This window comes from Buttiauxella cochleicola, assembly GCF_021283185.1.
GTDB lineage: Bacteria > Pseudomonadota > Gammaproteobacteria > Enterobacterales > Enterobacteriaceae > Buttiauxella > Buttiauxella massiliensis.
The window spans coordinates 1-57,671 of the sequence record NZ_JAJSOS010000013.1 but is presented as its reverse complement, the minus strand read 5'-3'; the positions used below and the strand labels follow the sequence as shown (position 1 = coordinate 57,671).

The 57,671-nt window shown below is 53.0% G+C and carries 35 protein-coding genes (1 of these 35 running past the window's edge); 8 read left to right on the top strand and 27 right to left on the bottom strand.

The genetic code is table 11. The annotated features are described in order from the left end of the window. The 4 genes from LVQ76_RS18650 to LVQ76_RS18635 all read right to left on the bottom strand — a co-directional run. Nucleotides 1–422, bottom strand: partial view of a D-lyxose/D-mannose isomerase gene (locus tag LVQ76_RS18650; RefSeq protein ID WP_232922241.1) — the 5' portion only. Its footprint begins 262 nt before the window's first position; only the first 422 of its 684 coding nucleotides appear in the window; its start codon is at nucleotides 420–422; the stop codon falls past the left edge of the window. A gap of 188 nt (nucleotides 423–610) precedes the next feature. Beyond that, nucleotides 611–1,543, bottom strand: a complete 933-nt coding sequence (locus tag LVQ76_RS18645; protein WP_232922240.1) for an ABC transporter substrate-binding protein — start codon at nucleotides 1,541–1,543, stop codon at nucleotides 611–613. 33 nt (nucleotides 1,544–1,576) lie between these two features. After that, the gene (locus LVQ76_RS18640; RefSeq protein WP_370639850.1) at nucleotides 1,577–2,599 is read right to left on the bottom strand and encodes an ABC transporter permease subunit; all 1,023 of its coding nucleotides are present in this window, start codon (nucleotides 2,597–2,599) and stop codon (nucleotides 1,577–1,579) included. Next, a complete protein-coding gene (locus tag LVQ76_RS18635) occupies nucleotides 2,589–4,115 on the bottom strand; it encodes a sugar ABC transporter ATP-binding protein (RefSeq protein WP_232922239.1) in 1,527 nt (508 codons plus the stop codon). Before LVQ76_RS18635 ends, LVQ76_RS18640 begins: the two co-directional genes overlap by 11 nt. A gap of 151 nt (nucleotides 4,116–4,266) precedes the next feature. Between LVQ76_RS18635 and LVQ76_RS18630 the strand changes: the two genes are divergently transcribed. Beyond that, on the top strand, nucleotides 4,267–6,831 hold the full coding sequence (locus LVQ76_RS18630) for an ATP-binding protein (protein ID WP_232922238.1): 2,565 nt from the start codon (nucleotides 4,267–4,269) through the stop codon (nucleotides 6,829–6,831). A 227-nt stretch (nucleotides 6,832–7,058) separates the two neighbouring features. On the opposite strand, the gene LVQ76_RS18625 is transcribed toward LVQ76_RS18630, so the two are convergent. From LVQ76_RS18625 to LVQ76_RS18600, 6 genes are all read right to left on the bottom strand, one after another. After that, nucleotides 7,059–9,167 carry a site-2 protease family protein gene (locus tag LVQ76_RS18625; RefSeq protein ID WP_232922237.1) on the bottom strand — a complete coding sequence of 703 codons (2,109 nt, stop codon included), beginning with the start codon at nucleotides 9,165–9,167 and terminating at the stop codon, nucleotides 7,059–7,061. Beyond that, on the bottom strand, nucleotides 9,161–10,510 hold the full coding sequence (locus LVQ76_RS18620; RefSeq protein WP_232865460.1) for an efflux RND transporter periplasmic adaptor subunit: 1,350 nt from the start codon (nucleotides 10,508–10,510) through the stop codon (nucleotides 9,161–9,163). Before LVQ76_RS18620 ends, LVQ76_RS18625 begins: the two co-directional genes overlap by 7 nt. Further along, nucleotides 10,510–11,337: an efflux RND transporter periplasmic adaptor subunit gene (locus LVQ76_RS18615; protein ID WP_232865396.1), complete on the bottom strand. Its 828-nt coding sequence runs from the start codon at nucleotides 11,335–11,337 to the stop codon at nucleotides 10,510–10,512. Before LVQ76_RS18615 ends, LVQ76_RS18620 begins: the two co-directional genes overlap by 1 nt. A gap of 8 nt (nucleotides 11,338–11,345) precedes the next feature. After that, complete coding sequence (locus LVQ76_RS18610) at nucleotides 11,346–13,253, bottom strand: TolC family protein (RefSeq protein ID WP_232904726.1); 1,908 nt, start codon at nucleotides 13,251–13,253, stop codon at nucleotides 11,346–11,348. A gap of 25 nt (nucleotides 13,254–13,278) precedes the next feature. Continuing rightward, complete coding sequence (locus tag LVQ76_RS18605; RefSeq protein WP_232922236.1) at nucleotides 13,279–26,001, bottom strand: cadherin-like domain-containing protein; 12,723 nt, start codon at nucleotides 25,999–26,001, stop codon at nucleotides 13,279–13,281. A gap of 477 nt (nucleotides 26,002–26,478) precedes the next feature. Further along, nucleotides 26,479–28,257, bottom strand: coding sequence for a sodium:solute symporter family protein (locus tag LVQ76_RS18600; RefSeq protein ID WP_232922235.1), 1,779 nt, complete (start codon nucleotides 28,255–28,257; stop codon nucleotides 26,479–26,481). Between the two features lie 425 nt (nucleotides 28,258–28,682). On the opposite strand from LVQ76_RS18600, the gene yjdP reads away from it, so the two are divergent. Beyond that, on the top strand, nucleotides 28,683–29,024 hold the full coding sequence (yjdP, locus tag LVQ76_RS18595; RefSeq protein ID WP_232904723.1) for a DDRRRQL repeat protein YjdP: 342 nt from the start codon (nucleotides 28,683–28,685) through the stop codon (nucleotides 29,022–29,024). 236 nt (nucleotides 29,025–29,260) lie between these two features. Beyond that, complete coding sequence (locus LVQ76_RS18590) at nucleotides 29,261–29,872, top strand: hypothetical protein (protein ID WP_232865400.1); 612 nt, start codon at nucleotides 29,261–29,263, stop codon at nucleotides 29,870–29,872. Here LVQ76_RS18590 and phnP read toward each other — a convergent pair. The 14 genes from phnP to phnC are packed head-to-tail and all read right to left on the bottom strand — an operon-like array spanning nucleotide 29,856 to nucleotide 40,586. Further along, nucleotides 29,856–30,614, bottom strand: coding sequence for a phosphonate metabolism protein PhnP (gene phnP / locus LVQ76_RS18585; RefSeq protein WP_232922234.1), 759 nt, complete (start codon nucleotides 30,612–30,614; stop codon nucleotides 29,856–29,858). The genes LVQ76_RS18590 and phnP overlap by 17 nt on opposite strands. Beyond that, entirely contained in the window at nucleotides 30,592–31,050 is a 459-nt protein-coding gene (phnO, locus tag LVQ76_RS18580) for an aminoalkylphosphonate N-acetyltransferase (RefSeq protein WP_232922233.1), read from the bottom strand. Before phnO ends, phnP begins: the two co-directional genes overlap by 23 nt. Continuing rightward, nucleotides 31,043–31,630, bottom strand: a complete 588-nt coding sequence (gene phnN, locus LVQ76_RS18575; protein ID WP_370639851.1) for a ribose 1,5-bisphosphokinase — start codon at nucleotides 31,628–31,630, stop codon at nucleotides 31,043–31,045. The genes phnO and phnN overlap by 8 nt, the downstream gene beginning before the upstream one ends. Further along, on the bottom strand, nucleotides 31,630–32,766 hold the full coding sequence (gene phnM / locus LVQ76_RS18570) for an alpha-D-ribose 1-methylphosphonate 5-triphosphate diphosphatase (RefSeq protein ID WP_232922232.1): 1,137 nt from the start codon (nucleotides 32,764–32,766) through the stop codon (nucleotides 31,630–31,632). Before phnM ends, phnN begins: the two co-directional genes overlap by 1 nt. Beyond that, nucleotides 32,756–33,457 (bottom strand): phosphonate C-P lyase system protein PhnL, encoded by a 702-nt coding sequence (gene phnL, locus LVQ76_RS18565; RefSeq protein ID WP_232922231.1) that lies wholly within the window; start codon nucleotides 33,455–33,457, stop codon nucleotides 32,756–32,758. Before phnL ends, phnM begins: the two co-directional genes overlap by 11 nt. A 9-nt stretch (nucleotides 33,458–33,466) precedes the next feature. Further along, nucleotides 33,467–34,225 carry a phosphonate C-P lyase system protein PhnK gene (phnK, locus tag LVQ76_RS18560; RefSeq protein ID WP_120064682.1) on the bottom strand — a complete coding sequence of 253 codons (759 nt, stop codon included), beginning with the start codon at nucleotides 34,223–34,225 and terminating at the stop codon, nucleotides 33,467–33,469. Continuing rightward, nucleotides 34,222–35,070: an alpha-D-ribose 1-methylphosphonate 5-phosphate C-P-lyase PhnJ gene (locus tag LVQ76_RS18555; protein ID WP_232904721.1), complete on the bottom strand. Its 849-nt coding sequence runs from the start codon at nucleotides 35,068–35,070 to the stop codon at nucleotides 34,222–34,224. The genes phnK and LVQ76_RS18555 overlap by 4 nt, the downstream gene beginning before the upstream one ends. Then, the gene (locus LVQ76_RS18550) at nucleotides 35,063–36,127 is read right to left on the bottom strand and encodes a carbon-phosphorus lyase complex subunit (protein WP_232922230.1); all 1,065 of its coding nucleotides are present in this window, start codon (nucleotides 36,125–36,127) and stop codon (nucleotides 35,063–35,065) included. The genes LVQ76_RS18555 and LVQ76_RS18550 overlap by 8 nt, the downstream gene beginning before the upstream one ends. Then, nucleotides 36,127–36,711, bottom strand: coding sequence for a phosphonate C-P lyase system protein PhnH (gene phnH / locus LVQ76_RS18545; protein WP_232865407.1), 585 nt, complete (start codon nucleotides 36,709–36,711; stop codon nucleotides 36,127–36,129). The genes LVQ76_RS18550 and phnH overlap by 1 nt, the downstream gene beginning before the upstream one ends. Then, entirely contained in the window at nucleotides 36,708–37,169 is a 462-nt protein-coding gene (gene phnG, locus LVQ76_RS18540; RefSeq protein WP_151994176.1) for a phosphonate C-P lyase system protein PhnG, read from the bottom strand. The genes phnH and phnG overlap by 4 nt, the downstream gene beginning before the upstream one ends. Further along, the gene (gene phnF, locus LVQ76_RS18535; protein ID WP_232922229.1) at nucleotides 37,170–37,895 is read right to left on the bottom strand and encodes a phosphonate metabolism transcriptional regulator PhnF; all 726 of its coding nucleotides are present in this window, start codon (nucleotides 37,893–37,895) and stop codon (nucleotides 37,170–37,172) included. It lies immediately after the preceding gene. A 16-nt stretch (nucleotides 37,896–37,911) separates the two neighbouring features. Next, nucleotides 37,912–38,694, bottom strand: a complete 783-nt coding sequence (gene phnE, locus LVQ76_RS18530) for a phosphonate ABC transporter, permease protein PhnE (protein WP_232865410.1) — start codon at nucleotides 38,692–38,694, stop codon at nucleotides 37,912–37,914. Between the two features lie 58 nt (nucleotides 38,695–38,752). Continuing rightward, on the bottom strand, nucleotides 38,753–39,769 hold the full coding sequence (phnD, locus tag LVQ76_RS18525; RefSeq protein WP_151994173.1) for a phosphonate ABC transporter substrate-binding protein: 1,017 nt from the start codon (nucleotides 39,767–39,769) through the stop codon (nucleotides 38,753–38,755). A gap of 34 nt (nucleotides 39,770–39,803) precedes the next feature. Further along, entirely contained in the window at nucleotides 39,804–40,586 is a 783-nt protein-coding gene (gene phnC / locus LVQ76_RS18520; protein WP_232865462.1) for a phosphonate ABC transporter ATP-binding protein, read from the bottom strand. Between the two features lie 191 nt (nucleotides 40,587–40,777). On the opposite strand from phnC, the gene LVQ76_RS18515 reads away from it, so the two are divergent. Next, nucleotides 40,778–41,992 carry a phospholipase effector Tle1 domain-containing protein gene (locus tag LVQ76_RS18515; protein WP_232904717.1) on the top strand — a complete coding sequence of 405 codons (1,215 nt, stop codon included), beginning with the start codon at nucleotides 40,778–40,780 and terminating at the stop codon, nucleotides 41,990–41,992. Nucleotides 41,993–42,046: 54 nt separating this feature from the next. Here LVQ76_RS18515 and yjdN read toward each other — a convergent pair whose 3' ends face one another. The 3 genes from yjdN to LVQ76_RS18500 all read right to left on the bottom strand — a co-directional run bounded on the left by yjdN (nucleotide 42,047) and on the right by LVQ76_RS18500 (nucleotide 43,537). Continuing rightward, on the bottom strand, nucleotides 42,047–42,484 hold the full coding sequence (gene yjdN, locus LVQ76_RS18510) for a VOC family metalloprotein YjdN (protein WP_151994171.1): 438 nt from the start codon (nucleotides 42,482–42,484) through the stop codon (nucleotides 42,047–42,049). A 79-nt stretch (nucleotides 42,485–42,563) separates the two neighbouring features. Then, nucleotides 42,564–42,764 (bottom strand): hypothetical protein, encoded by a 201-nt coding sequence (locus tag LVQ76_RS18505; RefSeq protein ID WP_232922228.1) that lies wholly within the window; start codon nucleotides 42,762–42,764, stop codon nucleotides 42,564–42,566. Nucleotides 42,765–43,201: 437 nt separating this feature from the next. Further along, on the bottom strand, nucleotides 43,202–43,537 hold the full coding sequence (locus LVQ76_RS18500) for a zinc ribbon domain-containing protein YjdM (RefSeq protein ID WP_034457014.1): 336 nt from the start codon (nucleotides 43,535–43,537) through the stop codon (nucleotides 43,202–43,204). 383 nt (nucleotides 43,538–43,920) lie between these two features. Here LVQ76_RS18500 and LVQ76_RS18495 point away from each other — a divergent pair, with 383 nt between their 5' ends. The 4 genes from LVQ76_RS18495 to LVQ76_RS18480 form a co-directional block, all read left to right on the top strand. Continuing rightward, nucleotides 43,921–46,287 (top strand): dynamin family protein, encoded by a 2,367-nt coding sequence (locus tag LVQ76_RS18495; protein ID WP_232922227.1) that lies wholly within the window; start codon nucleotides 43,921–43,923, stop codon nucleotides 46,285–46,287. Next, nucleotides 46,284–47,165, top strand: a complete 882-nt coding sequence (locus LVQ76_RS18490; RefSeq protein ID WP_232922226.1) for a diguanylate cyclase regulator RdcB family protein — start codon at nucleotides 46,284–46,286, stop codon at nucleotides 47,163–47,165. The genes LVQ76_RS18495 and LVQ76_RS18490 overlap by 4 nt, the downstream gene beginning before the upstream one ends. Before the next feature lie 148 nt (nucleotides 47,166–47,313). Beyond that, nucleotides 47,314–48,990 (top strand): ShlB/FhaC/HecB family hemolysin secretion/activation protein, encoded by a 1,677-nt coding sequence (locus tag LVQ76_RS18485; RefSeq protein WP_370640082.1) that lies wholly within the window; start codon nucleotides 47,314–47,316, stop codon nucleotides 48,988–48,990. 11 nt (nucleotides 48,991–49,001) lie between these two features. Continuing rightward, the coding region (locus LVQ76_RS18480) for a two-partner secretion domain-containing protein (protein WP_232922225.1) at nucleotides 49,002–57,671 on the top strand (8,670 nt) is incomplete at its 3' end.

The window sequence follows — 57,671 nt, the reverse complement described above, 5'->3', positions numbered from 1 at the left end:
CTGACCGTGACATCACTCTCTTCGGTCTGTTCGAACTGGTCAGAATTCCACAACTCGACAATTAAATTACCGCCGCCGCGATTGATAATGTCTTCGCGTTTGCGCCAGTGAAAATGCATCGGCGTGAGCTGCCCTTCGCGGACATGCATGATTTTTTCGGCATAACATTTGGCGTACGGTGCGCCATCGGGCGAGCCGTTACGCAGCGTGAATAGCGTCAGCCCTTGAGCCAGAAAATCGTTGCCGCCGAATGCGGTCACATCCCAACCGAGTTTCAAATCAAATACTTCCTGCCAGATTTGTTTATCCACCTGCTGCCATTTCGCCAGCTCAAAAGAGGCGAAAGGGGGTAGATGAACGTCGTGCTGCATAAAGAAATGGCGTGTCTGGGAGAGGATTTGGTTTACTTCGGAGCGTTTCATTTTCCCTCCTTTTACCCGTCATACTTCAAGTTGCAGGGGTGTTGGCTACGCTCACTTACCCCAGTCACTTACTTATGTAAGCTCCTGGGGATAAGCTCGCTTGCCGCCTACCTGCAACTCGAATTATTTAGGGTAAATATGCATTCCATAACCCGAAGGATTATTCACCTACGAGTTTGGAAAATCGGTTATTTCACCGTCCAACCCTTATACGTACCGATATTGTTTTTATCGATCATAGTTACCGGGATCAGCACCGGCTCTTTAGGTGCAGGTTTGCCTTGCAGAATGTCGTAACCAATCTCCACCGCTTTTGCCGCCATCACCTGCGGGTCTTGGGCTGGCGTTGCCACAAACAGCGTATTCCCGCTGCGTTTCAGGGCTTCTTCGGCATCCGGGCTGCCATCCACGCCAACGATAAAGAACTCGTTACGCTGGGCTTGTTTTGCTGCCAGATCGGCACCGATCGCTGTCGGATCGTTTATCGCAAACACGCCGTCGATCTTCGGGTTTGCAGCAAGCAAAGACGTCATCACCTCAAGGCCACCTTCGCGGCTGCCTTTGGCATTCTGGTTAGAAGAAAGGACCTTGATATCCGGATGCTTTTTAAATTCGGTCTGGCAGCCTTCGACACGGTTCTGCACCGCAGAAACTGGAGGTCCGTTGATGATCACCACATTGCCTTTGTTTTTCAGGCGATCCGCAATGTACTTACAGGCCATTTCACCCGCCTGAGTGTTGTTCGAGGTGATCGTTGCATCTGCACCTTCCGCTGCCACGTCAACCGCAACTACCACGATCCCGGCATCTTTCGCACGTTTCACTGCCGGGCCGATCCCTTTAGAGTCCGCCGCGTTCAGAATGATCATGTCCACTTTGGCGGCAATAAAGTTATCGATTTGCGACACCTGCTGGCCGAGATCGTAACCGCTGGAAACCAGCGTCACTTTCACGTTATCACCGGCAAGTTTACGGGCTTCAAGTTCGGCACCTTTGGTAATCTGTACGAAGAACGGGTTGGCGAGGTCGCCCACCGTCACCCCGATGGATTTCAGCTCTTTTGCCTGAACGAAAGGCGCTGCGGCAAGCATGAGAACAGTGGCTATTAGCTTCAAACGCATGGTGTTTTCCTCACATAGGGTAGAGTTTTGTTGTTATGCACTTTGATGGTGACGGGTACGGTATTTGTCGATCAGCACCGCAATGATGATCACCGCACCCTTGATCACCAGTTGCCAGAAATACGAAACGCCCATCAGCGTCATGCCATTGTTGAGCGTGGCGATAATCAGCGCGCCGACCAGCGTGCCGGTAATCGTGCCGATACCGCCGACGAAACTGGTGCCGCCGAGAATCACCGCGGCGATGGCATCCAGCTCATAACCCATCCCAAGGTTGCCGTTGGCGCTGTAGAGTCGCGAAGCACTCATCACGCCACCAAGCCCGGAAAGCAGCCCGCTCATGCCATAGACGAACAGCAACACCAGCCACACTTTGATGCCCGTCAGGCGTGCGGCCTGCATATTGCCGCCGACCGCGTAGATATGAACACCGAGCGTGGTGCGTCGCAGAATGAACCAGCAGACAACAATCACCGCCAGCGCTATCACGACCAGCCACGGAATCGGGCCAAGATACGAATTGCCTATCCATTCAAAATTGATATTGGAGTTAATCACCGTGGTGCCATCGGCCAGCAAATAGGCCGCTCCACGCAGCGCGGTATAAGTGCCGAGCGTGACGATAAACGGCGGTAGCCCGGCCCAGGCGACAAGCATGCCGTTAAACAGCCCAAGCCCGGTACCCATCATCAGCGCAGCAGGGATCGACAGCGATTCCCAACCCGGCATTAGCGAAACCACCATTGCGGTCACCGCCGTGGTGCCCAGAATCGAGCCCACGGAAAGGTCGATCCCACCGGTCAAAATAATGAACGTCATCCCGGCGGCGAGCACGATGTTGATCGATGACTGGCGGGCGATATTCAGCAGGTTAGATTCAGTAAAAAAGTTAGGCGTGATAAACCCAAAAACGGCGACGATCAGGATCAAAATCGGCAAAATCCCGACGGTTTGCATCAAATCACCAAACAGCGCTTTTTTCAGCGAGGCAGATTTGGCGACTTGCCGGGGAGTTGTGTGCGCCAACGGCGTTTCTTTAGGTTGATTAGTTGCCATGTTGAACCACCTTTTTGTGGGCATCTTCAACGCCGGTTGCCAGCGTCATAATGTTCTCTTGCGTGATATCAGCGGCGTGCAACTCCCCGGCAATGCTGCCTTCGCGCATCACATACACCCGGTCGCTCATGCCGACCACTTCGGGCAATTCGCTGGAGATCATCAGGATCGCCACGCCCTGTTTTGCCATCTGGCTCATGATCCGGTAGATCTCACTTTTCGCGCCGACATCCACACCACGGGTTGGCTCATCGAGGATCAAAATGCGTGGCCCGATCGCCACCCAGCGTGAGATCAAAAGTTTTTGCTGGTTGCCGCCGGACAAGCCCCCTGCGCGCACTTGTGCATGCGGCACGCGGATATTGAGCAAGCTGATGGCGTCGTCAGAAATGGTCTGGGCTTTTTTGCGATCCAGCCAGCCGTAGTGCGCGTCGCGCTCAAGTGTTGCCATGGTGATGTTGTCTTGCGCTGCCAGTTCGAGGAACAAGCCTTGCTCTTTGCGGTTCTCGGTCAGGAAACCGATACCGTGGCTAATTGCTTCACGAGGGGAGTGAATCTTCACGGGCTTGCCGTCGATTTCGATCGTGCCGCCGGTGGATTTACGCACGCCAAAAATCAGCTGTGCGAGTTCAGAACGCCCGGCACCGACTAGCCCCGCAAGGCCGACTATCTCGCCGGATTTCACCTGCAGGCTGACTGGCTGCACTTTTGCGCCGTCCGTCAGGTGGTGAACGTTCAGGCGTACGGCACCCTGTGGAATGTCGCGCTCTTTATTGAATAGATCGCTTAGCGGGCGGCCAACCATCATGCGTACCAGCTCGTTGGCATTAAGATGTTCACGCGTCAGGCTGCCGACGTATTGCCCGTCGCGCAGCACGCTCACGCGGTCAGAAAGCTCATACACTTCCGCCATGCGGTGGCTGATATAGATAATCGCCATGCCCTCATCGCGTAGCCGCATAATCAGCTCGAACAGGCGGTGAGTTTCACGTGAAGAGAGCGCGGCAGTGGGTTCATCCATCACTAAAATGCGGCTGTTACGGTGCAGCGCACGAGCGATTTCTACCTGCTGCTGCTCGGCAATGGTCAGGCGCGCAACCAAATCGCTGGCCTTAAACTGTGCGCCGAGGCGGTCAATAACCGTCTGAGCCTGCATCACCATCTCTTTGCGTTTTACTAACCCACCGCGTGACAGCTCGCTGCCAAGGAAGATGTTTTCAGCGACGGTGAGATTCGGGGCCAGTTGCATCTCCTGGTAAATCAGCGTGATGCCCGCGTTGAGTGCGTCTTTTGGCCCCTTGATGCTGTACGGTTCACCGTTAATTAAAATCTCGCCGCTGGTGGCGATATAGGCACCAGCGAGGATTTTCATCAGCGTGCTTTTTCCCGCGCCGTTTTCCCCCATCAAGGCGTGTATTTCGCCAGGAAACACGGTTAAGTTGACACCTTTCAACGCATAAAACTTGCCGAATGACTTGGCAATATTGCGCATCTCCAGAATGGGAACGCTACTCATGGCGCGACTCCTGCGGGTAAGGTTTCGATTGCTGCCAGTTGAGCACGTCTATGTAAATGGAAGATTTCAATTTCCATTCATATTTGTCATGTTGGTGAAGAATTCATATGACTGCTTAACTCATTGAAACAAACCTGAATGGAGCCAAGCCATGCCTGCACCCCGCACGCCCTTTCTCACCAGCGCCCGTGGCCGCCTGCTCTCCTTTAACCTGCTGGTGGTGGCGGTGACGTTGATGGTGTGCGGCGTGGCAATTCTCGGCTTTAATCATGCCAGCCGTTTGCAGGAGCAGGTGCAGGGGCAAACGCTAAGTGATATGTCCGGCAGCATGGAACTGGCGCGAGATACCGCGAATGTGGCGACAGCAGCGGTGCGCCTCACGCAGGTGGTTGGCGCGCTGGAATACCAAAGCGAAGCGCAGCGTTTGCAGCAAACACAGCAGGCACTCCAGAACTCGCTTAACCACCTGGCGCATGCACCACTCGCCAGCCGGGAACCGGAATTGGTGAAGCGCATTACCGAGCGCAGCAATGAACTGGAAAGCAGCGTCACACGGATGTTGGAGTTGGGTCATCGCCGCCATCTGGAGCGCAACGCGCTGCTTAGTGCGCTCTATCAAAACCAAAGTTACTTGCATCATATTCAGGATATTAATGCTCGTGACGGGCGGGCGACTCCGGAAGCGCGGTTGTTAACCGAAATGGATCGCTTGATCCTTATTGCCATTCAAACGCCTTCCCCAAAAGCCACGGTTGTGCAGCTTACCGAAGTCATGGCGCAACTCCCGGTACATGATGACTCGCCCTTAGTCGATGGAATATTGCAGGAGTTCGCGACTCATTTGCAGCAATTGTTGCCACTTTCCCAGCAGCTTGAAAACAGCGATTTAGGGATTTCCTGGTACATGTACCACATTAAAGCGCTGGTGGCGTTTTTGAACCGGGACATTAACCAGTACGTGCAAAAAGTGGCGCAAGAGTCCGTTAGCCGCACCAATCAAAGCCATAAAGAGCTGCAATCGATGATTGCCTTTATCGGCCTGTTTGCCTTGCTGGCGATAGTGATTACCGGATTTGCGGGTTGGTATATTTACCGCAATCTTGGCTCGAATTTGACGGCAATTTCCCATGCGATGACGCGCCTGGCGCGGGGTGAGCGCGATGTTAGCGTGCCAGCCTTACAGCGGCGCGATGAGTTGGGCGAACTGGCGCGAGCGTTTAACGTTTTTGCGAGAAACACCGCATCGCTGGAACACACATCGAAATTACTGAAAGAAAAAAGTACTCAACTGGAAACCACCTTCCACGCGATGCGCGATGGTTTTGCATTGTTTGATAACGACGGAATTCTGGTGGTGTGGAACCCGCAATACCCTTTGTTGCTGGGGTTGGCACCGGAACGCCTGCAACGTGGGCAGCATTATATGAGTCTGCTCAAACAGGTCACACCGCTTCAGGAACATATCCTCGAAAACCTTTTACGCCCATTACCCAAACCGCAGGAACTCAGGCTGGCAGATAACCGCACCATTGAGCTGCGTTTTAGCCCGGTGCCGGGGCGCGGCATGGTGAATGTGGTGCTTGAGCGCAGTGAGCGTAAAGCGCTGGAAGAAGCGCTGGTTCACAGCCAAAAAATGAAAGCGGTGGGGCAGTTAACCGGCGGCCTCGCGCATGATTTCAATAACCTGCTGGCGGTGATTATTGGCAGTCTCGAGCTAACATCTTCCGATTCACCGGATGCCATACGTATTCAACGCGCCTTAAAAGCCGCCGAACGCGGGGCGCAACTGACTCAACGTTTACTGGCGTTTTCCCGCAAACAATCGCTGCACCCGCATGCGGTGTCGATGAAAAACCTGCTGGAAAACCTCGACCCGCTGATTCGCCATTCTTTGCCCGCGGTACTCACTCTTGAAATAGAAGCGCAGCACCCGGCGTGGCCGGCATGGATTGACGTTAACCAGCTGGAGAACGCGATTATTAACCTGGTGATGAATGCCCGCGATGCGATGGAAGGACAAAGCGGCACTATCAAAATCCGCACCTGGAATCAGCGCGTGGTGCGCTCGAGCGGGCGTAAGCAGGATATGGTAGCGCTGGAAGTTATCGACAGTGGTCATGGCATGTCGGCGGAAGTAAAAGCTCAAGTATTTGAACCGTTCTTCACCACCAAGCAGACGGGTAGCGGCAGTGGGTTGGGTTTATCAATGGTGTATGGTTTTGTGCGCCAGTCCGGCGGGCGAGTGCAAATTGAAAGTGCGCCGGGGCAGGGAACGTTGGTGCGTTTACAATTGCCGCGCGCACCAGCACAGGCGGTGAGTGAAACGTTACCCGAACCGCTGGCAGTGAACTCTGATGAAGACCAACTGGTTCTGGTGCTGGAAGATGAACACGATGTGCGCCAGACGTTGTGCGAGCAGTTGCATCAGCTGGGGTATTTGACGTTAGAAACCAGTGATAGCCAGCAGGCAATACAATTGCTGAAAGATGTGCCGGACATTCAGATTTTAATCAGTGATTTAATGCTGCCAGGGCCAATGAGTGGCGCTGATGTGGTACAGCATGCCCAGCAACATTATCCACACGTCACATGCCTATTAATCAGTGGACAGGATTTGCGCCGCAGCGGGCAGCAATTGCCGCAAGTCGAACTGTTGCGTAAACCGTTTAATCAGCAAAAACTGGCCCAGGCTTTACGGCGAGCACGGCATCAATAAAATTTTGTGTCAGGTTTGCAAATCAATGAAAAGGTCATCGTCAAACAATTGACTCCGGGTCCTGAAACAGACATTAATAGAAAGACCCCTTCCAGTATCCCAGGAGGAAGTGGGTGGGTTTAGGAATGCAACTTAGCCGCCTCATCAATTGATATGCACCTCATTGATCATCCTGTAGCAAGGACTTAGCCCCTCTGCAAAGAGGGGCTGACTTTGACCACCAGACTTTACCCATCTTTCCCCATGCCCGTCTGCTGAATCAGCATCAATGACACGCTATTAAACCAGCGATGCGCGAGACTCTGGCGTTTACTCTCAACAGAAATATCCGCGAGATTTTCCCGGTTAACCGCCGCCGCTTTCCCGTCACCTTCAATGGATACTCGATACCAAACGCCTTGTGGACGCAAATCTTTTGCCTGCGCGGTTGGGTTTAATTGCACCGGGCCGCCGTGATCTTTAGCCAGCAACAAAGATGGCAGGCGAGTGACGACATTGTGGTCGATAGAGACCACGCGCCCGATAAGCGGCTGCCACTCATCATTTTGATAAATTTTTGCCTGAGCCCCTACGCGTAAGCGCCCCAAATCTTCTTCACCTACCAGCGCTTTTACCCGCCAGCGATCGGCATTCACTAGCGTGGCAATGTGTGTGGTAGGGGAAACCCAGCTACCGGGTTGCAGCGAAATATCGCTATCTTCAATACGGCCACTGGAGGCTGCAACCAGTCTCAGACGCAGCAATTCATTATTGCCAGCACTTTGCTGGAGCGAGTACTGGCGCGCCATTTGCTCTGCCAGAACCTGTTTTGCCGGACCATCTTTATCAAGCCCTAACGCACCGCGCGCGCTGAACTCCCATGCACGGCGCATCTCCTCAGCTTTTCGCTGGGAGGTTTCTGGCAGTGGTGCAATTAGCTCGAACAGCGGCTGCCCGGCTTTCACTTCCTGCCCATCGGTGACAAGAATCTTCTCAAGGCGCGCACCGTACGGTGTATAAATCGGCTGTACAAAACCGGCTTCAATCACCCCAGGCAGATTCACTTTATTCGACCACGGCACAAAAATAACCAGCAACGCGGCGATAGCAATCAGCAGCAATCTTCGTCGCTGGAAAGGCTGGCTTTCAGCACGCCGCGCCCAACAGTGTTTGATTTCTCGGATCATCGGTTGCACCACAAAAGTCACAATCTCTATCAAAAACAGAATCACACCCAACGCCTTAAAAAAGGCGTGATAGATAACGACCGCAATACCGATAAACAGCAGCAGGCGATAAATCCAGGTGGCGAAGGCAAATACCGTCAGAAAGCGGGCAAAGGCCGGGGTGACGTTGTCGGGTTTTGGATCGTTGATACCAAATAGATGCCAGCGCATTGCACGCTTTGCCCAGTTTCCAGCACGTTCATGCAGCCCTGGAAAATCCAGCATGTCGCTCAGAATGTAATAACCGTCAAAACGCATAAACGGGCTGGCGTTAACCACGACAGTCATAATCCAGGCGGTGGTCGCGAGGAAAAATAACGCGTTTTTGACGCTGCCTTCAGGTGCAAATGACCACAGCAAAGTGGCCCATGCAGCCAGAATTAATTCTGAGGCAATTCCGGCGACGGCAATTTTTAAACGGTCGCGCGAACGGATGAGCTTCCAGCTTTCGCCAGTGTCGGTGTAGGCCATAGGTAACATCACCAGCAGCGCAACCCCCATGTGGCCAACCCGCACACCGTGCTTAGTGGCGGTGAGTGCGTGGCCCATTTCATGCCAGCATTTGGAAAACACCAGAGCGATAGCGAAGGCCACCGCGCCATGCCAGTTCACCGAGTTATGCAAGGTCGCAACCACGGTGTCCCACTGGCGAGCGGCGAGCACAATGCCGGTAATCGCGACAAACAGCGTTAACCACAGGAAGGTTTTGCTAAACAGCGGCTTTAACCACGGCAGCGCTTTACGCAGGGCTTTTTCCGGGTGAACCAGCGGAATGCGGATAAACAAATAGCTATGTAACAACCACTTCCAGGCAGAGGATGCCGGGCGATAGCGGGCGCTACGTAGCAACTGTTGTTGTTGTAAAAACAGCACAAAAGCTTTGATATCTTCTTCATCGACATTCAGCGTAGTTTGCTGATTAATCGCCTGCGCTATTTTCCCGGCATCCGCCAGTTGCCAGCGCTTGAGAATTTCGATTTCCAGCCAGCCAAGGCGAAAAAACAGATTACGCACGGGATCAGCCAGATGCCACGCCGGAGAACCGTCGCGGTTGGTACCAGCGCTGTTAAGTCGCAGTTCATCACGTAGCGCAGGCCAGGCTGGAGCCGTTGCAGCACCGGGTATCACCATCCGCTCCCGGCACGTAACGTGGCAATAGGGCGACGTAGTAACAAGTAACCGAGCATTGCCCAATCACCCGTTACGCGAGCCGTTCCCTGCAAGCCAATACGCGCAACAGCAGGTTTACCTTCCAGCGTGCCGCGCAGCATATAACTGGCAACACCGTTTGGTGCTTCCACCGTTTGATAACCCGCGTATCCCAGTTTTGCGTCCAGTGAATCAAGAGGGGCGACTTTCAAAAAGATTTTCATCGGTGCGCCATGCTTCAGGTTAGTGGACTCACTTACCGGGGCCCAGGCGCGAACGCCGAGATTATCTGGGTCTGCCAGCAAGCCAATTCGCTCACCGGTTTGCACCGGGCGACCAGCCCAGTCGTCCGGGTCAGAATAGACAAATACGCCGTTATCAGGAGCACGAATGGTCAGCTTTTCGAGGTCGCGGGTTATCGATTCAACTTCAACTTTTTTCTCGCGCCATTTGCCTTCGGCCATTGCCAGTTCTGACTTGGCCTGTTGGTCTTCAATCGCCTGTTGTGAAGCCTGATGCAGCGTGGTTTCAGTGGTTTCCAACTCCGCCTGTGCCACCGCCAGGCGGTTATGCAACGTGGTGTCATCGAGCGTTGCCAGCACCTGGCCTTTCACCACCTCGCTGTTTGGTAGCACGACCATGCGTTTAATCACACCGGAATCAGGGGCGGCAATTACTTCACTGTGTAGCGAGATAATTTCGGCAGGCACCAGTGTGTATTCACGCACCGGAATACATAGCACCAGTAACACCGCCAGCACGATATAACCGAGACGACGCCCGGTATTGCGCTGCCAGAATTGCCTGAAACGCGATGGTTGTGCCGTTAAAGCCCACCATGCATAACCGTACAACCCGCTGAGTTGCAGCAGGGTAAATTCCGGGGATGTTGGTGCGAGCGTTGTTGGCCACGGGTCGTCACGGCCCAAAAACCATAGCGCGTGAATCTCTCCGTCGGCACCGGTTAATGGCAGCACCCAGACATTTGCAGGCAACCATTCATCCCACTGCGGGGCGAGGGTTTCGCTGAGTTGCGCGGGTGAAAGTGCCAGCACGCGAGCTTCGGGCGGTAGTGCCCGGCAATGTGGCGCAATCTCTTTTGCTACGTCAGAAAGCCATAAGGCATACGGGGTATTATTGTCGGTATCACTAAGCCCTGAATGAGCGACCAGTTTTGCGCGGTTGGATGAGGTTAGAGACAACAGCGCCGCCTGGCGGTAATCCACCAGTTGGCGTGTTTCGTTACATATAGCGAAGCCTAACTCGGCGGAGTTGCTTATCGCTTCTACCCGGGCTGCTAGCTGGTAGAAGGCTGTACTGGACATCACGAATTTGCAGCTCCGCTTTTCAGGCAACGGTTTTCATCAGGTGGGCAGATAGCAACGGCTTGCCCGCTCATACCTGGCAACACGTCATCGGTTTTTTCCGGGAAGCGAGTTTCAATTTCGATAGTCTGGCTGACCGCATCGACTTTGCCGCTGATATTCGTCACGGTGAGCGGGTATTGCTTGCCGGTTTCACCCACGGAGGCATTAAGCTGCGAACCAATTTTCAACCATGCGACCCAGTTTGAAGGCACGTTTAAACGCGCGCGCAACGTGCCGCTGCCGACCAGGTCAATCACAGGCGCACCAGCACCAATTCCCTGGCCTTCTTTGACGTAGATTTTGGCTACACGACCATTGAACGGTGCCACAAAGCGACACTGCGCCAGTTGGGCGTCAAAAATGCCGACCTGACCTTTAGTGCGGTTGACTTCAGAGGCGGCCAGACCCACTTCAAGTGCAGCAGCTGATTGTAATCCCTGCAGTTTTGCTTTGGCTTCATAGCGCAGTTGAGCGGCGTGAAACTCCGCTTCGGCGGCGTTTTTACGCGCCACTAAATCGCTACAATCCATGCTCGCCAGCACTTTGCCTTGGGTAACGGGGTCGCCCAGTTGCACATTGATTTTCGCCATGCGCCCAGGCACCACGCTTGAAAGCGGGCTTTCGCGGTTGGCAAGTACCAGGAAGCGCACCGTGGTACTGCCTTGCGCGGCGGGTGTTTTTACCTCAGCAGGAGCCGCAAAAACAGGATTGGCGGCAAAGGCTGGCACAGAAAAACAGGCTAGCGAGAGTAGTAGAGCAGATGTGCTCTTTTTATTGTTATTCATACACAGCCTCATGGCGTCGCAGTCAGAACAGGGGTTGCCCCTGCAAGTCTTTGTAAATCAGTAGTAATAGATAATGTAGCTGCTTCGGCAAGCGCGCTGATGGAGCGTGTACTGGTTTCATTTGGCAGATAGCTTGTGTACTGGCGAGTCAGCACTTCAGCGCCGTCTGCATCTATCACCCGCATAGTCCACACACCTTTACGTGTGCCGTTGCTGGCACCAATGTTGAAGCCCATTTGTAGCGTGAGGCTTTTCGGTGACGGCTCAAGTGACAGGTGGTTGGCTTCAATCACCCGGCCAACGGATTGCGAAACGGTGGCACGTGAAACGCCAGATGGCAGGCGCGTGATCTGCACAGATATCGGGTGTTTTTCCACGACAATACCGGCAGTACGAGCAAATACGCTGCTCTCTTGTTGGCGCAAACTGGTGGCAATTTGTCGCGATAAGCTGGCAACATCGGTTTGATTAACCTGATCTGGTAGCAAATCGATACCCACAGAGTTCAGCACTCGCCCATAGGCGGCCTGCGCTTCGGCATACGATGAAGCTTCCTGGAAGCGTGAAACTATCGAGCGTGCCTGAGTACGCAATGTTTCCAGGTCACTGGTCAGTGAGTTATCAGAACCTGCGCGAGAAATACTCGCCAGACGCTGGTCGACTTGCGCCGATTGTTCGGCAATCTGGAAGTCATAAGAGGCGAGCTTGTAGCGTTCGGTAGCGACACGAACTTGCGTCAGAACCGCCATGCTCAGAGCCATACGGCGTGCATCATCGGTTTGTGCGCGAGCATCGTTGGCGGTACTGATTGCCGGGATACTCAGCAGCTTAAACAGATTCATCGAGACACCGACGCCGCCTTCAATCCAGTTGTTGTTGTAGAGATATTGGTTGGAGTCGTAATTCAACCCAGCGAACAGATTCAGGCTCGGGAATAACGAGGCGATTTGGCGCTTGGTTTCATAGCTGTCGATACGGGTTTTGTAATCTTCCTCACGCAGTTCCGGGCGACGCTCCAGTGCCATTTGCTCAAGCTTATCGATGTTGGTCGGAGGCGGTGCCAGCGGTGTTGGTGTGTCTTGCAACACTAGCGGTGTTCCCGGCGGCAGGTTGATAAGCGCGGTCAGCTCGCTTTTTGCCAATTCCATTTGCTGACGTTTTTGGTTCAGCAAGGTCATGGCATCGAGCAGGGCGCGTTGATATTCCAGCCCTTCAATTGGTGGCAAGATCCCTGCCTGTTCTGCTTCACGAGTTTTATCCAGCGCCTGGGCAATTTGCTCGGCCAACGGTTGGGTTTCGTCGAGCAAACGTTGTGCGCCTAATGCACGCCAGTAAGCATCACGCACTTCCTGGACAATGTTTTGCAGCACTTTACGGCGGCGTTCTTCCGCAATATTGACTTCATCGGCCTGTTGTTTGGCGCGGTAATAACTCATACCGAAATCGAGAAGATCCCAGGAGAATGTCGCGCTGGAAAGATAGTGTTCGCGCTCTTCTGATGTAGAAGGGCGCAAGCTGACGAGCCCGTCATCGATACCGATACTGGTGCCGCCCGAATCGTTATCACGCCAGCGATAGCCAGCATCTGCCATCAGCTTTGGCAGCATGTCTTGTTGCGAGACATCCAACAAACTGCGCGACAACGCGGTTTCCATCATTTTCAGACGGTAGTCGAGGTTATATTTCAACGCTCGCGCCATGGCATCGGACAACGTCATCGGGCCGCTTAGGGATTCTTGCCCACGGTACATTTCTGCCCGGTCACGATTCACTCGCGCGGTTATCTCATCCTGAGTTAACGGTTCCGGTTTAATGGTGCCACAGCCAGCCAAAATCAGTACCGCAATCAATCCAGCAACAGGTTTGATTAACGGCACGCCACGTTTTTTATATTGCGCCACAACATATGCGTTCATTATTTTTTCCATCTTAAACAGGCAGTTACCGGCGAGTGATTGTCGGGACTGTAATGTGCTTTCCAGACGCCAAAGTTTGTTTTTCCAGGGCAGCAAGCTGCATGGATAAAGGTTGTGCTCCCGATGCGATAACGGTCGGTTGTTCAACCTGCGTCGCTTCCTGCGTGACCGACGTTTGAGCAAATGAGCTACGCTCATCGGCTTGTCCAATACCAAACGGGCCAAATGAGTTCCCAAGCGAATTTTGCCCAAGGGCGTTATTTTCTAAGCCAGGTAAAGTGCGCTGCTCACGCGTGTCGCTGTACCAGCGGGAGAACAGAACTGCCTGCTGCATAACGGGCGCATTCGCATGCTCTATCCCATAACCATAGGCTGCAAACTGGCTGTTAAGCCGGGTTTGCAGACCAACTGCATCACTTTGTAAATCATAGACGAGCGGCAGAATAAACAAGCCCGGTTCGTAACTTTGGCTGTAGGCGGGCAGTGTTTCTTCTTCCTCACGGCCAAAAATCTGGTCGCCATTACGCTCGTCGACGTTTGGCATCGCCGTGACGCCGTGAATCAAAATGGTGAGACGTGCTTCGCTGACACCGCCATCGCTGTCGGTGATGGTGTAAACAAACACCTCAGTGAGTGTTGCGTTCGCTTCAAGTGCCGCCACACGAGGGTCGCTACTGTTCACTTCATAGCGCCAGTTGCCCTGGCTATCGAGGGTGAGCGTGCCGTACTGGCCGCCGCTCGAGCCGCCAATCGTGCCTGTATTACCTGTGTTTTCTGATACGACACCCGTGACAGGGCCATTGCTCGCCGCGCCATCTGCACCTATGCGGTCATCGTTAAACAGGTTACCGCTGGCCGAATTCTGGTTCTGGTCTTGTAAGATTTCCGCGCTGTCATCGGTGGCGCTCGGGTTGTCGTTGAAGACGGTAATGCGTAGTTGCCCGATGGTGGTGCCGTTCACCTGGACTGCGTAGTCGTTGTGTGTACTGACAAGCCCCGGTTGCGACACCGCTTCACGCAAGGTGAAGTTGTAATCGAGCCGCGCAACACCGTCTGCACTGCTGTAGTAAGCCAGTAGCTTGATGGTGCCCGTCACGGTTTCGATAGTAATTGGCGACAGAGGGTTCAGGCGCAAAAGCTGTTCTGCGGTGATGACGCGCCCCTGGAAGGTCAGCGTTTGCAGCTTGTCGAGCGACAGAATATCTAGCGTACCGTTAACCTCCTGAGCACCAGGATCAAGCGGCGTCAGGCCATCTTCATGCACCGAAATTTCCACCGACGGTGCAACCAGAATGCGCAACCTACCATTGGTTTCGCCGCCTTCGTTGCCATCGCTCACTGTGTAGGTCACCGGAGGCACGAAGCCGCGCCAGCTGGCAAGTGGAGTAAAGCGATAGCTACCATCTCGCAAAACCGTCAGGCTACCAACGCCCGCCAGCACGGCCGTTTCGCCCGCGCTGTAACTGTTGCCGCCCACCTGGAAACCAGAAAGATAAATTGGGTCGCCGTTCGGGTCGCGATCGTTGGTTAACACATTGCCAGAGACAGGCTCACCTTGTGGAGTGATAACCCCTTCCGGGTTAACCACTGGCGCGTCGTTGGTGACAAAAACAGTCACGGTTGAGGTTTCTGTGACTCCGCCGCTGGTCACGGTGTAGGTGTAGGTATCCGTGCCGACAAAACCGCTGCGTGGGGTGTAGATAATCTGGCCATTTTGCAACGTGGCAGTGCCATTTGTCCCGTTGGTGACCGCGGTGATAGTGGCATCCGGATTGCTGAAGCTATCGTTAGCCAGCACATCGGTCGTTACCGAATTACCCGCATGGGTGGTGGCGCTATCGGCGTTAATATCGACCACTGGCGAAACAATAATATTCAGCGTGCTGGTGGCGTTCCCGCCGATCAGCGCATCGTTAACCGCGTAGGTGATAGTCGGCACTCTGCCGTTCCAGTCTGCGACCGGGGTCAGCGTGTAGCTGCCATCGGCGCGCAACGTGAACTCACCCACGCCTGCGATAATCACCGGATACCCTGCCGGAGCGGTCTGCCCATCGACATTGAATTGCGTGATGGTCAGCGGATCACCGTCAGGATCGGAATCGTTCAGCAGTACATTACCGGTGACGACATTATCTTCCGGGGTGACATTAATATCTGGCCGTGTAATCGGCAGGGTGTTTTCCACGGTGACGCTGACCGTGGCGGTTTCCTGAATGCCACCGCTCAGCACCGTGTAGGTGTAGCTGTCTGTTCCGACATAACCCACGTTTGGCTTGTAGGTGATTTTGCCGTTTTCGATAGTCACCGTACCGTGGCTGCCTTGAGTCACGGTCTGGATAATTTTATCGCCGTTGGTGAAGGTGTCGTTGGCGAACACATCGGTAGTCACCGAGCTGTTGCCGTGGACGGAGACTTTATCGTTAAAGGCGTCTTGTACTGGGGTAATGGTAATGCTTAACAAGGCGCTGGAAACCCCGCCAGTATTGCCGTCGCTGATTTGGTAAGTCACCACCGGTAAGGTGCCGTTCCAGTCTGCAACCGGCACGAAATTCCAGCGGCCATCGGCCTGCATGGTCAATACACCCATCCCGGTGAGAGTGAGCGCAGTGCCTGGTGTATACAGTGTGCCGTTGACGGTAAATCCGGTCACGGTGAGGGCATTTTTATCTGCATCATCCGCATCGGTGTCGTTGGCCAGCACATTGCCGAAGGCGGTGCTGTCTTCAGGCGTGGTGCTGGTGTCCGGGTTCGCCACAGGTGGCGTGTTGGTCATATCCACGACTACGGTAGCTGTTTCGTTTATGCCACCGCTTGTCACCGTATAGGTAAAGCTGTCGCGGCCAACATAACCGGCCACAGGGGTGTAAACCACCTTGCCGTTAACGATGGTGGTGGTGCCAAATGCGCCGTTGCTGGTGGCCGTAATCTGTTTGCCGCCATTTTCGAAATTATCGTTAGCCAGAACGTCGATGGTGACGGGCACGCCAGCATGGGTGGAGCTTGAATCGTCAACAATGTCCGCGACTTCGGTCAACACAAGGGTCAGCGTGCTGCTGGAGGTGCCGCCGATATGACCGTCGCTGATGTTGTAGGTCACCACGGGTACTGCCCCGTTCCAGTCAGCCACCGGTACAAATTTATAGCTGCCGTCAGCATTGAGTGTAAGCGTGCCGATTCCGGTAATGGTGACGGTTTCGCCAGCCAGATGCGGCACCGTTTCACCCGGTAAGGTAAAGCTTGTGACGCTAAGCGTGTCGGTGGCGTTACTGTCGGTATCGTTACTTAACACGTTCCCGACAAGCGTAGTGTCTTCCACATTGGTCTGCGCGTCGGGTGCCGCTACTGGCACGGTGTTCGTTACCGTCACGTTTACGGTAGCGATCTCCGTTCTGCCGCCGCTGGTGACGGTGTAGGTGTAGGAATCTGTTCCGACATAATCAGGCTGTGGCGTGTAGGTCACAATGCCATTGCTGCCGATGGTGACGGTGCCGTGGGTTCCCTGAGTGACCTCAGTAATAACTTTATCGCTATTCTCGAAACTGTCGTTAGTGAGCAGATTGTCCGAAGAAGACGTTCCCGCCTGAAGCGAGATGTTGTCATCAGCGATATCCACGACAGGGTTCACGATAATATTCACCTTGCCGGAAACCTGGGTGTCGCCGTTGTCGTCGGTTACTACGTAGGTTATCTGCGGGACGTTGCCATTCCAGTCAGCGATAGGTGTGAAGGTATAACTGCGATCATAAGAGAGCGTAAAGGTGCCGACACCCGGAATCACGGCGGTGCCAGTTCCGAATCGGTTAATTGCGAACACACCGTTCATGCCATCTACCTGGAACGAGGTCACGCGCACCACGTCGGAGTCCGGGTCGGAAACCGTCAGCCTGCCGCTAATCTGCGCGCCATCTTCATCCATAGACAGGTTCATATCAGTGGTGACTGGTGCGGCGTTGGTGACGATGACCGTTACGGTGCTGGTTTCGGTAATGCCGCCGCTGGTAACGGTATACGTAAATGTATCTCTGCCCACAAATCCTGGCGGTGGGGAGTAGCGAATCGTGTTATCAGACAGCACAAACACTTGCCCAAGCGTGGTGTTGTCGCGAATAGCGGTGACGATTTGCGTATCGTTGCTGAAGGTGTCGTTACCCAGCACGTTAATGGCGACAAAGTTATCCGCGTGAGTCGTCGCGGTATCTGGGGCAATATCCACCACTGACCGCACTTGAATCACCAGAGTACTGGTCGCCTGGCCTCCATTGTTGCCATCGCTGATGGTGAAGGAGATCGGTGGCACTATGCCATTCCAGTCTGCCACCGGTTCAAAGCTGTAAGTTCCGTTACTATTGATGGTCAGCGTCCCTTTGCCATCGAGAACAACCGGAGTGCCCGTCGCATACGTCGTGCCGTCAATAGTGAAATCGGTAACCGTAATAGTGTCACCTACGTCGGCATCTCTTGCCGTGGTGAGCAAATTGCCATCCAGCTGTGTGTCTTCGAGTGTGCTGCCTGCCGTGCTGCGTAATGTAGGCACGAAATTATTCATGGTGACGGTAATCGTGGCGGTTTCTTCAATGCCGCCACTGGTCACGGTGTAATTAAATACATCGTTACCGACATAACCGGCGTTCGGCGTGTAGAGCACCGTTTTGCCGTCGGCGCTGATGGTTACCGTGCCGTGCGCAGGCGCAGTGACGCCAGTTATTTTTTTGTCAGGGTTACTAAAGAGGTCATTGATAAACGGATCGATGGTTATCGGTTTGCCCGCATGTGTGGAGACAGAATCGTTGGCGATATCATCGATTGGCCGAACGGTGATATCCAGCGAGCTTTGTGTTGGTGAGCCACCGGTGTTATCGGAAACGTTAAACGTGATGGTCGGGACGATACCGTTCCAGTCTTTAACAGGCGTAAAGGTATAGCTGCCGTTGGCATTGAGAACGAAAGTCCCACTGCCGTCAATCGTCACTGTTGCACCTGCCGGATGGTTCGTAGGCGAGCCTTCAATCTGGAAGTCGACGACATGCAGCGGGTCACCGTCCGGGTCAATAATCAAACGCAAGACATCTCCGCTAACCGGTGTATCTTCGTCTGTCACAGCAAACTGGTTGCTGGCGGTTGGCGGCGTGTTAGTCATAAAGATAAATACGTTTGCAACTTCTTCTATGCCGCCGCTGGTCACGGTGTAGGTGTATTTGTCACTACCAATAAAACCGGGGTTCGGGGTGTAAATCAGCTTATTGTCTTCCCCCAAAGTCACCACACCGTTTTCAGGCTGGGTAAAGCTTGTGACGGTTTTGTCCGGGTTGACGAACGTGTCGTTTGCCATCACATCGGTGGTGATAACGGTACCGGTATGTTCGATTTCGATATTATCGCGGGCGTCATCAACCGAGGCCACATGCACACCCAACTGCCCGGTGGTATTGCCATTGCTATTACCATCGGTAACCACATAGCTTACGACGATATCACCATGCCAGTCTCCGCCAGGCTTGTAGGTGTAAGTTCCGTCGGCATTCATGGTCAGCGTGCCATGGTTATTAGCAAGTGTTGCGGTGTCACCCGCATCGTACGTTATCCCATCAATAGTGAAGGTTTTCACCGTGAGCGCGTCGCCATCGGGATCGCGGTCGTTGGTTAAGACGTTGCCTGTAGCAGTGGTGTCTTCATCAATGGTCTTGATTTCGTTGCCCACAACTGGCGCAAGGTTGGTGACGTTAATAGTCACCTTCGCGGTTTCCTCCACACCACCACTTACGACGGTATAGATATAACTGTCGGTTCCCACAAAACCAGGGTTCGGCGTGTAGGTCAGTACGCCATTAACATACGACAGGGTACCGTTTGTCGGCTGAGTGACTTGCGTAACGACTTTATCCGTATTACCGAATGTATCGTTTAGCAGCAGATCGCTTCCCGGCATCACCAACGGCACGTTGGAGTGGGTGGAGAAGGTGTCATCACGAGCATCAGCTACCGCCGTGATGTTGACCGAAAGCGTGGCGGTATTCGACCAGTGCGAAGTTGGGTCGTTGTCTTTAGCGAAGTCGAAGAAATTCACCCGCCCGTTAGACACACCCGCTAACGCTGTGTCAGTGGTATCTGAGGCGCGTAACTGCAAGCCGCCGGTCACAGGCCCGTTGTAATCTGGCAGGGGAACAAATCGCATCTGCGTGTCGCTTGCCAGTACAAAGGCATTGTTTGCAGTGACATCAGATGGGATTGCAGCCCACGTTGTGCCATTGAAGTATTCCCAGTGGCCTTTGCTTGCATCGGTGGTGTCGCCGTAAATCGCGATATAACCCAGTGGGCCGCTGGCGTTGCCGCCACCTGCAATTGCAGTCTGGTTATCGGTGGCATCACCATAAACCGACTGGAATATATTCCCGATGGTTTGCGCACCGTTGGTATCTTCAGCGATGGAAACTGTTTTATCGCTAAGCGTTGGTCGGTCATTAATGTTGCTGACCATAGTACTAAGCGTGACGAGGGCTTCACTGTAAATTGACGTACCGCCGTGCCCACCAGCGCCACTGATATTGGTCACCGCACCATTGGCCGGAACCGCAGGCGTAGTGGAAACATCGCCATTATTGTTAGTTTCGACCAGGCGCACGCCAAGCGTTGACGGAGTACCAAAATAGTCTGGAGCCGGGACAAAACGCAGCGATGAGTTGGCGGTGAGTACCAGCGCGTTCGCGTCACTGCGGTTACCAACCGCCAGCCAGGTAGTGCCATCAAGAGAATATTGCCATTCGCCTTGTGCGGCATTGGTGGTGTGGTTAGTGATGGCTACGCCATAAAACGAATCGGCGCTACTGCCACCATTTCCACCATTCGCGCTGTTATCAATGGTGTCACGAGAGTCATTAAAGAAACCTGTAAACAGTGAACCTACAGTTTTGCCCCCAACTGAACCGCTGAGCGTATCCTCTTCAAGAGTCGGGATGGTTACCGATGGGGTACCGACAACCACTGGTGCGTCGTTAACCGGATTGACCGTAAAGGTGAATACGCGCGTGGTAATGAGCGCCGATGAAGTGCCGCCCACACCATCCTCGTAAGAAACTTGTCCTGGGTCTTGTTGCGGGTTGGTCGCGCTGCCGGGTAGCGTGTCAGGGCGTGAGCCGGAGTTGCCGCCATCGTTGACCGTGACGGTCACGCCGAAATTCCCGTTCCAGTCAGAGCGGTTTGCACTGCCTGGTGCATCGGGCAGCGTAACTCTCAGACCCGCCAGGTACGTATTTACCTGGGCATAAGAGCCGGTAAAGGTCAGTGTATCGGTACCAGCACCCGTAACAGTGCCGCCGCTGCCGGTTGGTGTAATAAAAACAAAGCCATTGGGCAATTTCACGGTCACCGTCATGGTCTCGCTGCCCGCATCCGAATCACTGATGGTAATCGGCGGTAGCGTGACGGTGGCGCTGTTTTCATTAGTCGTCAGCGCCGGGTTGCCTCCCAGTGTGATTTGCGCCGGGTCGTTGATACTACTCTGGAATACGACGCGGTAAGTTGATGCGACGTTTTGCTCAAGCCCGCCAGGAATCGCCGCGTAAGGGCTGATAACCGTGTTTGGAGGAAGTGTGGTTCCTACACCATTTGCGGCAACGTTATTACCCCCGTTGGCACCGCCAATCAGGTTACCGTTCGCACTACGCACCCGGTCGTCAACAATCACTTCGACGCGGAAATACTGGTCTGCATCATCAAGGATTACACCGCGCATACTGACCTGCAATTGCGCGAGGTAAGCGTTGATTTGCGCGAGGGTTCCGGTAATCACCAACGGTGCGTTTTGCCCGTTGGATGGTGGGTTAACACCATCCTGGCTGGCGTTCTGCACAAACACACCGGTCGTGGTATTGAGCGAAGAAATTGTGATGGCAGAGTTTTGCTGGTCGCGATACTGCGAAACCGACAATGGGTTGCCGTTCGCGTCGGTGATTCGCACCGTGACCTGAACAATATCGTTTTCACCCGCCGCAATGCCGCCTGCGTCGGTGATATCCGGGTCACCAATCACAAAACCGCCCACGCTGTTGCCACCTGGTGCGTTGTTGTCGAGCAAGACGCTGCCCGACGGCGCGGTGATGGTCGGCGGGTCATTCACCGGGATAATGGTTATTGCGATTTGCACATCGGCAGGCGGTACGCCCGAGGTGTCGCCGACGGTCGCCGTTGACGTATCCAGATGCACATTGAGCGTCACATCGCCTGCTGCCGCACCATTTTGGTCGTGGTTAGCATTAGCAGCACTTTGATAAGTGAGCCCATTTACCGAGTCATTAAGCAATGCCTGAATAGCGTTGGCGGTGCCGGTAAGAATGAGTCGGCCAGAGTTATCGCCCTTAATCGTCACACCGTTTATAACCGTGCTGCTGTCATCAGTTAAGCCGCCAATCCCCAGTTGCCCTTGTGGGACGGTTAACGTCACGGTTACCGGTTTGCCAAAGGCCGTGGACTCAACATCAGTAATGACAAAATCACCGCCGATAAACGTCGGTTGATCTTCATAGGTGGATTTATTGGGATTACCGACAACCAGGTGGCCTGGATCGTTGACTTCCGAGGCGAAAATTACCACCTGGTTGGCAGTGATATTGCCGTTTGCTGCCGGAACCCCATCCGCATACCAGTTGTAATTTTGGCTATCGACAATGCCTGGTGATGTGCCAAATGCCGGGTTAGCCGGTTGGTTAACTGGGCCGCCGTTCGCTTGCCCGGTTAGTTGACCATCTGCGGTACGCAAGCGGTCATCGGCAATCACTTGTACCTGGTAGATGGCATTGCGGTCGTTCGGGAACAGCACGGTTAAGCCGCCAAGCGCGCTGTTGATTTGCGCGACGGTGCCTGTCAGAACCAGATAACCGTTCGTTCCACCGGTGATCGTTGCGCCGCTTGCGGCATTAGCGGAAAGCCTGATGCCGTTATATTCGGCCTGAGTGAAAGCGCTGCCATCACTGTGCAGCAAACGCACGGTGGTCTGGAGGATGTTCACCGAGCTGTTCGTGCCAGTAATATCCGGGTCGGCAATAGTAAAACCATTCACCGCATGCGAAAGACCGATATCAATAGGACCGGAAGGTGCGGTGACGGTGGGCTTGTCGTTCGTCGGCGTAATATTAATGGCGAAGTGGTTATTGGCCTGCTCTTTATCACCATCTGAAAGCGTGAAGTTGAAGCCATCGGCGTTCTGACCATTGCCGGTGATTTCATCACCGTTATTCAGATAATAGATTCGACCGTTGTTAATATCAGCCTGCGTGAACGTTGAACCGTTACCCAGGACGCTAAAGTTAACACCATCGGTTGAGTACGCGAGGCGGCCATGAGTTGGCGTTGTGGTGACGGTATATTGCACCTGCTCGGCGGTGCTGTCCGGGTCATAAGCCTGAAGCTGCGAACTATTGATTTGAACATAGCCGCCTTCAACCACGGTCGCCGGGTTGTTAGCCGGAGGCCGGCCTTCAACGCCACCCACAAGGTTTGGCGAATCTGGAGGTACTACGATATCCGGGGTGTCAGGCGTCTGCGGGATTTTTGGGCCATCGTTGACGTTGGTGATGGTAATGCCCACGGTGGCGTTGTTGGCCGACTGCAAACCCCAGCGATCCACTGCATAAGTGGTAAAGCTGGTGCTACGGACTTCAGAACCGTTGCTGACAAAACGCAGACCGCTGGTGCCATCACCTTTCAAAATGCTGGCATCTAGCTGCAATGTGCCGATATCCGCGTTGGTGATGGTGACCCAACTGGTGCCATTATAATATTGCAGCGCACCGCCAGCAGGCAGCGTCAGGAAGCCAAATTTGAGTGCGCCTGCTCCGCTGACATCGTTGTTGTAAGCGTAGTTATTGCTGGTGCCATCAGGTCGCAAAGCCGACCCTTCCCACGATGAGCCACTGTTTACATCATCCGGGTCGCTCAACTGTAGCTGCGAGCTGGTAATAACGGTTGTTTCACCTTCCGCTAAAACGGTGTTTGAAGAACCGGAAATCACCGGGGCATCGTTAATCGGGGTGACGAACACGACCAGCGTCGGGTTCCAGGTCACCGCAACCGGGTTGCCTCGTGAATCTAGTGCCACCTGGCCTGCCGAAACCGAGAAACTGCCGTCGAACATGAAGTTTTCGCCGCCGTCGTGGCGAACGCTGATTAACCCCTTATTCAAATCAGCCTGCGTAAACGTGCCGAACGCGTTGATAACTCGATAACCACCCTGACCATCACTTTTCAGGATAGTCAGGCCAGTTTGCCCGCTGGCGCTGCCGAGGAAGGTGTAAACGATTTGCTCAGGCGTCGCGCCCTGCACGACATAACTCATGCCAGGCGTGTTTTCGGTGATTTTCCCGGTACCGGACAGCGTTAATGTCCCGCCCTCGTTCAGCACGCCATGCGACGGGTTGCCAGGGTTTTGCACATCGGTGCCGATATACCCTGAGTTTGTAGTCTCTGCCGGGACATTTAATATCGGCAGGCCACCAGGGTCAGGGTTGTTGGGGTTATCAGTGGTAGCCAGGTCGATGGTGAATTGCATATGGGTAAGCTGGTCGTTAGCCGTCTCGCCATCCCATATCCCGCCCTGGCGCGTGAACGTTGTACCATCGGGGTTCCAGCGCAATGCAGTGGAGTGGTCGATGACCCGGAAATTAAACACGTCTATCCCGCCGGTACGGGAAGCAATGTATTGCGTATAAACAACCCGACCTTCGGCGACATCTTCCATCGTAAAGGTGTCGCCGCTTTTCATCAGCAGACCATTCAAGGTCAGATAACCGTGTGTTAACCCTCGAGTATCAACGATAAAACTCACGCGATCTGCCGACGAGTCGCTATCGAGTGCTGCCAGCATTTCTGGTTGCAGCACCACGTTATTCGGGCCTGTTGTGACTTGCGCATGCAATGTCGAATCTGGATTGAGGTACGGGTCGTCATCAACCGGTTGAATCGTCAGTGCAATCACTGCATCGCTGCTGGCAGGAATTCCTGTGCCGCCACCCTGGTCAGTAACACGTACGCCAAAATTGTCCTGCGTATTGCCTTCTGCACCGTCGTTTTCATAGGTCAATTGATCACGTTCGGCATAGCTAATCTGCTGATTCAGAACTACTGGCGAACCCTTAAAATAAAGAGTGCCGAACGCTGGCAGTGAAGTAATGGTTAAGGTCAGTACGGCGTCCTGTGTATCGCCACCGCTGCCAGCAACGATATATTGCCCAACATTCCCGGTATTCACCGCGTTTGCAGGCTGGCCTTCAAAGACAATGCCGCCACCGGATATGGTTGGCAGTTGGTTTTCTGGCGCAATCTGAAGGGTGACAGTGACTGTATCGGAAAGGTTAATTGGCGTGGCACCGTCGTTCACTTTGGCAGAAAAACTATCAGCGGTATTTTGCGCAGTACCCGTTGCGGTGTGGACATACACCAGCTTGTTATCGCGCACATCCTGCTGAGTAAATACCGAGCCGACGCCCAGACGCGTGCCATTGAGCGTCAGGTAACCGTATTGCGGTATTGCCGTTACGCTGTAGACAATTTGCGATGCACTTTGCGCACCTATCTGCACATCAGGATCGATAGCCGCTAGCGTGGTTTCCGTAATCACGGTGCCCGTACCACGTTCAGGCACAGTTAAGGTGCTGTCTACAATCGTCACCGGATCGTTGGAAGGGGTTACCGTAATATGTGTGACGAGGCTGTCGTTACCGGACAGGCTTAAGATGTAAAACTGCACATCCGTGGAAGCTGACTGTTTGCCAAGCTCAGTATCACTTGCAGTAAATTTAAGTGAGTTTAACCAGGCTTGCGCATTTGCAACTGAGCCAACGAACTCCAGTGTCTTCCCTGATTGAGCACCATTAACCAAATTGCCTACAGCATCGTTGGTCAACGTCACGCTGATCGCAACATTTTCATCACTGGCATTAATCGTTATGCCACTAAAGCTGCCGGTTTCGGCACCAGGGCGCAGTGAGCTTGGCTCAGAAACCACCATGTCCGGTTTCGTGGTAGTGAGTTCAGGGGCTTGCAGTACGCCATCGTAAGCCAACTCCAGCGAACGTGTTTCGATAACGCCAGTACGGGATTCAAGTGTCCAGTCAGCCGCTTTTGTCGCGCTACCCGTTTCATCATTTGAAGCCGCAATATCCGCATGGGTGTAGTCCGCCATACGGGTAATCAGGATGGTGTCTTTTGCCGTGACGTTACAGCCATACAGCAAGATATCGCCATCTGTGGTGAGTTTTTCGCCAAGGGTTTCTAATTGCTGCTGATATTGAGCAATCGTTTTGTCATTAAGTTTGTCGCTACCGAGTGTTATCTCGTCGCTGGCACCATGGCTGATGATATGAATCGCAGTGATATTTTTATCGTTCTTTAGCGCTTCATTAATCTGCTCAAGCCCGGAGTGCTGAGAGTCCAGCACCAGCACGCGGCTGCCTTCTGGCAATTGGCTGACCAGCGATTGCCAATTCTGGACGTGACTATCGACGACATAAACTTCATGTGGTGCAGTCGCATCTGCAGGAGCCGGTGCCGTTATTGATGCGGGTGCAGGTACCGATGCTGGCGGGACAAAGACCGCTTTGGAGGCGTCAGGTGCGTTTTCGTGGTGCTGGGTATCAAGCGGATTATCCGCATGATGAGCAGCCTCAGTGACGGCTGCGCCATCGAATAACTGCCGTGGTTCCAGGGCGAAACGATGATGGCGTGGACGGGTAGGATTGTCGTTTCTTTGTCTGGACATAGCGCATCACTCTGTTAGCGGCTTCGGTAGCATTAACGGTAATGATACATCTGATTTACATAGTATGAATGTATTAGATCACCTTATTACATAATATTTACGAATGTATCTGAGATTATTCTTAGTGCTCTTTGCGGGTTTTTTGTAGAAGTGTGCGCGGAGGTGCCGAAAAAATAATGGCAGCAGAAATGGCTGAATTATTGCAAGGTAAGGTAATAAATAACCGTTCGGTTATTATTTTCTTTAAATTTTCGTGGCTGAGATGCTTCTTAATCAATGATAGGGTTCGGTCTTTTTTAATCGACTGGCTTAATTGATGAAATGGGGTTGGGTTAAATAACGAACAATTCTTTCGCATTGCTTATGTGGACTATTATAAAAGAAATAGTTGGTTACGAAACTATGTTAACAATTCGAGTTGTTCGGGAAATAAAAAAGCCACCGAAATTCGGTGGCTTTTGAGTTTAGTGGATAGTTTTATCGATTATTTTGCATTGCTGGTTTGAGAACCACAGCTGCTTTATCGATCTTCGCACTGCGTTTTAACGCATACCCGACAGCAAACACCGCTGCGGCACAGGCCAGGAACAACAAGCGGCCCCACATTGGGTTTGGAATCAGCATCATCGCCGACAAGCCAATCGCCATGTAGATAGTCAGGTCGCCCAGCTTGTTACGCTGCATGCGGTCAACGATGTCCTGCGCGTCGTCTTCAACACACTCGGTTTCGACATCTTTAAAGAACGCATTAGTCGCTTCGACGTTTGTATCTGCTTGCGGCTTATAGAACAGCGCGCTCAGGCAGAAGAAGCCACCGGTCAGCACCAGGTGCGCAACGATTGGAATGATTGTTTTCAGTTCGCTAACTTCGCGACCCGTCAGTTTCTCAACGCCGAACCAGGACATTACATACTGTGGCGTGAATACATCAACCACCATCCAGGATACGCCCAGGCCGAAGATTACGGTCGCCCATGGTGCCCAGGAAGGGGTTCTGCGAATCAACATGCCGAAGAACAATGGAACCAGAATCGGTGATTGCAGCAGTGTTGCTACTTGCATCATCAGGTCGAACAGGCTGAGGTGCTTGAGAGAGTTAAAGAACTGCGCCATGAAGATAACCAGCAAGCCGTTAACCAGGCAGGCGATTTGACCGGCACGTAGTTGCTCTTTATCTGTTGCTTTACCTTTACGCACAATCGTTGCATAGAAGCTGCGTACGAAGATGCCGGAGTTACGGTTTAATGCAGAATCCATGGAAGACATGGTTGCCGCGAACAGACCCGCCATCAGCAGCCCTACAGTACCCAGCGGCATGGCTTCACGAGCAAACACCAGGTAAACCGCATCACGTGCTTTAGCACCCAGCTCAGGGTATTGCGCCCCGGCATTCGGGTACAGAATCGCCGTTGCCCATGGTGGAATGAACCAAATTACCGCGCCAATCAGCATCATCAGCAGCGCCATTAGAGCCGCTTTGCTGGCATTTTTGGAGTCTTTAGCATTCAGGAAGCGGTAGGATTCCTGCATGTTATTAATACTTTGCAGCTGTTTCACCACAAAGAACAGGAAGGTGCCAACCATCAACAGCGGGTAGTTCATATCCGGGCCAGTAAAGAAGCCGGATGGGAACTCAGTCACGATGTTCGCCGGGCCACCGACTGCCCATAGGGCAACCACTGCACAAGCGACTGAAATAACTGCAATAACCAGCGTTTGAATAAAGTCGGACGCTACCACACCCCATGCGCCACTCAGCATGGAAATAGCCAGAACCGCAAGGCCGGTAATCCAGATAGTGGTGATGATATCAGCGTTAAATACTGCGGATGCGAACACGCCAAGACCGTTTAACCACACGCCTGCGTTAATCACGCTTAGTGGGATAATGACCCAGGTAAAGAACTGCTCGTTGACTGGGCCAAAACGGCGACGTACCGCTTCAGTTGGGGTGTCCACACGCATTTGACGGAAGCGGCGAGCGAAGTATGCCCACGCCAGAAGATAAGCAAACATGTTGCCGACAAACACGGCAAGAACTGCGAAACCATCGGTAAAGGCTTTGCCAGCCGCACCGGTGAACGTCCAGGCAGAAAACTGCGTCATAAACGCGGTTGCCCCAACCATCCACCACAACATCTTGCCGCCTCCGCGGAAGTAGTCGCTGGTACTGTTATTGGCCATTTTTTTGAACAGTAGGCTAATAGCTACCATTAATAAGAAATAACCCGCTATTACAATGTAATCGTAAGACATTGTAGTTCCCTATGAGTTAGTTTGAATTGGAAAGATTAAAACACGCTATCCATATAAGTTGAAATAACGTTTCATTATTTATTTAAAATAACCGATGGCGATCATGTTTTTGAATTTTTTGTGGCTGTGAAAGTGAGGTATTTCCGAGCGATTGTTTTTTCTAAACTGTGTGATTCCAATCTAAATTGCTGATTTTTGGCTAAGTTAAACCGCATTGCTCGAGATTTTCGAATCATTACTCAGGGTGAGGCGTGGTTATTTTTTTTGATTTTTTTTGCACCAAAATAAGGCATGAAAAATCTGGGTTGGGTTAAAGGTAAATATTACTTATAAATATAATTAAGGCGAAAATTGGGAATTCTCTGCTGTCAGGGGTCTGGCATTTTTTTTATCGTTCCTAAATTCTATTTTCATGAGATGGGCTTATGAATCGATACTCCACCGTGCTACTGCTCGGCACCCTGACCATGACAACCATTGCCCACGCCGATGCGTTGGATGGCCTGTTCGATAACTCCATTGTGGGGTCTATTTCGCAGGCGATTAACGATGCCTACAAACCGAATGACAGCCGTAGTGATGACAGCGACGACCGCCGTTGGGACGAAAGCCAGCGTCGAAATGATGACGATCGCCGCCAGTATGAAGACCGTCACCGTCAACTCGAAGATCGCCGACGCCAGCTTGACGACCAGCAACGTCAGTTGGATCAACAGCGCCGCCAGCTTGAAGAGGACGAACGCCGTTTGGATGATGATTTTCGGTAAATTTTGAAAATCGGTGAGTGATAAAAAGCACATTAAATTTGCGTTTTGCGAGTTGTCTTCTGAAAACTAAAAGCAAACAAAAAAGTGGTGAAGTTTTATTCATTTAGTGTGTTAATTTTCTTATCAAGCTTAAGATTTGTTACTACAAGTACCCGTAATATCAGGAAAAACGTGGTTTTTTTAAGCTGGCTTTAAAGGGAAAAATAAGCATACTTAGGATAAGGATTTCACAACAAATGGCACCGAGATTGATAAGCGACGCGGATTTCAACAGAAAGCTCAACGCCCCAGATCGTAACCGGGAACACACCCTGGCGTTCCTCGCCAAAGGGGTTGAACCTTTTAGCTTACCCGGCTACGTTCCACCAGCGGGATACCGTCTGGTGATGTCGCTCGACGGTAAACAGTGTCGCCTGCTAAAAGACGACATCACCGCCTATGCGGTAAAAATTGTTACCGGGAAATTTGTGGTGCCAGGCAAACAGCACTGTACGCAGGTCATGGTATGGCGCACATTTAGTGCTGAGCACCAGGATGCGTTACAGGGATTAGCAAAACGGATATTTGCCTGGTTATTGGAATCGTATGAGATTGTGGTTTCTGATAATGAGCAAACTGCTGATGGTCGTCGTTTTTGGGAATACCGTATTTCCGAAGCCATTGCCGACCCTGAATACGAAGTCATGATTTGGGATGGCACTAAAGAAGATGACGAATTACAACGCATTACGAGTGAAGCCGAATTCGTCAGCAAATGGTCACCGTACGCCTGGGGAACCGATCCTGAAATTCATCAGCATCGGCTATTAGTGATTAGCAAGATTAAATCGCCTAATCCACCCGAATAACCATTCCATCAAACCCCGCCTCGAACCCTTTTGGTAACGCATTCTCCATCAGCCAACAATCAAACTTGTGGCTGATATGCGTAAGGACAACGCGTGGGCAGCTAATCTGTTTATTAAGCTCGATAACGGTATTCAAATCGCAATGGTTTTTCGGTGTTTCAGGACGCGGCTCATGGCTGCAATCAATCACGATGACATCCGGTTTATTGTTCGCCAGAAACTTCAGCGTTTTATCGGGCAGACCTGCGGTATCGCTTAACCACGCCACGCGGCTGTGCGGGGTTTCAAAAAAATAGCCCAGCGTCAGTTTTGAATGGTTGAGAGGCAGGGGGGTCACGCGTAGCGCCTGTAAGGTAAACCAGACAAACGGCTCAAGCTGGTAGCTGAAATCCAGAATGCCGGGGTGTTTAAACAGGTCGTCGCAGCCTTGTTCATCGGCGGGGCCGTACACCGGGATTTTTTCGCCCACGCCCCAGCGCATTGGGAATAATCCCTGCACGTGGTCCATATGGTAATGGGTGAGTAAAAACTGCTTAAATTCCCCCGGTTGCCAGCTGTCCATTAAATCGGGAATGCCTGCGTCCAACAGTGTCACCGCGTCGTTAAACTTCATCACCGCGCTGCATGGCTTGCGGCGAAATTGTGGATTATTGCGAGCGCGCTCGCAGGCCGCACAAAAACAGCCAAAGGCGGGGACGAGTTGTGCGCCCCCCGTTCCGCTAAGGGTTAGCGTCAGAGTCACGATTTATCTCCACCGGTTTAGTAAAGCGGAAATGGGTATTTTGATACCCTTCGCGCTGGTAGAAACGGTGGGCGTCGAGGCGTTTGGCGCTGGTGGAAAGCTCAGTGAGTTCCGCTCCGGCAATCCGCGCCTGCTCTTCAGCCCAGGCTAACAGTTTGCTACCCACACCGTGGCCGCGAGCAGCGGGCATCACCACCAGTTCCTGAATTTCACCGACCCAATTCACATGATGCAGATGAAACTGCATATGCAGACTGATCATGCCGACAACCTCGCTGTTAAGTAGTGCAAGTTGGTAGCATAAATTGTGATCTTCGAGATTTGCCGCAAACCCGACGTTAAACGCCTGGCGGTTAAATTCTGCCTGTTTTAATTCGCAGATCAGAGCGTAAACAGTATCAATATCGGCAAGAGTGGCGGGGCGAAGTTCAAACATGGCGCGGTTCCTTGGGACGAAAATGGACGATATTGGCATTGCGCTGGCCATTCACCAGACGCATAAACGATAAGACAGACTCCGCCAGACTGCCATCGTTGTTAAGTATTAAACAGTCGTCCAAATCCGGGGCATAAAAGGCCGCACGTTGCAGGCGTTGTTCGATCTGCTGCGCAGTTTCACGCCCGCGTTGTTCGAGGCGCTTGCGCAAAACGTCCGTCGAAACATGAAGGCAAATCGGCACTAGCGCTTCGGCGTAACGCGCGCGCGCCTGCGCCAGATGCTGGCGAGAGCCGTTCACCACCACGTCGAACCCGGAATCGAGCCAGATATCCAGCTCGATACCCACGCCGTAACTTTGTTGATGCGCCTGCCAGCACAGCGCGAATAGCCCCTGTTGTTGGCGCTGAGCGAACTCCTTTTCACTCAAGGCAATATGGTTTTCGCACCCGGCGTCAGCGGCGCGGGTAATGTAGCGGTGCGCTACCAGTAGTTGATTATTCTCCTGCTGGCGCAGTGCCGTCAGCAGGCTGTCTTTCCCGGAGCCTGACGGCCCCATCAACCAGACTATTTTGCTCATCAGAACACCCGTATTCCCTGACGCCAGACATGGCCGACGTGGACATGGTCGCCGTGAAGATGCGCAAGCACCATATCGGCACGTTTGCCTTCTGCGAGAACGCCGCGGTCATCGAGATTCAATGCTTTGGCTGGGTTGCGTGTCACCAGTGCCACCGCTTGTGGCAGGGTGAAGCTGTTCGACTCGTCCTGGGCGACGCGAAACGCAGCATCCAGCAAACTCGCCGGGTAATAGTCGGACGAGAGGATATCCAGCAGGCCGACTTGTGCGAGTTCATGCGCCGCCACATTGCCGGAATGCGAGCCGCCTCGCACAATGTTTGGCGCGCCCATCAGCACGCTTAAACCATGCTGGCGTGAGGCTAGCGCGGCTTCAAGCGTAGTCGGGAATTCAGCGATTACGCTGCCCAACTCGTGGGATTCCACCACGTGCGCCGCAGTCGCGTCATCATGACTGGCGAGCGCGATATTGCGTGCGCTGCATTCAGCGGCAATCGCCAGGCGATTGGGCTGTGACCAGCGCTCAGCAAGTGCAAGTTGGTCCGCCTCGTAGCTGTTCATCTCCGCATCGCTGAGCGAATATTTTCCCTGGTAATATTCACGATACTTCACCATGTTTGCGAACTGGCGCTGGCCTGGTGAGTGGTCCATTAATGACACCAGCGACACGCCGCTGCGTTCGATTAGCTGCTGGAATAGTGGCAGCGTGGTGTGGTGCGGCAGTTCGCAGCGCAGGTGCAGGCGGTGTTCGGCGCGGTTAACGCCACGCGCCTGGCTGTCCATCACCGCATTGATCATCTTCTCGAGGTTTTCCAGGCGGTCGCCGCCGTCGCGCACGTCGCCCAGCGCTACGGCGTCCAGCACCGTGGTGATGCCGCTTGCTACCATTAATGCATCGTGGCTGCTCATCGCGGAATGCGAAGGCCAGTCGACTTTCGGGCGTGGGGTGAAGAATTTGTCGAGGTTGTCGGTATGCAGCTCGATAAGCCCCGGCAGCAACCAACCGCCTTCGCCATCGTGCGCTTGCGGCAGCTGACTTTGGCTATCGGCAAAATTACGAATCACCCCATCGGCGACTTCCAGTGAGCCACTCACCACTTCATTTTCCAGCACCAGTTTGACGTTATTAATGATCATTTTTAGCCTCGATGGTTGCCATAGAGTGCAGTCTGTCTGCTACCTGATTGCGTACCGCTTCGTCGTGGAAAATGCCGACGACTGCCGCTCCACGTGCTTTGGCTTCCAGAATTAAATCCACCACGGCGGCACTGTTTTTCGCATCCAGCGAGGCGGTCGGTTCATCAAGCAGCAAAATCGGGTAGTCGACGATAAAGCCACGGGCGATGTTTACGCGCTGCTGTTCGCCGCCAGAAAACGTTGATGGAGCCAGGTTCCACAGGCGTTCCGGCACGTTCAGGCGAGTCAGCAGCATCGAGGCTTTGTCTTCACAAACGTCACGCGAGACGCCTAAATCTAGCAGCGGCTGCATAACGACTTCGAGGGCGGAAATACGCGGGATGACGCGCAAAAACTGGCTTACCCAGCCGATGGTCTGGCGGCGCACGGCTAAAACGTCACGCGCCGGAGCCTGTACAATGTCGAGCCATCCATCGTTATGTTTGACCCAGATATGCCCTTCATCGGGTAAGTAGTTGGCGTACAGCGAGCGCAAAAGGGTGGATTTCCCACTACCAGAATGGCCGTGCAGCACCACGCATTCGCCGGATACGACTTCCAACGAGGCATTGGCCAGGACCGGCAAACGGATACCGTGCTGATGGTGTAACACAAAGGTTTTACTCAGGTTTTCAACCCGTAATCTGGTCATCGTGTGCACCTAATTCTGAAGGACGGAAGAAACAAGCAACTGTGTATACGGGTGGTGCGGGTCATCCAGTACGCGGTCGGTCAGGCCGCTTTCCACCACTTGACCCTGTTTCATCACCAGCAGGCGATCGGCCAATAGGCGCGCCACGCCCAAATCATGGGTGACGATAATCACCGCCAGATTCAGCTCACGCACCAGGCCGCGCAGCAAATCGAGCAGGCGCGCCTGCACGGACACATCCAGCCCGCCGGTCGGTTCATCCATAAACACCAGTTTCGGGTGCGTCACCAGGTTGCGGGCGATTTGCAGGCGCTGCTGCATGCCGCCGGAAAACGTGGTCGGCAGGTCGTCGATGCGCGAGGCCGGGATTTCCACCTCTTCCAGCCAACGCTCGGCGGTGGCGCGAATGTCGCCGTAATGCCGCGCACCGGTTGCCATTAAACGCTCGCCGATGTTGCCACCTGCCGAAACGTGGCGGCGCAGGCCGTCCATCGCGTGTTGGTGCACCACGCCCCATTCGGTGCGCAGCAGGCGGCGGCGCTCGCCTTCGCTCATGTCGTACAGCGATGAGTCCAGGTAAACCACTTCGCCATTTTGCGGCGCCAGGCGGGCGGAAATGGATTTCAGCAGCGTGGTTTTGCCGGAGCCAGATTCACCGACAATTCCCAGCACTTCGCCTGGATAAAGCTCGAATGACACGTCGCTGAAGCCTTTGCCGGGGGCATAAAGGTGCGTCAGGTTATTGACGGAAAGTAACGGTTGAGTCATTTGCTTGCGGCCTCGCTGTTCTGGCGGCAGAAATCGGTATCGGAGCAGACGAACATGCGGCTGCCCGCATCGTCGAGCACCACTTCGTCGAGGTAACTGTGGTGCGAGCCGCAAATCGCGCACGGTTCTTCCCACTCCTGGACGGTAAACGGATGGTCGTCAAAATCGAGACTTTCGACGCGGGTATACGGCGGCACCGCGTAAATGCGTTTTTCACGTCCGGCACCGAACAGTTGCAGCGCAGGCATCATGTCCATTTTCGGGTTATCGAATTTCGGGATCGGCGACGGGTCCATCACGTAGCGTTCGTTCACTTTCACCGGGTAGGCGTAAGTGGTGGCGATGTGGCCGAAACGGGCGATGTCTTCATACAGTTTCACCTGCATCACGCCGTACTCTTCCAGCGCGTGCATGGTGCGGGTTTCGGTTTCGCGTGGTTCGATAAAACGCAGCGGCTCAGGAATCGGCACCTGGTAAATCAGGATCTGATCTTCAGTGAGCGGCGTTTCCGGGATGCGGTGGCGCGTTTGAATCAGCGTGGCGTCGGCGGTGGACTCGGTGGTTGCCACGTTGGTTACGCGCTTGAAGAAGTTGCGAATCGACACGGCGTTGGTGGTGTCGTCCGCCCCTTGGTCGATCACCTTCAGCACGTCGTTTTCGCCAATCACGCTTGCGGTGATCTGGATGCCGCCTGTCCCCCAGCCATAAGGCATCGGCATTTCACGCCCGCCAAACGGCACCTGATAACCTGGGATCGCCACTGCTTTCAGAATCGCGCGGCGCAGGGTGCGTTTGGTTTGTTCATCCAGATAAGCAAAGTTGTAGCCGGAGAGTGCCTTAGTCACGATTACGCTCCTTTTGCAGGCGTTTGAGCAGTTCCAGTTCGGCCTGGAAATCGACGTAGTGCGGCAGTTTCAGGTGCGAGACAAACCCGGCTGCTTCAACGTTATCAGCGTGGGCCAGTACGAACTCTTCGTCCTGGGCCGGGCCTGCTACTGTTTCGTCGTAGTCCGGGGCTTGCAGCGCGCGGTCAACCAGCGCCATCGCCATCGCTTTGCGTTCGCTCATGCCGAACACCAGCCCGTAGCCACGGGTAAAGTGCGGGTCTTCATCCGCGGGGGCGACAAAGCCGTTCACCATTTCACACTCGGTTAGCAGCAGTTCACCGACGTTCACCGCAAAACCCAGCTCTTCCGGCACGATTTCGATATCTACGTAGCCACTACGAATTTCTGCGGCGAACGGGTGGTTGCGCCCGTAACCGCGTTGCGTGGAGTAGGCGAGGGCCAGTAAATAGCCTTCATCGCCGCGCACCAGCTGTTGCAGGCGTGATGAACGCGAGCATGGGTAAACCGGCGGCTGGCGGGTGATGTCGTCAGGTTTTTCGCCGTTATCTTCTTCCGCTTTTGCCAGCCCCTGTTTTGCCAGCAGGCTGAACACGTGCGGCGTGGGTTCGGCATGCTCGTCAGCGGTTTTCAACTGAGGCGCTTCGCCGTTTGCCAGCAAGGTGAAATCCAGCAGGCGATGGGTGTAATCGTAAGTCGGGCCGAGTAACTGCCCGCCGGGTACGTCTTTGTAGACGGCTGAAATGCGGCGTTCGATACGCATTTCAGCGGTGTTCAGCGGTTCGCTCACCGCCAGACGCGGTAGCGTGGTGCGATAAGCGCGCAGCAGGAAGATGGCTTCAACCATGTCTCCGCTGGCCTGCTTGATGGCGAGTGCCGCCAGTTCACGGTCGGCAATGCCACCTTCAGTCATCACGCGATCAACGGCCAGCCCTAGCTGTTGCTCGATTTGCGCGACGCTCAGTTCCGCGAGATTTTGGTCGCCACGGCGGTTGTGTTCCTGCAATTCATGGGCGGCGGCAATTGCCTTTTCGCCCCCTTTGACGGCGACGTACATCAGCACACCTCCACATGAGTGGTGCGGGGGATCGCCAGCAGGCGCTCGCCACAGGTCAGGATCAGGTCGATGCCCAGCGGGAACGGGTGCGGGCGCTCGGTGAGTTCGTGGATGACGCAGTCCGGAAGTTGTGGAGCAATCATGCGTTCTTCGCGGATGCCCGCGCCGGTTAAGCGCAACATGCGGCCGCCGCTCAGGCTCGGCACTTGCAAAATCAGCGTGGCGCTGGTGTCGGGAGCTACGTCGGTTCCCTGTGCCAGCGCGTTAAGCTGATCGGCGGTTATCGTGCTGTCGGCAACGGCGAATTGTGCGTGTTCTGGTGCCTGCGAAATTGGCGTGTTGGTATGAAAACGGACGTTTTGCAATGTCACGTCGTTGCTCAGAGCGTCACTAATCCACACCGGTGTGTCGTTATCGGCAAGGGTCAGCAGCACGCTGGTAGAAGCAATGTTCAGTGGTTTCCAGCCATGTTGCAGTGAATGGAGCGCCACGATAACGCCCGGCTCGCTCATCGCTTTGAGCAGGCGACGGAAGCTCTGTTGTGCATCCTGCACAGGCAGGTTAAAAGCGGTCATCAGGGTCATGCGTTATCTCCGCGAACCAGAGTGAAGAAGTCGACTCGGCTGCTGTTAATTTGGGTACGACGGGCGGCCAGACGTTGTTCACGGTTGGCGGCCAGTGGAGCAATTAAGGTTTCTTGCAATGTCCGGAACTGAACTTGTTCCTGCATCAGCGCGTCGATCACGGCACAGCGTTCGGCGTGGGCTTTATCGCGCCCTGATATGTAGCTGTAACCGTAAGTCCCGTTGGCGAGTTGCACGACCGCACGGGTCAGAGTGGTGTCACCGGCAAAAAAACGTTGCCCGGTGGCGCCCATTCGCGCCTGAATTTGTACCAGGCCTGTTTCTGGCTGACGAATTACCTGATATTCGGGATTGAGTTTTTGTTCTGCCCAAAGTGCTGCCAGTTCTTGAGGCAGGCTGTGAGCGAGCACGGCCATCCACTGCTGGCGCTGTGCGGTATCAAAATGCGTGGCGTCCATTTAGTGCTCCATGGTGAATTCAATCATGTCGGCACGCGTCAGGCTGACGGAGTATTCCGCAGGCAGTGCGTGACCTTCACGGTGGTTGAGAGTGCGAACACATAGCAGCGGAGCCATATTTGGGATCTCCAACAGGCGGCTTTCTTTGGCCTGAGCGCGGCGCGCGCTGATACGTGTTTGGGTGCGTTTGAGGTTGATACCGAGCTGGTCCTGAATCACGTCGTGCAGCGAACCGCTATTAAACTGTTGCATCACGGGCCACCAGGCGAGGTCGGCAAAGTAGTGGTCGATAAGGCACACCGCGATACCGTTAACGCGTCTTAGTGTGCGCAGGTGAATAATGTCATCGCCCTCGGTTACACCCAGCGCATCAGCAACATGGCTTGAAGCCGGGCGCAGTACCGCGAGTAAGCGCTCGCTGGTGGGGTGGCTTCCCTGATCGAGTAGGTTCTGGCTAAAGCGTGCTTGAGAATTTAACGGGTAATCGAATGGGCGCATCAGCACTAACACGCCAATTCCCTGGCGGCGCTGCACCCAGCCTTTCTCCACTAGTTGATCAATGGCACGGCGCAGCGTGTGGCGATTCACTTCGTAGCGTGCGGCCAGTTGGCTTTCGGCTGGCAGATAGTCGCCACAGCGGTAGTGGTTACGCAGCTCTACTTCAAGCAGGGCGGCAATTTCCTGGTAACGCGTCGGGTAACTGGTCGGATGTCTGGATAAGTGCATTTTCAACAAAGCCTCGTTAAATGAAATGCTTACGTAACCGTTGCGACATAAAGTCCAGCAGACTTACTGTGACGATGATAATGACCATCAGCGCGCAGGTTTGCTGGAACTGGAATCCACGAATCGCTTCCCACAGCGTCACACCAATCCCGCCTGCGCCGACCATGCCGACCACCGTTGCCGAACGCACGTTCGACTCAAAGCGATACAGCGAGTAGGAGATAAGCAGCGGCATCACCTGCGGCAGCACGCCGTAGATAATCTCTTCAAGTTTGTTGGCACCGGTGGCGCGAATCCCTTCTACCGGGCCGGGTTCGATGGCTTCCACCGCTTCGGAAAGCAGTTTGGAAAGCACGCCGGTGGTGTGGATGAACAACGCTAATACGCCAGCGAACGGGCCAAGGCCGACGGCGACCACGAACAACATCGCAAAGACCATTTCGTTGATGGCGCGGCAGGCGTCCATCAGGCGGCGCATTGGCTGGTAAACCCACCATGGCACCAGGTTGTCGGCGCACATCAGGCCACAAGGGATGGAAAGCACGATGGATAGTGCTGTGCCCCAGACGGCGATTTGCAGCGTGACGCCCATTTCGCCCAGATATTGCTGCCATTGGCTGAAATCAGGTGGGAAGAAGTCAGCGGCGAAGGTCGCCATGTTGCCCGCATCGCGGAACAGCGTGAGCGGAGCCATTTCCGCGCCTTGCCAGGAGGCAACGAGTACCGCTAACAAAATCGCCCAGGCCAGTAGCGAGAACCAGCTACGTTTGGGTGTGGCGACTTGAATGGTTTGTTGCATGGGGTGCTCCGTGTTTGGGGCTTTAACCCTCTCCCTGGGGAGAGGGTTAGGGTTGTTTTTACTGAACCGCTTTATTCACGTTGCTCATCGCAGAAAGTGCGGCGGTGAGGCGATCCAAATCACTCAGCTGGTTTTGCAGCGCAGTGACTTTGGTCGCTTTCTCAGGCTCGGCTAACCCTTTATTGTCCTTCACGCCTTGCATCTGTTTGAACAGGGCGAGCTGGCGAATCGGCACCAGTTGCAGGTCGCTGGATGGGCGGAACGGCGCCCAGGTCAGGCCTTTGAGCACTGCGGCTTCTTCCGGAGTTTTGCCGTAAGTCATGAAGAAGTCATAGATTTTGTCTTTGGTGGCTTCGGAGAGGTTTTTACGCCACACGATCGGATCGCCTGGGATCAACGGGGATTTCCAGATGACTTTCAGATCTTTGAATTTCTCGGGCGCGGTTTGCTTCAAACGATCGAGGTTTTCAGTGTTGTTGGTCGCCACATCCACTTGCTTGTTGGCCACCGCCAGCGCGTTGGTCTCGTGGTTGGCGTTCACAGAACGTTTGAATTCGTTTGGCGCGGCATTGTTCTTAGCGAAAACGTAGTACCCAGGGACTAAATAACCGGACGTTGAGTTAGGGTCACCGTTGCCGAACGTCAGTTCTTTGCGTTTTGCCAGCATGTCTTGCAGATTGTTGATTGGGCTGTCTTTGTTAACGATAAGCACGCTCCAGTAACCCGGGCTGCCATCTGCCGCTACCGTCTGAGCAAACACCTGGCCGTTAGCGCGGTCTACTGCTTCCATGGCCGAAAGGTTGCCGTACCAGGCGATATCCACCTTGTTAAAACGCATCCCCTGGATAATCCCGGCGTAATCTGGTGCGAAGAAAGCATTCACTTTCACGCCAAGTTTCTTCTCCATATCCTTCAGGAACGGGTCCCACTGCGGTTTCAGGTTTTGTTGTGATTCAGTCGAGATGATGCCGAAGTTCAGGGACTTTTCTTGTTCATCCGCATGAGCGGTGCTGAACAGAGTGCTGACGCTTAGCAGGCTGGTAAAGGCGAGGGCGGCAACTTTTTTGTAGCTCATGGCTGACTGTTCCTTGAAAGAGATAACAAAGTTGTTAAGCAGCAACCGCGTCAACGCGATTCATGCTGCGGTAAAGATTGCCCAGACGTTCGTTGTCGAACTCAGAGCTACTTCCGTCGTAAAACACATGACCCTGGCGCAGAGCGACAATGCGTTCGCAATAGCGCAGGGCGTAGTCCACCTGATGCAGCGTCACCACAACGGTGATGCCGTCCAGGCGGTTAATGTCGTGCAGCGTTTCCATCACAATGCGTGCTGATTCCGGGTCGAGTGAGGCAATAGGCTCATCGGCGAGAATCACTTTTGCTTGTTGCATCAGCGCACGGGCAATCGCCACGCGCTGTTGTTGCCCACCGGACAGGGTGGAGACGCGTTGATACGCCATTTGCGCCATGCCGACGCGGGTCAGCGCCTGCAACGCACGCTGCTTTTGTTCACGGGAAAACCAGTTGAAACAGGTGCGCCAGAACGGCGTGGCTCCGAGTGCGCCAATCAGCACGTTTTCGAGAACCGTCAGGCGGTTCACCAGGTTGAACTGCTGGAAGATGTAGCCGGTGTGAGCACGACTCTGCCGGATGTCGCTTGCCAGTCGGCCCGCTTTTTGCACGGTGCGGCCCAGTAATTCGACGTGGCAATCGGCTGATTTATCAGAAGTAATCAGCCCGCTCAGGTGGCGTAAGAGGGTGGATTTGCCTGAACCAGATGGCCCCAGCAGAGCGACCATCTCACCTTCATTAACTTCCAAATCAACAGCATTTAATGCCTGATGCTGGTTGAAGGTTTTGCTCAATTTGTTGACGCGAATAATTGTTTGCATCATTCAGGCTCCTTAAAAAGTTGCCTCATGGTGCCGATGAAATGTGACGATTTTGTTAAGGATAAGTTTCGGTATGATGAAGAGTGAGTTCCAGCCTGGAAGTCATCAGGCTAATCAACTATTTGTCGTATTGTTTCACGCTTCGTTTTTGTCTTTGCTTACAGGTACCCTTTGGTGTTGGGAAAGCAGCGATGAGCAAAAACATTATTTTTTGTGCCGATGGCACATGGACCGCTCCCGGTGTAGAAAATCAAGCGGATGACGAAGCCGCAGCGAGTAACGTTTATCAATTGTTTGTTGATCTGAAAGGGAATGTTGATAAGCAGAGTTTGTTGTTAGCCAATGAGCAAGAAAAGATCCTTACCAATAGCAGTGGCGGGATCGTTCAAGTTGCCAAGTACATTTATGGGATGGGCGATCCGCATAATGGTCTGGTGAAACGCCTCGGCGGCGCATTTGGCGCCGAGTTGATCGTGCCGATCATTCGCGGGTATACCTTTATAAGTCGGCACTGGCAGATGGGCGATCGTATCTATCTGGTTGGATTTAGCCACGGTGCTTATACCGCGCGAGTGCTGGCTCAGATGATTATCGACCGTGGTTTATTAAATCGTGAAAAGCTGAATTTAAGCGCTCGCAATAAAGATGAAGCGTGGCGTTTTGCTTCATCCGTATGGGCGCAATATCTTGCTCATGCTCCGGATATGAGCCCCAGTCTTTTGGGAAGTGTGGTGCGTGAGTTGCCGGGATTTTTCTGTGACAGTGTGGACCCAACCTGCATTTCGCGCCCGCTGTCCATAGAGGCGGTTGCCGTGTGGGAAACCGTTGGGCAGATGGGGATTCCGAAGTATTTCAATGACAAGCGTTACAACGTTTTTCGTTTTAACAATACAGAGCTGCATTCACGGGTTAAATACGGGCTTCAGGCCATCGCCATTGATGAGCAGCGTCTCGATTTAGCGCCGGTGCTGTGGGATAACCGCGATCGTATTTTGCAGGTGATGTTTCCCGGTATTCATCATGATGTTGGTGGGGGTTATATTGGCACGGACGAAGACCGCAGCTTGTCGAACGGCGCGTACCTTTGGATGCATGATGCTCTCGACGATTTGGGCGTAAATCTGGCACCCAGTGAAGTGGTGGCTGACCCACTTGGGCCGCTGCATTGTGACTGGTATCCACCTACGCGTTATTTGCGCATTATGCCCCGACAACTTCCGCCGCCGGTTACCTCATCAACGATGGTCCACCAGTCGGTGATTGAGCGTCTTAGTTGTGGCACAACGCTACTTCAACAGTCGGCAATCAATGGTGAATGGCTAAGCGAATCATATAGGCCGCAGCCTTTGCAGGATTATCTACGCGGCGAGGGTGCAATCCCCATTAACTGGGCGATTGCACGTTAAGGAATGGGAAACTACCGTCTGTTATGGAGCTGACGGTAGTTTCCCAGAGCTTGGTTACATCGGTTTTTCGACATTCACCATCCACGGAATACCGTATTTATCGGTAAGCATGCCGAAACCTTTTGCCCAGAACGTTTCCCCCCACGGCATGGTGACATCGCCACCTGCACTGAGATTATCAAACCAGCGTTGGCCTTCTGCGACATCTGTGGTGGTAAGGCTCAGCGCATAGCCCGTGTGTTTCACTTTATCGGCACACATATTGCCGTCGCTCATCATCACTTCGCCACCGCCAATGCGCACATTGGCATGCATGATTTTATCGTCCGGCCAGTTAAAACCGCTGCTGCATCCTTCAGCCGACTGATTCTCGTCTTTTGGCATTTCGCCAAAAGTCATTTTAAACAGTAACTCAGCACCGACGGCTTGTTTGTAGAACGCTATTGCTTCTTCGCAGGTGCCGTCAAAAAAGATGTAGGGTCCGATAGACATTGTTCGTTCCTCATAATGCGGAGTGCAGAATAAGTTTAGTTGGGGGAGTCTGGGCAAGCCAGGCGGGGAAAGGGATATCTTATGCCTGGTTCGGTGAGTTTCCGTTCACCTGTACGTTATGCGATCCCACATGAATCTGTGAACGGTGAACGTGCCAAGGAGAGAACGCCCTCTCCTTGGCAATCCTGGCGCCCGGCAAGTCAATCGCCGCTGCGCGGTGAACACCGTTTTTCACCCAACATTCGCGGTCGTTCGCGACTCGCTCCCGGCGATCGCTCACTCACGTGGTTCCAGACCACGTGACCACGACTGAAGGGCGAAAAACGGCGCGATTGAAGCCGGGGATAAAGGTCAACGTCAAAACCTAAAGTCAAAAGCCAGGCTGGTTTAGGTTTTGACCTTTGTTTTTGACGTTGACCTTTGAGTCCGGCATAAATCGCCTTCGTTTTGACTGTAAGGCCGGGTCGAGCCGTCGGGAACGGCGAGAGGTTGTGATCGCCGGGAGCGCGTCACAACCGACCCTGGGACTGAAAGGAAAAATGGAGGTTTACTGCGAAGCAGCGATTTAAACGCCGGGAGCCGGGATTATCAAGGGTGCTGCGGTAGCACCCTTGATACGTTCACCGTTTCGGTAAGTACAGGGAACACTGAACGTTTAGTGAACGGAACCTTCTCTGGCTTTGCAGGAACCGCCCCTCAGGGGCAGGGGGAACGAACCTAGTTCTTCTTAACGAACTCAGACTTCAACTTCATTTGTCCAAAACCATCAATTTTACAATCGATGTTATGGTCGCCTTCAACCAGACGGATACCTTTAACTTTAGTACCAATCTTCAACATAGAAGAGCTACCTTTAACCTTCAGATCTTTAATTACAGTGACGTTATCACCGTCAACTAACAGGTTGCCGTTGGCATCTTTAACAACCAGTTGATCGTTGTCTGCAGCGGGTTCGGCATCATTCCATTCATGTGCACATTCTGGGCAGATAAACATACCGTTGTCTTCGTAGGTGTACTCGGAATTGCATTTAGGGCAATGAGGGAGTGTCATCGTCATATCCTCAAAAATAAGATTTAAAAATTGCGGTTTCCCGCCAAAAGTGGCGTGATTATACATTAAAACCCTACTTTTGTGGGGACGATTGCCGCTATGCCTTGCGCCAGCCAGAATATCGTAATAAGAAAATGCTATTTTAAAACGTTAATCAATTGCCAAATTCGCGACGAAAATACAGAATAAGTTTATAAAAATACGCTATGGTCTTTCTTTCTGGTTATTTAACCAGAAACTCACGCTATGAAAAAATAAGCCTGATTATAATATTGTCGAATAAATGATTTCCGCGCGTAATTATAATTTCCGGTACTGAATAGGCACAAAAAATATAAAGGTTTTTAAAAATCCGGATAATTTGATTTAAGTAAGGATTTTTTATGCACACACAAGCAATATTTGAGTTAAGTCAGGAAGCGGAGCGGTTATTACAACTCGCCCTGCAAAATCTGAATACACTAAAAACAGTTTCTTTTACTACACAGCATGACGTTAATTATTTTGGGCAGTCCCAAGCTGGAGGGGCCGTCCCTGCGAAATTTAGCCCACGCAGCATCCAGGCGCAGCAGGCTATGCTGCAAAATGAGTTACGCAAAATAACTCAGCATGAAATGGTATTAGCGATTGTCGGAACAGTAAAAGCGGGAAAATCGACCACCATTAATGCCATTATTGGGACTGAGGTATTACCTAACCGTAATCGCCCTATGACAGCATTACCGACACTCATTCGTCACACCCCGGGCCAGCGTGAACCCGTGCTGCATTTTCCCTATGTTCAACCCATCGAACAGCTTATGAATACATTGCAAATTCGTTTGCAACAAACCGATCGTGAAACGCTGTCAAAGCACCTGGAAATTGATCGAGATATGACGGGATTATTAACCCGTATTTCCCAAGGGGAATCTTTCGCTAAGCATTATCTTGGTGCCCAACCTATTTTCCATTGCCTGAAAAGCCTTAATGATTTAGTGCGTTTATCGAAAGCACTGGATGTGGCTTTTCCATTTAAGGCCTATGCCGCAATTGAGCATGTTCCTGTTATTGAAGTGGAGTTTGTCCATTTAGCAGGAATGGATAAAGCCTATGGGCAACTGACATTACTGGATACTCCGGGGCCAAACGAAGCCGGGCAGCCGCATCTACAAAAAATGCTTCAGGAGCAGCTGTCGCAGGCTTCTGCTGTGTTGGCGGTATTGGATTACACCCAATTAAAATCTGTTTCTGACGAAGATGTACGTAAAGCGATATTGGGCACCGGGTCATCTGTCCCGCTCTATGCGCTGGTGAATAAATTCGACCAGAAAGACAGAAATGGTGACGATGCAGAACAGGTTAAAGCGTTAATTTCTGGCACGCTTATGAAAGGAACGATTGAGCCTCACCATGTCTTCCCTGTGTCATCGATGTGGGGATATCTGGCTAATCGAGCGCGTCATGAATTGGCATTGCACGGCAAGTTACCGGACCCGAATGAGCAGCGTTGGGTGCAGGATTTTGCTGATATTGCACTAGGCCGCCGCTGGCAAAGTGAGGATTTGGCCGATGCGGGTGCTTTGCGCCAGGCGGCTGAGCTGTTGTGGGAGGACTCGCAGTTTGCTGAGCCCATTCACACGGTGCTTCATGCTGCACATGCCAATGCTTCAATGTACGCACTGCGTTCTGCCTGCCAGAAATTACTGAATTACACGCAGGGTGCGGAGGATTACCTGAATTTCCGCTGCCAGGGCCTGCATATTGCCAGCCAGCAACTGCAGCAGAATATCGCAGCCCTTGAAGATGACATGAGTCTTGCTGCTTCCAGTCAGAAAGCCGCAAACGTCGTTGCGCAGAGCAATACTAAGCTGGCTGTTGAAGCGATGAGTGATTTTATTCGCCGTTATGAACAGCAGATTAATGACAATATTCAGAACTATTTTCAGCATGGAAAAGTGCCTGAAAAGCTCCAGCGGCAGGCTTTGTCGTTTGGGACTCAGCGCGGTAATGACTTTGATGCGCGCAATGAAACGCTCAGTTTTGACGATGAAGAATCGGCACAGATTGCGCTGCACAGGATCCGTGCTTCATGCGAAATCATCCTGACCGCCGCGCAGGAAAAGATGACTGAAGAGTTAACCCATCTTTTTAGTTATCTGGAAGTTGAACTGGCAGATACGCTGCGTAACACCCTAAAACCGATAGAGGCTCGCGTTGCACAAGGGTTAGCGCAAGCAGGATTTAGAACCAATATCAGTCTGCCGGTATTTCATGTTGGCTTATTAAACTTCAATGCTAATCAGGCATTTAATGAACTCATTGAAGAGCAGGATATTCCTGTCTCCCAACTGCGACGCCAGGCCGGGATGCGCGGAACGGTTGCGCGCTGGCTTAATAGCGAGGATTGGGGCTGGGAAGGATATACCGTGATGCAAAGTCGCTACGTCATTTCTTTAGCTGATGTACAACGCAAACTGTGTCAACACGTCAGCGATTTCCTGTTGCAGCTTAATCAGAATATGGCCGCGCAAATTGAAATGTCTGTGACTGAAGGAATGACGGCGTTCTTTGTTGATTTTTCCCAGGCACTGGAAGCGATACGTCTTAACCTGCAACAAAGCCTGGTGGTGCGCCAGCAAAATGAAGAAGCGGTGACCGCTTTGCGCCAACAGCTTCAGCAGTGCGTAAGAATCACACGTTACATCCATGAGGACACCCGCCTGTTGCGGGATGATATTCAGACGCTTTTTACGGTAGAACAGCAATGAGCAGTGTATTACCAGGAACTCAAACTCGCGCTTTGGAGTGTGTTGCAGAGAAATTTGTCGTCGATTTTGCCAGAAACAGCGGTATCTCTCGTGAACCGTGGCGTTCTCAGCAAAGCAAAGCGTATTACCAGAGGCTGACCGGGGAGTTTATCGGCCAGAGCCAGTTGCAGAAGTGGGCAGTGGATGAGGCTCTGCTTGAAAAACCTGAAGTGATGCTGGCGATGCTTGGGCATCTTTGCCAGCGGGTGGCGAAGAGGCACTTCGCAATTGAGAAAGTATATGAAAGCATCTGTGCCATGGCGTTAACTTCGGCACGGGTGACCAATGACACCTCAGAAGCCCGCAAGCAGCTCATTCAGGTTCAGCAGCAACTGGCGCAGCGTGTCGGTAATCTGGAAACACAATTACAGGGCACCGACCTCACTCACCTGGGCTTCGTACATTGCGAGCAAGTTTTTGCACGCTGGCAGGCTGGGCATTATTTTACCTTTTCTCCCGCTGGTCGCTGCTATGTCGCGTTGCAGGAGCTGTACTGGGGCGCGTTTGGTGACGCGCTGCGCTTTGGCCGTTTATCGCAGGCCACAGAATTAATTGAGCAAGTTCGCGCGCTGGCAATCAGCCAACTCGCCAGCGATGTGAATGCTTCAGCCCGCACGCGCCATTACTACTATGAGTGGCTGATGTTTCCTTCGACAGCTGGAATGATGGAAAGCAAAGAAGCTCTGGCGTGGCTTGGCGACGATTGTGACAGTGAGCATCAGCCCGTGAGTTTTGCAACTACCCAAACACACCAGGGCGTTTCACTTGGGATGCCACGTATTTGTTCCGCAATGCGTCTGGGAAGTGCAATGGTGGATGAAGTGTTTACCAGGGTGTGATCTGTGTATAAAGAACTATTGGATCTTTATACTGCTACTTGAATGGTTTCAACGGATATGGTTTATTCGGCACACTATAATTTTATATTAAAGAATGTGCCGCCATATTAATTTTGATAATGGGTGCATATATTCATGGAAGATATAAGTGCCTACTCAAATACTCTCTACTCTGCGTGTTTTTACCTGCTTAATAGTTATTATTAGCTGTCCTTTGTATTCGGCTCCTTTAAGCCCCGCGGATCGTGATTTGCTGCGCCAGGGTCAGCAGGATTTATTACAAAAAAATCAGCAGCAAAGAGATGAATTGCAACGCAGTCTTTCTTCCGAAAAGCTTGTGTTGCCAGTACCCACTATTACCACAGGCCCTTGTTTTATAATTCATAAGATTCATATAAATAATGCCGTAATATTTTCTGGAAAATACCAAATTGACTTTGGTAGGCGTTACATTAATCGATGTATTGGTATGCCGGAAATAACTCAATTAGCACGAGATATTTCTGATTGGTATATTCATCAGGGTTATATAACAAGCCGTGCATTCCTCACCGAGCAGGATTTGTCACACGGGGAATTAAATATTTCGGTGCTGGAGGGGCGACTTGAAAAAATAAATCTGGAAGGTTCGTCACCCAGTCAGTTGCAAATGGCATTTCCTGGTCTTGAAGGTGAAATCCTGAATCTGCGTGATATTGAGCAGGGTATGGAGCAGATCAACCGGCTACGCAGTAATCCGGTGCAGATTGAAATTCTTCCCAGCGAAAAACCCGGTTATTCCATTGTTAACCTCACCGCCACTCCGGAGTTTCCACTTAAGGTTTCGATAGGGTTTGATAACAGCGGTCAAAAAAGCACTGGCACCGGGCAACTTAACGGTTCGCTGACCGGGAATAACCTACTGGGGCTGGCAGATAAATGGTTTGTTAGTGGTGCGCGCAGTAGTGATTTTTCCTCCTCACATGATGCTCAGAGTGTGCAGGCTGGACTGAGTGTTCCTTATGGGTACAACGTGCTTGATTACAGCTATAGCTGGAGCAATTACCTCAATACTATCAATAACAATGGGTTTTACTGGGCATCGACCGGAGACAGCCAGACACATCGTTTTACTGTATCTCGTGTGTTATTCCGCGATGGGGAAATTAAAACCGGTGCATCGGTTGGGTTTACACATCAAATCAGCCGTAACTATCTCAACGGTGTATCGCTTGAGAGCAGCAGCCGCAAACTTTCAAGTCTGTTATTTGGACTGAATCACACGCAAAAAATACTTGGTGGTGTTGCCACGTTAAACCCAACGTTCAGTCATGGCGTGCCCTGGCTTGGCGCGGAGGATGACAGTGGCAAAAATGGCGATATGCCAAAAGCTGGGTTCAAAAAATGGAGTGTGAATGGAAGTTTCCAGCTTCCTGTTACCAACAACTTATGGTGGCTGACCAGTGTTTATGGTCAGTGGTCACCAGACCGACTTTACGGTAGTGAACGTTTGACCATTGGTGGGGAAAGCTCGGTTCGTGGTTTTAAAGAACAGTATTTATCCGGTGATAACGGAGGCTACTGGCGCAATGAGCTCAGCTACGCGTTGTTCACATTGCCATTTATAGGGCAGGTCAGCAGCGTGGCGGCCCTGGATGGCGGCTGGTTACAAAAAGACAGGCATGATCCCTGGGCCTCCGGAACATTGTGGGGGGGCGGCGTTGGGCTATCGAGCGCCAACCGTTATTACTCCAGCCAATTCACGGTCGGAACACCCCTGAAATATCCGGACTGGTTTGCCCCTGACCATCTCAGCATTTATTACCGCATTAGCATCGTTTTGTGAGGCCAAAGATTATGGATAATCATCAGCAACCTGTTTGTTTTGCTCAGCGCCTGTTGAGCTATCTTATTTGCGCCTTACTTGCGGGCCAGCCAATTTTTCCGGTATTTGCCGCGCCGACCCCAGCAAACAATGCTACGCAGATGGACCAGGCCGGTAACGGCGTGCCGGTGGTGAATATTGCCACGCCCAACGGGGCGGGAATTTCACATAACCAGTATCAAGATTACAACGTCGGAAAAGAGGGGCTTATCCTCAACAATGCCACTGGGCAGTTAAACCAGACACAGCTTGGTGGGTTGATTCAGAACAACCCAAATCTAAAAGCAGGCCAGGAAGCGCGCGGCATTATCAATGAGGTTACCGGTGCGAACCGTTCACAACTTCAGGGCTACACCGAAGTGGCGGGTAAGGCGGCGAACGTAATGGTCGCCAACCCGTACGGCATCACCTGTAATGGCTGCGGTTTTATTAATACCCCAAATGTGACGTTAACCACGGGTAAACCTGTTTTTGACGCTAACGGTAATCTACAACAGCTCAATGTCACCAAGGGCAGTATCACCATTGAAGGTCAGGGGCTGGACGGCAGCCAGGCGGACGCGCTGTCGATTATTTCCCGCGCCACAGAAATCAACGCGGGTATTCATGCAAAAGACTTAAAAGTGATTGCTGGTGCCAATCGAGTAGGTGTTAACGGCAGCGTGATAGCCATCGCTGGAGAAGGTGCAGCACCGCTTATCACCGTGGATACTGGTGCGCTCGGTGGAATGTATGCCAACCGTATTCACCTGGTTTCCAGCGAAAAGGGTGTTGGCGTCAATCTTGGCAACCTCAATGCTCGTCAGGGTGATATCACCCTTGATGCGAATGGAAAATTAACGGTTAAAAACAGTCTTGCCAGCGGAAGTTTCACCGTAAAAGGGGAAAGTCTCACCCTTAATGGCGAGCATAAAGCAGGCAGCGCATTGTCTGTGACCAGCCAGAGCGATATTTCCTTAAACGATGCCCAGCTTGCCAGCGATAGCAATATTTCCCTTAACAGTCAGGGCCAATTTAGTGTGGCGAACAGCAGTATTACTGCCGCTAAAAATCTCACGCTTGCCACTCGCGATCTGGAAGTGGATCAAACCAGCCGTGGGGACGCGGCACAAAATATCACCGCTACGCTAAGCGGAACCGGCAACATGCAAGGCCAGTTGATCGCTGGACAGAATTTGGTAATGACAGGGAATACTCTGACCAATAGTGGCCAGCTTATGGCAAACAGCGATGCTCAGATATCTATCAATACCCTGACAAACAGCGGCACGATTCAGAGTCAGAAGAACCTGACGCTTAAGGGACGCTCGCTGAACAACAGTGGCACCTTGCTGAGCGGCGGTACGCTTACAGTCGACGCACACACGTTAAACCAGGACGGCCAGCTCGCCGCTAAAGGCAACGCGCAGATAACTGCCAGCCAGACTTTGCGCAACAGTGGCAGTTTGTTAAGCGAGGGCTCCCTGACGGTGAATGCTGGGGAACTTCTCCAGAATGGTACGTTGTCCGGGAAGCAAAACCTGACACTGGAAAGCGATAAGTTGACTGCCGGTGCGTCTTCGCTGACCACCACCAACGGTGCCATGGCGCTGAAGGCGAAGCAGGCCAACTTGAGCGGTAAACTGAATGCTTCAGGTAATCTCAGCCTGGATGCGAACAGCCTGACCACCACTGCAGGGTCACAGTTGCAGACCGATAGCCATCTTACCATCAGAGCTACGCAGACTGTGCTGGCAGGGACTCAGGCTGCAAAAGGCATGCTTAGTGTTTCTGCCGATTCACTGAACCATAGCGGGAAAAGCAACGCGTCATCCATTAGCCTGACAGGCAGTGATATCACCAACACCGGCATACTGGTTGCCCCAATACTTGCCATTAACAGCTCCACGCTTACCAACAGCGGATTACTGCAGGGGAACCAGGCGCTAAATCTCAGTGCCGATGTGTTGGATAATCGCTTTGGCGGCACGCTATACAGCGAAGAGAACCTTGTGCTGTCTCTGCCAACTCTCATCAATGCAGGGCTAATTTCCACCGGCCGCGAGCTATTTCTCGGTGGGAACATCCTGACCAACAGCGGCGAAATCAATGCTGCCAGCCTGACTAGTCGTACCTCGACGCTCATCAACCAAAGCGGCGGTTTATTGCTGGCAGACGGGAAGATGACGATAGATGGGCAAGTGCTGAATAACGCCGGGCAACTGGCGGCAAACCAACTAAAGATCAACAGCGCCACCCTCATCAACAGCGGTGCGATGCAGGCCAACAGAGTGCTTACACTTACGGCAAAAAACCTCGTAAGTCAGGGGAAAATGCTCAGCGGTGGAGAGCTGAAGCTGAATGCCGACAGTCTGAACACTGGCGGGCTGATTCAGGGCAAAACGCTAAATTTTTCCAGTGGCGAATGGATTAACACCGGAAACGTGCTGAGCGAACAGAGTGCCACGCTACGAGTGAACGGTAACCTGAATAACCAAGGGAAAATCCTCGGTCAGCAAGGTGTGACACTGACTGCGGGTACGCTGGATAACCGTGGCTGGCTGGCGGCAACCGTCGTCACTTTTCAGGGCGATTTAATCAATAGTGGCCTTATTCAGGGTAACGACAGCCTGGCTCTGACCGGCAACAGTTTGAACAACCAGAAAAACGGCCAATTGCTCACCGGCGGGGCTGTGGTGCTGGAAAGCCAGACTCTGGAGAACATTGGCGCAATACAGGGCAATTCCGTGTTGGTGAATGCTGGGCAGTGGTCCAATAGCGGCACAACACAAGCGCTGGACGAACTGACCGCCCACATCATCGGCTCGTTCACTAACAGCGGCGCGCTATTAAGCCAAAACCAACTGACCCTTAACGCGGCGGATATCACTAACTACGGCAGACTGGCGGCACAGGCGTTAAGCCTGATCTCGGCTTCGTTGAGCAACGACGGGCGTTTACAAGGCAACACCACACTCACTCTGGATTCCAGCAGAATCTCTAACCTGAGCCATGGGCAAATCGTCAGTGGTGGGGCGCTAAATCTTTCTCCTGGTAATCTGGATAATGCGGGCTTATTACAGGTCAACGACGACTTCACGTTGACCGGCGAGCAGTTCTCTAACCGGGGAACGATTCTCGCGAACAACCTGCTGTTCCAGCTCAATGGCGTATTGAATAACGAACAGGAGGGCCAGCTACTGGCGCGTCAGAATGCCACGTTCATCAGCGGCGAACTTCGCAACGACGGTGTGCTGGCGGCAGACTCACTGACGCTAAACAGCAGCACTATTACTAACAACGGCACGGTGCAGGGGAATCACGCGTTAAACCTTGAGAGTCAGGAATTATATAACCAGGCTGATGGCCGATTCCTGAGCGGCGGCGAGTTGACTATCCACAGTACGAATGCCAGCAATACTGGAGTATGGCAGGGTAAAACTGTCGATTTTGCGCATACGAGTCTTCTGAACAATGGCACGATTAATGGTATCGACGGGCTAAATGGACGAGTTAGTGGTGAATTAGTTAACGGTGGCCAGCTGTTTAGCCAGACCTCGATTTACCTCAATGCTGATAATCTCAGCAACAGCGGAAAAATCATGGCCGATGCCCTGACGCTTGAGGCGAATACATTCGATAACAGCGGGCTGTGGCAGGGCATGAGCAACCTGAGTGCGACGGGCGATGTTCTGAACATTTTCGCTAGTGGTCGCGCGCTGAGCGGCGGTTCGCTAAGCCTGGATGCCTGGCAGTTGGCTACAGCGGGCGTGGTGCAGGGCGAGCAGGTGAGCGTCACGACAAATAGCTGGCAAAACAGCGGCACATTACTGGGCGCTGACCGCGTGAACGCGGCTGTTTCCGGCCAGTTGAACAACACGGGCGAGGTATTAAGCCTGGGCCTGATGCAAATTAGCGCGCAGACGCTGACCAATAGCGGCTCAATGCTAAGCGCAGGCGACATGGCGCTTGCGGGAACAACGCTTGAAAATCGTGGCGCGCTACAGGGCAAAAACCTGGCGCTTAGCGGGGATAAAATCACCAATACTGGTACTGTTGTCGGACTGGATTCCCTGCTCCTGCAAAGCCGCCTGCTGATGGCGGCACCTTTGCTGGAACTGGTTAACGGAGGGCAGATGCTGACCGGTGGAACGCTGACCGTAAACGCTGGGCGCGTCACCAACATTGGTACCTGGCAGGGCCAAAGCATCCTGTTGAGCGCCCAGCAACTACAAAACGGTGGCGCGATCCAAAGTGCGGATGCGCTGACGCTGTTACTTTCCGACAAGCTGAACTCTGATAGCAGCAGCAAAATCACTGCTAATGGCAACGCCATACTGCAGGCGCTGAGCCTTACCAACAACGGACAGTGGCTGGCAAAAAACCTCACGCTGAAAGGCGGAATGCTTAATAACAACGGTGACGTAAGCGGCGTGGACGGGCTCACTGTCTCGCTGACCGGAGCCTTTACCCAACAGCAGGATAAAACCCTGCTTACCGCCGGAAAACTCACGCTCGACGCGGCTTTGGTGGATAACCAAGGGCGTATTCAGGCAGGTGATTTGGTGGTTAATACCGGCCAATTGACCAACAACGGACGCTTACAAGGCGCGAATGCACTGGCACTGAACCTGACCGGAGCGCTGACCAATAATACAACGGGTAGTATCCTCAGCCAGCAAACCCTGAAAATCACTACTCCGGATCTGTTCAACTATGGGCTTATTCAGGGTGGTACTAAGACACGCATCGATGCGGCAAAATCCGCCCGTAACGAGGGCAAAACCCTTGCCGGAGGTGATCTAACCTTTAACACCGCATCGCTCATCAACAACGGTTGGCTACAGGCCTGCGGGCTTACACTTAACGCGGCTACGGCGGTGAACAATGGCACGTTACTGGTAGAACAACAGAGCACTATCACCGGTAACAGCCTAACTAACAACGGCCTCGCGCAGGGCAAAAACCTTGCTGTGAACTACCAGCAACTGACCAACGCAGGCACGATGCTGGGCACTTCGAGCCTGAACATCACCGCCGACCAAGTCAATCTTAAGTCCTCTGGAAAGCTGTTCAGCGGTGGCTATTTGCTGCTTACAAGCAGCGGTTTCGATCAATTAGGCCAGGTCGTGGCGCTGGGTGACTTGACCCTGAAACTGAGCAACGCTTTCATTGGCAAAAACGTGCTGGCCGCGGGTAACACACTGAATATTAACAGTGACGGCGCGATTACCAACCAGAGCGTGATGCAGGGGCAGGCGGTGAATCTGACAGCAGGTGGTGTGTTGACCAACAATGCGCAAATCACCATCGGTAACGGTAGCAGTACGCTTTCTGGCAGTCGCATCGCCATGAATGCCGCGGGCACCTTGCAAGCGGGTGGAGACGTTGCGCTGAATAGCCGCAGCGACATCAACGTAGCAGGCTTTACCGGCACGGCGGGTAGCCTGATGCTGAATGCAGCCGGGAATATTATCAACACCGCTCTGCTGTACGCCGGGAATAATATGGCCCTGTTGGCCAACAGCATCAAAAACAATCGTGGCGATATTCTGGCGGGCAATAACCTGTGGATGCAGCGCGATATGGCAGGAAATGCCAACACCGAAGTCGTGAATACTTCCGGAAATATAGAGACGCTACGTGGGGATATTTCCATTAAGACCGGGCATTTGTTGAATGAGCGAAGTGGTCTTAGCGTGAGTGTCAGCGGAGAAACAGATTTAACAACACAATATTCATGGCTGACAGCGACGATAGCTGATGTCCCGACAAGCTATTTGGATAGTATCAATTACGACTATGGTTACTATCGTGCTGCTACAGGATGCGCTAACTCCTGTGCTGGGGCTTATTGGTCTCGTCCTGCTCCCTATAAAAATAATGGTGAGCTGGAGTTTGCTATCTCCAGTTCACAGCTCACCGTCAAAAGTGATGGTTCAGCAACTGCGCGCATATCCTCTGGCCATGATTTATTTCTGCAGGCCGATCTTATGGAGAACAATGCCAGTAATATTTTAGCGGCCAGAAATGCCATTCTAAGTGGCAGCACACTTAATAATCAGTCTTGGATGGAGAGCAATCAAACTCTTTATCTGACATATAGTTACAGCGGGATTGTGTACGCCACCGAATCAAGCATCAGTTCCCAGAACGGCACGGGAGGTGTGAATTTTATAAGTTTCACATCCCAAGGAAAAACACGAACAGAGAGTCAGAATGGTGAAACCTACCGCGCCGTAATCCAGGCTGGCGACAAAATCATTGCCAACTTTACCCGCGATATCAGCAATACCACGACTACGGCTAATGCTGGTGGTGTAAGCCCGACGATCAACACTCCAACCCTCAACACACTGAGCAATCAGACCATCGACGATGCGCTGCAAAAACAGAACCTTGTGGACACCGATACCGTTACCATTAACTCCCCGCAGTGGAACGACCAGCTCCAAAACGCATTGCAGCAAATTAACGGCGGCAGCGGATTGGATACATCTGGCTCGCCAACCTCCGACCTGGATACCTACGATGGCAACGGTCAGGGTAACGCCAGTCTTGGCGATGCCACGGCACTGAATAATGCCACCACGCAGGGCAGCAGCTTCAATCAGTATCAGCCGAACAGCGTCGACACCAGCGTGTACCCGCTGCCAACTGGGCAGAACGGCTATTTTGTTATCTCCACCGATCCGAACAGCCCGTATCTCATAACTACCAACCCAAAACTCGATGGTCTGGGTGAGCTGGATCAAAGCCTGTTTGGTGATTTGTATTCGCTGATGGGCATCAAACCGGGTAGCGCACCGCGCGAAACCAACAGCACATACACCGATCAGAATCAATTCCTCGGCTCGGCCTATTTCCTCGACAGACTAAATCTGCACCCGGAATATGACTATCGCTTCCTGGGTGATGCGGCCTTCGACACCCGCTACGTCAGCAACTTTATTCTTAACCAGACCGGTAGCCGTTACATCAATGGTGTGGGTTCCGATCTGGCGCAGATGCAGTACCTGATGGACAACGCCGCCCGAGCGCAGCAGTCGCTGGGGCTGGAGTTCGGTGTGGCACTTACCGCAGCGCAGATTGCGGCACTCGACAACAGTATCCTGTGGTGGGAAGCGGCGACGGTGAACGGTCAGACGGTAATGATCCCGAAAGTTTATCTGTCGCCAAAAGATGTGACGGTGCACAGCGGCAGCGTGATTTCCGGCAATAACGTGCAGCTTGCGGGCGGCAATATCACCAACAGTGGCAGCACCATCACGGCGCAAAATAACCTGAGCATCGACAGTGCCAACAGCATCAACAACCTGAATGCAGGGCTGATGCAGGCGGGTGGCAACCTGCAACTGAGTTCACTGGGTGATATCAACAATATTGGCTCGACAATTTCGGGCAAAACCGTGGCGCTTGAAAGCCTCGACGGCAACATCAATAACATCACGCTCATCGAGCAGTGGTCGGTGGCTGGAAGCGGTAAAGGGGGTGAGTCGGTCAGCTTTACGGACACGCTGCGCGGGCCGATGGCAGGCATTGTGGCGATGGATTCTCTGAGTTTATTCGCGGGTAACGATATCAACATCACCGGCGCGAACGTGACGGCGGGCGGCGATCTGTTGATGCAGGCGTGGGGCGATATCGCCATCACTGCGAACCAGATAACCGACAGCTACAGCCAGTCGGGCTTCCGGAATAAAGACGCAACCAGCAACAGTTCGGTGACTTACAACGGCAGCACGATATCGGCAGGCGGCAGTATCGGCATGCAGGCAGGCAACGATTTAAACGTCGACGCAAGTCAGCTGAACGCCGGTGAAAATGCGCTGCTGATTGCGGGTAACGATCTGAACCTGAACGCAGGGCAGACCAGTGAATCGGCTTCAAAAGGCAAAAGCGAAACCCACAGCACCGACAACGCCCACAGTACCATCACCGCAGGCGGCGACCTGGTCCTGGTAGCCGGTCAGGATATTAATAGCCAGGCAGCAGGGCTTGCAGCAGAAGGCAACGTGGCGATGCAGGCGGGACGCGACGTAAACCTGATGGCAGTTGAAACCACCGAAGGTGACAGCTATAAAGCGAAGAAAAAGGTCGAAATCAACGAATCAGTCCGCCAGGACGGCACTGAAATCGCCAGCGGTGGCAACACCACGATCGTGGCGGGGCGTGACTTCAACAGTGAGGCGGCGCAGGTTATCGCCAGCGGAGATATCGGCATTGGTGCGGGCCGGGACATCAATCTGGAAACCGCCACTGAAAGCGATTACCACTTCAAGGAAGAGACAAAAACCAAAAGCGGTTTCCTGAACAAAACCACCACCCACACAGTGGAAGAAGACAGCGCAACACGCGAAGCAGGCACCCTGCTGAGCGGCGATAACGTGACCCTCGTCGCCGGAAACGATTTGCTGGTTCAGGGTTCAGCGGTAGTGGGCGATGGCAATGTCAGCCTGAATGCGGGGAATAATATCGACATTATTGCCGCGACCGATACTGACTCAACGTACCGCCTGGAAGAGAAGAAAAAGAGCGGCATGTTCAGCGGTGGCGGTATCGGCGTCACCATCGGGACGAATAAATCGCGCTATGAAATGAACGACGAAGGCACGACCCAGAGCCAGAGTTTCAGCACGGTAGGGTCGACGGCGGGCGATGTC

Bases quoted from the DNA above. Each gene is read 5' to 3' on its own strand.
- phnF (WP_232922229.1), bottom strand. From the start codon at position 37,895: ATGCACTTATCCAGACATCCGACCAGTTACCCGACGCGTTACCAGGAA.
- phnK (WP_120064682.1), bottom strand. From the start codon at position 34,225: ATGACTCAACCGTTACTTTCCGTCAATAACCTGACGCACCTTTATGCC.
- LVQ76_RS18515 (WP_232904717.1), top strand. From the start codon at position 40,778: ATGAGCAAAAACATTATTTTTTGTGCCGATGGCACATGGACCGCTCCC.
- phnC (WP_232865462.1), bottom strand. From the start codon at position 40,586: ATGCAAACAATTATTCGCGTCAACAAATTGAGCAAAACCTTCAACCAG.
- LVQ76_RS18495 (WP_232922227.1), top strand. From the start codon at position 43,921: ATGCACACACAAGCAATATTTGAGTTAAGTCAGGAAGCGGAGCGGTTA.
- LVQ76_RS18550 (WP_232922230.1), bottom strand. From the start codon at position 36,127: ATGTACGTCGCCGTCAAAGGGGGCGAAAAGGCAATTGCCGCCGCCCAT.
- phnE (WP_232865410.1), bottom strand. From the start codon at position 38,694: ATGCAACAAACCATTCAAGTCGCCACACCCAAACGTAGCTGGTTCTCG.
- phnL (WP_232922231.1), bottom strand. From the start codon at position 33,457: ATGACCAGATTACGGGTTGAAAACCTGAGTAAAACCTTTGTGTTACAC.
- LVQ76_RS18615 (WP_232865396.1), bottom strand. From the start codon at position 11,337: ATGAATAACAATAAAAAGAGCACATCTGCTCTACTACTCTCGCTAGCC.
- LVQ76_RS18605 (WP_232922236.1), bottom strand. From the start codon at position 26,001: ATGTCCAGACAAAGAAACGACAATCCTACCCGTCCACGCCATCATCGT.
- phnO (WP_232922233.1), bottom strand. From the start codon at position 31,050: ATGTTTGAACTTCGCCCCGCCACTCTTGCCGATATTGATACTGTTTAC.
- LVQ76_RS18645 (WP_232922240.1), bottom strand. From the start codon at position 1,543: ATGCGTTTGAAGCTAATAGCCACTGTTCTCATGCTTGCCGCAGCGCCT.
- LVQ76_RS18590 (WP_232865400.1), top strand. From the start codon at position 29,261: ATGGCACCGAGATTGATAAGCGACGCGGATTTCAACAGAAAGCTCAAC.
- LVQ76_RS18620 (WP_232865460.1), bottom strand. From the start codon at position 10,510: ATGTCCAGTACAGCCTTCTACCAGCTAGCAGCCCGGGTAGAAGCGATA.
- phnH (WP_232865407.1), bottom strand. From the start codon at position 36,711: ATGACCCTGATGACCGCTTTTAACCTGCCTGTGCAGGATGCACAACAG.
- phnM (WP_232922232.1), bottom strand. From the start codon at position 32,766: ATGATCATTAATAACGTCAAACTGGTGCTGGAAAATGAAGTGGTGAGT.
- LVQ76_RS18625 (WP_232922237.1), bottom strand. From the start codon at position 9,167: ATGGTGATACCCGGTGCTGCAACGGCTCCAGCCTGGCCTGCGCTACGT.
- phnN (WP_370639851.1), bottom strand. From the start codon at position 31,630: ATGAGCAAAATAGTCTGGTTGATGGGGCCGTCAGGCTCCGGGAAAGAC.
- yjdP (WP_232904723.1), top strand. From the start codon at position 28,683: ATGAATCGATACTCCACCGTGCTACTGCTCGGCACCCTGACCATGACA.
- LVQ76_RS18600 (WP_232922235.1), bottom strand. From the start codon at position 28,257: ATGTCTTACGATTACATTGTAATAGCGGGTTATTTCTTATTAATGGTA.
- phnD (WP_151994173.1), bottom strand. From the start codon at position 39,769: ATGAGCTACAAAAAAGTTGCCGCCCTCGCCTTTACCAGCCTGCTAAGC.
- LVQ76_RS18630 (WP_232922238.1), top strand. From the start codon at position 4,267: ATGCCTGCACCCCGCACGCCCTTTCTCACCAGCGCCCGTGGCCGCCTG.
- LVQ76_RS18640 (WP_370639850.1), bottom strand. From the start codon at position 2,599: ATGGCAACTAATCAACCTAAAGAAACGCCGTTGGCGCACACAACTCCC.
- LVQ76_RS18490 (WP_232922226.1), top strand. From the start codon at position 46,284: ATGAGCAGTGTATTACCAGGAACTCAAACTCGCGCTTTGGAGTGTGTT.
- LVQ76_RS18635 (WP_232922239.1), bottom strand. From the start codon at position 4,115: ATGAGTAGCGTTCCCATTCTGGAGATGCGCAATATTGCCAAGTCATTC.
- LVQ76_RS18500 (WP_034457014.1), bottom strand. From the start codon at position 43,537: ATGACACTCCCTCATTGCCCTAAATGCAATTCCGAGTACACCTACGAA.
- phnG (WP_151994176.1), bottom strand. From the start codon at position 37,169: ATGGACGCCACGCATTTTGATACCGCACAGCGCCAGCAGTGGATGGCC.
- LVQ76_RS18610 (WP_232904726.1), bottom strand. From the start codon at position 13,253: ATGAACGCATATGTTGTGGCGCAATATAAAAAACGTGGCGTGCCGTTA.
- yjdN (WP_151994171.1), bottom strand. From the start codon at position 42,484: ATGTCTATCGGACCCTACATCTTTTTTGACGGCACCTGCGAAGAAGCA.